Source organism: Enterococcus sp. DIV0755b (genome assembly GCF_051713765.1).
GTDB classification, from domain to species: Bacteria; Bacillota; Bacilli; order Lactobacillales; family Enterococcaceae; genus Enterococcus_C; species Enterococcus_C canintestini.
Genome location: NZ_JBIOQN010000001.1, coordinates 53,780 through 111,450, shown reverse-complemented (window position 1 = coordinate 111,450; position 57,671 = coordinate 53,780). Strand labels below are relative to the sequence as shown.

General features: G+C 36.3%; 53 protein-coding genes (2 of these 53 running past the window's edge). 33 read left to right on the top strand and 20 right to left on the bottom strand.

The genetic code is table 11. From position 1 onward, the window contains the following. Together IGI65_RS00635 and IGI65_RS00630 are read right to left on the bottom strand one after the other, a co-directional pair. A protein-coding gene (locus IGI65_RS00635) for an MATE family efflux transporter (RefSeq protein WP_438774395.1) crosses the window boundary here: on the bottom strand, positions 1–272 show its start. It extends 769 nt beyond the left edge of the window; 272 of the gene's 1,041 nt are visible here — the first part of the coding sequence; it begins with the start codon at positions 270–272; the stop codon falls past the left edge of the window. Between the two features lie 41 nt (positions 273–313). Continuing rightward, a complete protein-coding gene (locus IGI65_RS00630; RefSeq protein WP_438772925.1) occupies positions 314–517 on the bottom strand; it encodes a hypothetical protein in 204 nt (67 codons plus the stop codon). A 256-nt stretch (positions 518–773) separates the two neighbouring features. Here IGI65_RS00630 and IGI65_RS00625 point away from each other — a divergent pair, with 256 nt between their 5' ends. The 5 genes from IGI65_RS00625 (at position 774) to IGI65_RS00605 (ending at position 4,444) form a co-directional block, all read left to right on the top strand. After that, positions 774–1,745, top strand: a complete 972-nt coding sequence (locus IGI65_RS00625) for a helix-turn-helix domain-containing protein (RefSeq protein ID WP_438772924.1) — start codon at positions 774–776, stop codon at positions 1,743–1,745. Positions 1,746–1,851: 106 nt separating this feature from the next. Further along, complete coding sequence (locus tag IGI65_RS00620) at positions 1,852–2,115, top strand: GlsB/YeaQ/YmgE family stress response membrane protein (protein WP_438772923.1); 264 nt, start codon at positions 1,852–1,854, stop codon at positions 2,113–2,115. Between the two features lie 155 nt (positions 2,116–2,270). Next, a complete protein-coding gene (locus tag IGI65_RS00615) occupies positions 2,271–2,609 on the top strand; it encodes a hypothetical protein (RefSeq protein ID WP_438772922.1) in 339 nt (112 codons plus the stop codon). Positions 2,610–2,621: 12 nt separating this feature from the next. Beyond that, positions 2,622–3,032 (top strand): acetyl-CoA carboxylase biotin carboxyl carrier protein subunit, encoded by a 411-nt coding sequence (locus IGI65_RS00610; protein WP_438772921.1) that lies wholly within the window; start codon positions 2,622–2,624, stop codon positions 3,030–3,032. A gap of 23 nt (positions 3,033–3,055) precedes the next feature. Continuing rightward, positions 3,056–4,444: an oxaloacetate decarboxylase subunit alpha gene (locus IGI65_RS00605; RefSeq protein ID WP_438772920.1), complete on the top strand. Its 1,389-nt coding sequence runs from the start codon at positions 3,056–3,058 to the stop codon at positions 4,442–4,444. A 220-nt stretch (positions 4,445–4,664) separates the two neighbouring features. Here the strand turns inward: IGI65_RS00605 and udk are convergent, their stop codons facing one another. The 3 genes from udk to IGI65_RS00590 are packed head-to-tail and all read right to left on the bottom strand — an operon-like array spanning position 4,665 to position 6,788. After that, on the bottom strand, positions 4,665–5,288 hold the full coding sequence (gene udk / locus IGI65_RS00600) for a uridine kinase (protein ID WP_071864330.1): 624 nt from the start codon (positions 5,286–5,288) through the stop codon (positions 4,665–4,667). Between the two features lie 58 nt (positions 5,289–5,346). Then, a complete protein-coding gene (locus tag IGI65_RS00595) occupies positions 5,347–6,051 on the bottom strand; it encodes a YjjG family noncanonical pyrimidine nucleotidase (RefSeq protein WP_438772919.1) in 705 nt (234 codons plus the stop codon). A gap of 14 nt (positions 6,052–6,065) precedes the next feature. Then, positions 6,066–6,788: a 16S rRNA pseudouridine(516) synthase gene (locus IGI65_RS00590; RefSeq protein WP_438772918.1), complete on the bottom strand. Its 723-nt coding sequence runs from the start codon at positions 6,786–6,788 to the stop codon at positions 6,066–6,068. Positions 6,789–7,096: 308 nt separating this feature from the next. On the opposite strand from IGI65_RS00590, the gene IGI65_RS00585 reads away from it, so the two are divergent. Both IGI65_RS00585 and IGI65_RS00580 read left to right on the top strand, forming a co-directional pair. After that, entirely contained in the window at positions 7,097–7,702 is a 606-nt protein-coding gene (locus tag IGI65_RS00585; RefSeq protein WP_438772917.1) for a 50S ribosomal protein L25/general stress protein Ctc, read from the top strand. A 279-nt stretch (positions 7,703–7,981) separates the two neighbouring features. Beyond that, on the top strand, positions 7,982–8,308 hold the full coding sequence (locus IGI65_RS00580) for a DUF960 domain-containing protein (RefSeq protein WP_071864334.1): 327 nt from the start codon (positions 7,982–7,984) through the stop codon (positions 8,306–8,308). 518 nt (positions 8,309–8,826) lie between these two features. Here the strand turns inward: IGI65_RS00580 and IGI65_RS00575 are convergent. From IGI65_RS00575 to IGI65_RS00560, 4 genes are all read right to left on the bottom strand, one after another. After that, positions 8,827–10,233 (bottom strand): PTS galactitol transporter subunit IIC, encoded by a 1,407-nt coding sequence (locus tag IGI65_RS00575; protein WP_438772916.1) that lies wholly within the window; start codon positions 10,231–10,233, stop codon positions 8,827–8,829. A gap of 70 nt (positions 10,234–10,303) precedes the next feature. Beyond that, a complete protein-coding gene (locus IGI65_RS00570; RefSeq protein WP_438772915.1) occupies positions 10,304–10,606 on the bottom strand; it encodes a PTS sugar transporter subunit IIB in 303 nt (100 codons plus the stop codon). A 32-nt stretch (positions 10,607–10,638) separates the two neighbouring features. Further along, positions 10,639–10,941, bottom strand: a complete 303-nt coding sequence (locus IGI65_RS00565) for a PTS sugar transporter subunit IIB (protein WP_438772914.1) — start codon at positions 10,939–10,941, stop codon at positions 10,639–10,641. 5 nt (positions 10,942–10,946) lie between these two features. Continuing rightward, positions 10,947–11,438 (bottom strand): PTS sugar transporter subunit IIA, encoded by a 492-nt coding sequence (locus IGI65_RS00560; RefSeq protein WP_438772913.1) that lies wholly within the window; start codon positions 11,436–11,438, stop codon positions 10,947–10,949. A gap of 183 nt (positions 11,439–11,621) precedes the next feature. On the opposite strand from IGI65_RS00560, the gene IGI65_RS00555 reads away from it, so the two are divergent. From IGI65_RS00555 to IGI65_RS00540, 4 genes are all read left to right on the top strand, one after another. Then, positions 11,622–12,416 carry a DeoR/GlpR family DNA-binding transcription regulator gene (locus IGI65_RS00555; protein ID WP_438772912.1) on the top strand — a complete coding sequence of 265 codons (795 nt, stop codon included), beginning with the start codon at positions 11,622–11,624 and terminating at the stop codon, positions 12,414–12,416. A gap of 30 nt (positions 12,417–12,446) precedes the next feature. Then, positions 12,447–12,872, top strand: a complete 426-nt coding sequence (gene lacA / locus IGI65_RS00550; RefSeq protein WP_438774394.1) for a galactose-6-phosphate isomerase subunit LacA — start codon at positions 12,447–12,449, stop codon at positions 12,870–12,872. A gap of 18 nt (positions 12,873–12,890) precedes the next feature. After that, positions 12,891–13,406, top strand: a complete 516-nt coding sequence (gene lacB / locus IGI65_RS00545) for a galactose-6-phosphate isomerase subunit LacB (RefSeq protein ID WP_438774393.1) — start codon at positions 12,891–12,893, stop codon at positions 13,404–13,406. 242 nt (positions 13,407–13,648) lie between these two features. Next, positions 13,649–14,608: a Gfo/Idh/MocA family protein gene (locus IGI65_RS00540; RefSeq protein WP_438774392.1), complete on the top strand. Its 960-nt coding sequence runs from the start codon at positions 13,649–13,651 to the stop codon at positions 14,606–14,608. A gap of 262 nt (positions 14,609–14,870) precedes the next feature. Here the strand turns inward: IGI65_RS00540 and IGI65_RS00535 are convergent, their stop codons facing one another. Beyond that, complete coding sequence (locus IGI65_RS00535) at positions 14,871–16,181, bottom strand: sensor histidine kinase (protein WP_438772911.1); 1,311 nt, start codon at positions 16,179–16,181, stop codon at positions 14,871–14,873. A gap of 3 nt (positions 16,182–16,184) precedes the next feature. Further along, positions 16,185–16,862, bottom strand: coding sequence for a response regulator transcription factor (locus IGI65_RS00530; protein ID WP_438772910.1), 678 nt, complete (start codon positions 16,860–16,862; stop codon positions 16,185–16,187). A 148-nt stretch (positions 16,863–17,010) separates the two neighbouring features. Between IGI65_RS00530 and IGI65_RS00525 the strand changes: the two genes are divergently transcribed. The 3 genes from IGI65_RS00525 to IGI65_RS00515 all read left to right on the top strand — a co-directional run bounded on the left by IGI65_RS00525 (position 17,011) and on the right by IGI65_RS00515 (position 19,786). Next, complete coding sequence (locus IGI65_RS00525; protein ID WP_438772909.1) at positions 17,011–18,528, top strand: ABC transporter permease; 1,518 nt, start codon at positions 17,011–17,013, stop codon at positions 18,526–18,528. A 33-nt stretch (positions 18,529–18,561) separates the two neighbouring features. Continuing rightward, a complete protein-coding gene (locus IGI65_RS00520; RefSeq protein WP_438772908.1) occupies positions 18,562–19,224 on the top strand; it encodes an ABC transporter ATP-binding protein in 663 nt (220 codons plus the stop codon). Positions 19,225–19,336: 112 nt separating this feature from the next. After that, positions 19,337–19,786: a YaiI/YqxD family protein gene (locus tag IGI65_RS00515; RefSeq protein WP_438772907.1), complete on the top strand. Its 450-nt coding sequence runs from the start codon at positions 19,337–19,339 to the stop codon at positions 19,784–19,786. Positions 19,787–19,895: 109 nt separating this feature from the next. On the opposite strand, the gene IGI65_RS00510 is transcribed toward IGI65_RS00515, so the two are convergent. After that, complete coding sequence (locus IGI65_RS00510; RefSeq protein WP_438772906.1) at positions 19,896–21,614, bottom strand: ABC1 kinase family protein; 1,719 nt, start codon at positions 21,612–21,614, stop codon at positions 19,896–19,898. Positions 21,615–21,866: 252 nt separating this feature from the next. On the opposite strand from IGI65_RS00510, the gene IGI65_RS00505 reads away from it, so the two are divergent. Next, complete coding sequence (locus IGI65_RS00505) at positions 21,867–22,928, top strand: D-alanine--D-alanine ligase (protein ID WP_438772905.1); 1,062 nt, start codon at positions 21,867–21,869, stop codon at positions 22,926–22,928. Positions 22,929–23,051: 123 nt separating this feature from the next. Beyond that, the gene (locus IGI65_RS00500) at positions 23,052–24,398 is read left to right on the top strand and encodes a UDP-N-acetylmuramoyl-tripeptide--D-alanyl-D-alanine ligase (RefSeq protein WP_438772904.1); all 1,347 of its coding nucleotides are present in this window, start codon (positions 23,052–23,054) and stop codon (positions 24,396–24,398) included. 58 nt (positions 24,399–24,456) lie between these two features. On the opposite strand, the gene IGI65_RS00495 is transcribed toward IGI65_RS00500, so the two are convergent. Beyond that, entirely contained in the window at positions 24,457–25,266 is an 810-nt protein-coding gene (locus tag IGI65_RS00495; RefSeq protein ID WP_438772903.1) for a MurR/RpiR family transcriptional regulator, read from the bottom strand. A 107-nt stretch (positions 25,267–25,373) separates the two neighbouring features. On the opposite strand from IGI65_RS00495, the gene IGI65_RS00490 reads away from it, so the two are divergent. The 7 genes from IGI65_RS00490 (at position 25,374) to IGI65_RS00460 (ending at position 34,219) form a co-directional block, all read left to right on the top strand. Further along, the gene (locus tag IGI65_RS00490; protein ID WP_438772902.1) at positions 25,374–27,215 is read left to right on the top strand and encodes a beta-glucoside-specific PTS transporter subunit IIABC; all 1,842 of its coding nucleotides are present in this window, start codon (positions 25,374–25,376) and stop codon (positions 27,213–27,215) included. Further along, complete coding sequence (locus tag IGI65_RS00485; RefSeq protein ID WP_438772901.1) at positions 27,216–28,655, top strand: glycoside hydrolase family 1 protein; 1,440 nt, start codon at positions 27,216–27,218, stop codon at positions 28,653–28,655. It abuts the gene before it with no gap. Beyond that, entirely contained in the window at positions 28,655–30,160 is a 1,506-nt protein-coding gene (locus tag IGI65_RS00480; protein ID WP_438772900.1) for a glycoside hydrolase family 1 protein, read from the top strand. The genes IGI65_RS00485 and IGI65_RS00480 overlap by 1 nt, the downstream gene beginning before the upstream one ends. A gap of 343 nt (positions 30,161–30,503) precedes the next feature. Beyond that, positions 30,504–32,036: a degradosome RNA helicase CshA gene (cshA, locus tag IGI65_RS00475; protein WP_071865225.1), complete on the top strand. Its 1,533-nt coding sequence runs from the start codon at positions 30,504–30,506 to the stop codon at positions 32,034–32,036. A 299-nt stretch (positions 32,037–32,335) separates the two neighbouring features. After that, positions 32,336–32,686, top strand: a complete 351-nt coding sequence (gene acpS, locus IGI65_RS00470) for a holo-ACP synthase (RefSeq protein WP_438772899.1) — start codon at positions 32,336–32,338, stop codon at positions 32,684–32,686. A 31-nt stretch (positions 32,687–32,717) separates the two neighbouring features. Then, a complete protein-coding gene (alr, locus tag IGI65_RS00465; protein ID WP_438772898.1) occupies positions 32,718–33,836 on the top strand; it encodes an alanine racemase in 1,119 nt (372 codons plus the stop codon). 11 nt (positions 33,837–33,847) lie between these two features. Next, positions 33,848–34,219, top strand: coding sequence for a type II toxin-antitoxin system PemK/MazF family toxin (locus IGI65_RS00460; protein ID WP_071865228.1), 372 nt, complete (start codon positions 33,848–33,850; stop codon positions 34,217–34,219). 80 nt (positions 34,220–34,299) lie between these two features. On the opposite strand, the gene IGI65_RS00455 is transcribed toward IGI65_RS00460, so the two are convergent. Next, on the bottom strand, positions 34,300–35,400 hold the full coding sequence (locus IGI65_RS00455; protein ID WP_438772897.1) for a sortase domain-containing protein: 1,101 nt from the start codon (positions 35,398–35,400) through the stop codon (positions 34,300–34,302). Between the two features lie 317 nt (positions 35,401–35,717). Here IGI65_RS00455 and IGI65_RS00450 point away from each other — a divergent pair, with 317 nt between their 5' ends. The 5 genes from IGI65_RS00450 to IGI65_RS00430 all read left to right on the top strand — a co-directional run bounded on the left by IGI65_RS00450 (position 35,718) and on the right by IGI65_RS00430 (position 43,450). Next, a complete protein-coding gene (locus IGI65_RS00450; RefSeq protein ID WP_438774391.1) occupies positions 35,718–37,310 on the top strand; it encodes a helix-turn-helix domain-containing protein in 1,593 nt (530 codons plus the stop codon). Positions 37,311–37,399: 89 nt separating this feature from the next. Continuing rightward, positions 37,400–37,714, top strand: coding sequence for a hypothetical protein (locus tag IGI65_RS00445; protein WP_438772896.1), 315 nt, complete (start codon positions 37,400–37,402; stop codon positions 37,712–37,714). Between the two features lie 4 nt (positions 37,715–37,718). Beyond that, complete coding sequence (locus IGI65_RS00440) at positions 37,719–38,384, top strand: HAD family hydrolase (RefSeq protein ID WP_438772895.1); 666 nt, start codon at positions 37,719–37,721, stop codon at positions 38,382–38,384. 266 nt (positions 38,385–38,650) lie between these two features. Beyond that, entirely contained in the window at positions 38,651–41,356 is a 2,706-nt protein-coding gene (locus tag IGI65_RS00435; RefSeq protein WP_438772894.1) for a YhgE/Pip family protein, read from the top strand. Positions 41,357–41,623: 267 nt separating this feature from the next. Further along, positions 41,624–43,450, top strand: coding sequence for an APC family permease (locus IGI65_RS00430; protein ID WP_438772893.1), 1,827 nt, complete (start codon positions 41,624–41,626; stop codon positions 43,448–43,450). A 108-nt stretch (positions 43,451–43,558) separates the two neighbouring features. Here IGI65_RS00430 and IGI65_RS00425 read toward each other — a convergent pair whose 3' ends face one another. The 5 genes from IGI65_RS00425 to IGI65_RS00405 form a co-directional block, all read right to left on the bottom strand. After that, positions 43,559–44,227, bottom strand: a complete 669-nt coding sequence (locus IGI65_RS00425) for an ABC transporter permease (protein WP_071865235.1) — start codon at positions 44,225–44,227, stop codon at positions 43,559–43,561. 4 nt (positions 44,228–44,231) lie between these two features. Beyond that, positions 44,232–45,149 (bottom strand): osmoprotectant ABC transporter substrate-binding protein, encoded by a 918-nt coding sequence (locus IGI65_RS00420; protein ID WP_071865236.1) that lies wholly within the window; start codon positions 45,147–45,149, stop codon positions 44,232–44,234. Continuing rightward, complete coding sequence (locus tag IGI65_RS00415) at positions 45,149–45,784, bottom strand: ABC transporter permease (RefSeq protein ID WP_071865237.1); 636 nt, start codon at positions 45,782–45,784, stop codon at positions 45,149–45,151. Before IGI65_RS00415 ends, IGI65_RS00420 begins: the two co-directional genes overlap by 1 nt. 3 nt (positions 45,785–45,787) lie before the next feature. Beyond that, the gene (locus IGI65_RS00410) at positions 45,788–46,951 is read right to left on the bottom strand and encodes a betaine/proline/choline family ABC transporter ATP-binding protein (RefSeq protein ID WP_438772892.1); all 1,164 of its coding nucleotides are present in this window, start codon (positions 46,949–46,951) and stop codon (positions 45,788–45,790) included. Positions 46,952–47,147: 196 nt separating this feature from the next. Next, positions 47,148–48,035, bottom strand: coding sequence for a VOC family protein (locus tag IGI65_RS00405; RefSeq protein ID WP_438772891.1), 888 nt, complete (start codon positions 48,033–48,035; stop codon positions 47,148–47,150). Between the two features lie 178 nt (positions 48,036–48,213). Between IGI65_RS00405 and queA the strand changes: the two genes are divergently transcribed. Continuing rightward, complete coding sequence (queA, locus tag IGI65_RS00400; RefSeq protein ID WP_071865240.1) at positions 48,214–49,245, top strand: tRNA preQ1(34) S-adenosylmethionine ribosyltransferase-isomerase QueA; 1,032 nt, start codon at positions 48,214–48,216, stop codon at positions 49,243–49,245. A gap of 697 nt (positions 49,246–49,942) precedes the next feature. After that, on the top strand, positions 49,943–52,579 hold the full coding sequence (locus tag IGI65_RS00395; RefSeq protein ID WP_438774390.1) for a cation-translocating P-type ATPase: 2,637 nt from the start codon (positions 49,943–49,945) through the stop codon (positions 52,577–52,579). A gap of 128 nt (positions 52,580–52,707) precedes the next feature. On the opposite strand, the gene IGI65_RS00390 is transcribed toward IGI65_RS00395, so the two are convergent. Beyond that, complete coding sequence (locus IGI65_RS00390; protein WP_438772890.1) at positions 52,708–53,445, bottom strand: DUF975 family protein; 738 nt, start codon at positions 53,443–53,445, stop codon at positions 52,708–52,710. Positions 53,446–53,658: 213 nt separating this feature from the next. Between IGI65_RS00390 and tgt the strand changes: the two genes are divergently transcribed. From tgt to adhE, 3 genes are all read left to right on the top strand, one after another. Further along, entirely contained in the window at positions 53,659–54,807 is a 1,149-nt protein-coding gene (tgt, locus tag IGI65_RS00385; protein WP_095006588.1) for a tRNA guanosine(34) transglycosylase Tgt, read from the top strand. Between the two features lie 80 nt (positions 54,808–54,887). After that, entirely contained in the window at positions 54,888–55,241 is a 354-nt protein-coding gene (gene yajC, locus IGI65_RS00380; protein WP_071865244.1) for a preprotein translocase subunit YajC, read from the top strand. Between the two features lie 410 nt (positions 55,242–55,651). Beyond that, positions 55,652–57,671, top strand: partial view of a bifunctional acetaldehyde-CoA/alcohol dehydrogenase gene (gene adhE / locus IGI65_RS00375; RefSeq protein ID WP_071865245.1) — the 5' portion only. Its footprint extends 587 nt past the window's final position; the window shows 2,020 of its 2,607 coding nt (coding positions 1–2,020); the start codon lies at positions 55,652–55,654; its stop codon lies off the right edge, out of view.

Here is a 57,671-nt window from a genome sequence, read left to right as displayed (position 1 = left end):
ATACCCATTTTTAGTGGGAAAACAAAAATGTAATCAAAAATAATATTAAAGAGACTTGAAAAAAGCATCGCCTTCATCGCTAGTTGAGGATTGTTGTCATTGCGAATAAAGGCTAAGACTAGATTGTTACAGATAAAAAAGGGCGCCATCACTAAGATAAAACGTAAATAAGTACTTGTTAAATGTAGTGTAGCCGTACTTGCGCCTAATAAAGTCGCTAAAGGTCTTACAGCTGTTAAGCCTAAAAAAGTAAAGGCTACTCCTAGTAAAATTCCTGTCAGTAATAACTCAGAAAAATAAGTTTTTCCTTTTTTTAAAACAAATAAGGTGGCCCCCCCATACCTAAAAGTAAACCCAGACCATTTAAAAGATTAAAAAGAGGCAATGCAATATTTAACGCAGTAAGGCCTAAGGTGCCGACACCATTGGCAATAAAAAATGTATCGGCCAAAATATATAAAGAGAGACCAAAAGTACTTAAAACACTGCGGGTAACATAGCCTTTAATTTCTTTCATTAAAACTCCTCCAAAAAAAGAGCAGCACTTTATCCTCCAAAGGCCTATGGGATAAAGTGTTACTCTCAACATTTTTTTGTTGGCAAAACCCGGCGATTTTGCAAATATAAGATTAGTTTCATTTTAGCAATTTGTTCATTTTAGCGCAATCAGAATTAGCAATGATTCATTTTTTCAAATCACGCAAACAAACAAGAAAATTATGGAAAAATCGCTTCTTTGATTTTTGTAACTTAGAAATCAGGAGAGTGAGAAAATGGTTTATCAGTGTCTGTTAGAAAAAGATGAAAGAACGCTTTGGCGAATCTATTTGTTAGGGAGAAAAAGTACGTTTATTTCATACGAAGAGTTGCAAGATGAATGCCAGTTTACCGCTAAAAAGATTCAGCGTTTATGTGAATGGTGGTCAGAAATTGAAAATGAGAAAAAAAGCGGGATTGCTTTTGTTCCAAGTGAAACAGGCGTGCAAGTACAATTAACCGAACATTTTTGTGAAAGAATACTTTGGCACCAGCTTTTAACACAAAGTTTGACGTTTCAATTATTATGGCAAAAGTTAATGGATCCACTAGTGACCATTACCCAGCTATCTCAGCAACATTATGTCGCTCGAAAAACAATTTGGCGTCGTTTAGAAGGGTTAAAACCACTGTGGCAAAATTTTAATTTGCGTCTAGATGATAATTTTCAAAATTGTATCATGGGGCTTGAAAGTCAAAAACGATATTTGATTTTACAATTAAAAAAAATGCAGTTACCAGATCAAAAAGAAGATGTTTTATTACCGTTTATGAAAGAAATCAGCGCTACTAGAGCCAACTTTGGTTTTACTATCAGTCAAATGGAATCGAAAATTTTACATAGTCGTGCCCCGCAACTTGCTTATCACTTAGATGAACGCGGGTTTCAATTTTTGCTCCAGCAATTACTCGGTCAAGAAATTTGGCTACCGAAATGCTATGAAACATTCAGGGTAACATTTACAGATGAACCGCAATTAAAGAGTTACTCTGAAGCGACAATCCAAGATATCTATCGTTATCATTTATGTTTACAACTTTTTTGCGGCGATAGTATAGAAGAGTTTTTCAGCCCGCCTAAACAGTTAAGCGAGGCTATTTTATTAGAATCAATCAGCCAAAAATGTGTGGATAAGTATACAAGATTTACCCGTAAGCACAAACATGTTGTGAATGGCTATGATTATGTATTAAAAAAAGTAAACTAAATCATTTTATTTCGTTTAAACCGCCTTATTTTTGTTGCATAAAATTATAATTGTTTTAAAAATAATGATAAAATATAAGCGATAAATGACGAAAGTAGGTGGCGAAATGCTGGAATTATTTTGGTCTTTAATTGTCGGTAGCCTCTTAGGTTTGCTTGCCGGAATGATTTATGGCAAAGATGTGCGCAACGGTTTTTTAGGCTATATGATGATTGGTTTTTTAGGCAGCTGGGTAGGCAGAATTTTTTTAGGTCCCACGGGTCCAAAAATTGGAGGCTTTTATATTATTCCAGCTTTGGTAGGTTCGGTTATCTGTCTGGGGATTTGTTCGTACCTTTTACAAAAAATTCGTCAGTTTGATTTTTATTAATATTTTGTATTAGTCACGTCTGGCACGTGACTTTTTTTATGAGTAAATCGACCAAATGTAAACGTTTTATAAACTGGTGTGTTAAAATTAAAAAGAGCAATTATTCTAAATTTTAAGTTTTTTTATCTTTTTTATTTTGGTAAAGGAGGGGTTAGATGGGTTTTTGGAATCGTTTCTTTTTAAAAGACAAAAATAAAACAAAGTCGTATCAAGAGAAAGATTCAAAAAAAGCAGTACCCAAAACTGTTGAAGCACAAAAAGAACAATGGGAAGAAATTACTTTTTATCTGCCGACTGATGAAAATAAGGAACTTATCAGTGTTGTTGCGGCTAGTATCGCAGCGAATGATCAGCCTGAAAGTTCTTTTGTCGTGAAGAAAATTAGTAAAAAAAATCAAGAGGCAGAGTTAGTCGCGGTGATTGCAACAAGTATTGCCGCAGGGATGAAGCCAGAATCGCAGTTTGTGGTAAAAAAAATATATCAAAGAAAATAGTGGAGGGGTACTATGTTACGGAAGTTTAAAATTTCAATTGATGGTAAAGAATATTTAGTCGAAATGGAGGAAATTGGTGGAGAGCAAAGACCAGTAGCGCCGCCAGTAGCACCTGTAAGTGAGCCTGTACAATCTGATGTGACTAAAAAAGCGCCGGTGTCAGAAAATACACCGCCAGCACCAGTAAATCAGCCAATCGCAACAGCAAATAGTGAAACACTCACTGCGCCAATGCCTGGTACTGTTTTAAAACTATTAGTCAACCAAGGAGATGCGGTGACAGCAAATCAACCAGTAATGATTTTAGAAGCGATGAAGATGGAAAATGAAATTGTAGCGCCAAAAGATGGTACTGTCGCTGAAATTTTTGTGCAAGTTGGGGCAATTGTAAATGCTAGTGATCCCCTTATTGCTTTTAATTAGCCAATTAGTCAGGAGGATATTTGATGCCAAAGATCAAATTTATGGAAACGGTGTTGCGAGATGGACAGCAAAGTTTAATCGCTACGCGCATGCCGACTAGTGATATGGTGCCAATCTTAAAAACGATGGATGAGGCGGGTTATTACGCTTTAGAAATGTGGGGTGGGGCGACTTTTGATGCCTGTTTGCGCTTTTTAAATGAAGATCCTTGGGAAAGATTACGCACTATTCGTAAAGAAATTAAAAATACCAAGTTACAAATGTTATTGCGGGGGCAAAATTTACTAGGCTATAAAAACTATGCAGATGATGTTGTCGCAGAATTTGTTAAAAAATCTGTCGAAAACGGAATTGATATTGTCCGCATTTTTGATGCCTTAAACGATACCCGTAATTTAAAAACCTCAATAGAAGCTTGTAAAAAAGCAGGCGGACACTGTCAAACAGCCATTTCATATACGACGAGTGATTTTCATACGGTGGATTATTTTGTTAATTTAGCCAAAGAAATGGAAAATCTTGGCGCGGACTCCATTTGTATTAAAGATATGGCGGGGGTGCTTGTGCCGCAAACTGGCTTTGAGTTGGTGAGTCGGATTAAAGATGTCATTAGTTTACCTGTGGATGTTCACGTTCACGCTACAAGTGGGATTGCAGAAATGACTTACTTAAAAGTTGCTGAGGCTGGTGCAGATATTATTGATACGGCGATTTCTTCTTTTGCAGGTGGCACTAGTCAACCCGCAACAGAATCAGTTGCAATCGCACTAGCAGGCCTAGGTTATGAAACGGGATTAGATCAATTAAAATTAGAAAAAATTGCAGATCACTTTAATCCGGTTCGCGACCGTTTTAGAAATGAAGGCAAATTAAATCCTAAAGTAAAAGACGTCGAGCCAAAAACGTTGCTGTATAAAGTGCCAGGCGGAATGTTATCCAATCTTTTAAGTCAATTAAGTGAACAAGGGCTAGCTGATAAATACGATGATGTTTTAGCCGAAGTACCAAAAGTGCGTGCTGATTTAGGTTATCCACCATTAGTTACACCGCTATCGCAAATGGTAGGAACACAAGCGCTAATGAATGTAATCAGTGGTCAACGGTATAAACTTGTCCCGACTGAGATTAAAGACTATGTGAAAGGCTTATACGGTAAACCACCCGTTGCCATTGATGAGAAGATTAAGCAAAAAATTATTGGGACAGAAAAAGTAATTACTATCCGGCCGGCTGATCTTTTAGCGCCACAACTACCCGGCTTTGAAGCAGAAATTAAAGCATATGCGCATTCGATGGAAGATGTATTGAGTTATGCTGTATTTCCGCAACAAGCTAAAGACTTCTTAGGAAGACGAGAAGATCCATTTTACGATGTTCCCCTTCAAAAAGTTTCTGTTCAGTTGGAAATATAATACTAAAATAAAGTGTAGTTAGACAGTCTGAAAGCGGTCTGTCTATTTTTTGAAGAAAAATAGCCCAATAGAAAATAAAAGTGTAAACAGACTGATTTTTAGTTATAGGAAGAATTTTTTATAATAAAGCCAAATTCCAATTAATAAGTATCTTTTTAGTGCAATGTAACAAAAAAAGATGCCTAAAAAGACATCTAAATAATCAGCTAATAATTGATTTTTAAGACAAATAACTTGCTACTTTTGTTGTAATCAGATCGACAGCAACGTGATTTTCGCCGCCTTCTGGCACAATAATATCTGCATAGCGTTTGGTAGGTTCAATAAATTGATGGTACATTGGTTTAACGACAGATAGGTATTGTTCAATGACTGAATCGAGTGTACGACCACGTTCTTCCATATCTCGTTTAATGCGGCGGATAATTCGGATATCATCATCGGTATCGACATAAATTTTGATGTCCATTAAATCGCGCAGGCGTTCATCTTCTAAAATTAAAATTCCTTCTAAGATGATAACTTCTTTTGGCTCTTGGACAATTGTAGCTTTGCTCCGCGTATGAGCGACGTAATCATAAACGGGTTTTTCAATTGCTTCATAGCACATTAATTTTTTAATATGTTCAATTAAAAGATCCGTATCAAAAGCAAAAGGATGATCGTAATTGGTATTTAAGCGTTCATCAAAGCTTAAATTGCTTTGATCTTTGTAATAAGAATCTTGTTCTAGCATCATAATCGAATGATCGGGAAAGTTATTGAAGATTGCCCGACTAACACTCGTTTTACCACTACCAGAGCCACCAGTCACACCAATAATGATGGGCTTGTTCTTTGTCATGAGAAAACCTCTTTCGTTTTTTATACTAGGTCTATTATATAGATTTTTTCAGAAAATGCTATGCTTTTTCGTTAAATGTAGTCCCTAAAATCGGATAGAGTTGTTCTAAAACTTTTACTTCATAAGTAGGTTTAACATCTGGTAGCAATTGTTTGGCATCAGGATTCAGCCAGACACTGTCTAAGCCTGCATTATTTGCCCCTTTAATATCAGAAGTTAACGAATCGCCAATGACTAAGGCTTTTTTAGCGACAAAATGGGGGATGCGGTTTGTAACATAGTCAAAATATTCTGGCATAGGTTTTTGATAACCGGTATCTTCTGAAACGAAAATATCTTTAAAATAATCAAGTAACTGCGCCTCTTTAAGCCGTTTGTATTGCGTTTGTGAAACACCATTGGTCACGACATACAAATCAGCTTTAGCCGCTAAATCGGCAATAATTGCGCGACTATTGCCTAATAATTGATGTCCTTGGGTGAGATACTCACGATACTTCTGGTCAAGTTGTGGACCATCAACTGTTTTACCTAAAGCAGCAAATAACTTTTCAAAGCGACCATTCGTCACTTCTTGGCGCGTTAATTTGCCTTGTTCATAATTACGCCACAATTGATGGTTCATCGTTAAGTAGTATTCTTTTATTTCCGGTGTTAGTGGCACGTTTAAGTAGTGGAAAAGTTTTCTTAGTGCTTGATCTTCTGAGGCTTTAAAATCCAGTAACGTATCGTCTAAATCAAATAATAATGTAGAATAATTCATTTTTTAACTTCTTTCTATCGAAAATATGGTTTTAATAATGTGAGTTGCTTCTTGGTTAGAAGATGATAATCACCAGGTTGCGAATTTTCAGCTAAAGAAAGTGGCCTCATAGCAACTCTTCTTAGAGTGATAACTTTTTTCCCACAAGCCAAAAACATTTTTTTAACTTGATGAAACTTACCTTCTTGAATTGCTAGGCGGACAAAGCTATGACCTTTTTCTTTATTTGTAGCTAAAATTTCTAAATGGGCACCTTGACAGCGAGTGCCATCTAAAAAGACAATTCCGGCTTGAAATGCAGCAACATCTTTAGCGGTGACAATTTCATTAATCCACGCTTCGTATACTTTTGTTACTTTTTTTTCTGGATGCAGCAAGTCGTAACCGAGTTGTCCATTGTTTGTTAAAAGTAATAATCCAGAAGTATCACGGTCCAATCGCCCGACAGCATATAAATCAACACGCTGATCTTTTAAAGTTAAACAATCAAAAACGGTCTGATGTTTCTGATCGCTATTGGCCGTTACTACACCTGCTGGTTTATCTAGTAAATAATAAACCTCATTAGTGAAAAGTTCTTTACCGGCCACTATAATTTTATGAATCCGACTATCAACGTTTTTGTTTTGTTGTGTTTCTTTGCGCCCATCGACTGTGACTTGTCCGCTTAAAAAAAGGCGCTTCATTTCTTTGCGACTTGTATGCAAATTATCTTCAATTAATTTATCTAAACGCATATTTACTCCTTTATTCAGTAGCAAAGTCTTATCTATTATAGCGGAAAATAGATAATTTCACAGCAAAACAGCACTTTCCTTGACTTAAATTTAAATAAGGCCTAAGGTTAAATAGTAAAGTAAATAAAGTTTCTCATACACACAGCGTTACGACCTGGTGGAGAAAGTTTTAACCGACTTTGACAGGACAGTTGTGCATACGACTGTCCTTTTGCGTATTTTTATACGCACCACACTGATGTGCTGAGTAACAAATTTGCTTTTAAAGATTACCGCATATGCGGCCAAAATTTAGGAGGAATTTAGTTATGGCAGTAAAATTGAATGTAGAAAAAAGAGCAATCCGTCCCCGTTCCCTACGCAACAAATTGCGTCACGAAGGAAAAGTACCGGCAATTGTCAATGGTTATCAAATTGAAAGCACACCTGTTGCAGTTGATGCGGCGGCTCTTGAAAAAATTTATCGTGAACACGGCGCGAATGCTGTTATCGTTTTAAGTATTGACGGCAAAAACGTGAACACACTTGTCCGCGGCACACAATCAGATACTTTTACAAAAAAATTAACTCACGTTGAATTCTTGTCAGTAAATATGACAGAAGAAACAGAAGTGGAAGCTGAAATATTACTTGTCGGCGAAGCTGCAGGTGTCAAAGCTGGCGGTGTGTTGACACAAACACTATACAACGTGCTTGTTTCTGCAACACCAGATAAATTACCAGAACGAATTGAAGTAGATGTTACAGGTCTTGAAATCGGAGATGCTTTAACTGTTGCTGACTTACCAAAAGAAGCAGACTTTACAATCGTTACAGACCCTGAAGAACAAATTGTAGCTGTTAGTGAAGCGCAAGCAGCAGAAGAACCAGAAGAAGAAACGGAAGCACCAGCTGAACCAGCTGATGCTGAATAATTTTTATTACGTAAAGTAAGTAAAGCGCCGCTGATTGCGGTGCTTTTTTTATAGCCATAAGAAAAACTAGTGGATCTTCGTCTATCAAGAAAAATTTTTAGGGAATTTAAAAAAAGCTTTGATAAATTCTTTTTATAAGTGCAATTTTTTTGCATTCTTACTTATTTAAAGTATGATAGATGTAGAATCATTACTGATGTTTTCTCTACGCGTGAAGATGGCAAAAGCTATTTGAAAAAGATACTAACGTAGTGAACACAGCCTTAGGAGGTTTTGAATTTGTTTGAAGTATTTGATAAAAAACGCAGTCGCTTTGCTTCTGTTGGCGTTGTTTCCAGTATGCCTGGAGAATTAATTGACAGCATTTGGTTCATTATCGACCTTGATTTAAAAGGGGTAGTACCTTTGAATAATTTAATCGCTTTTGAATTGCTTAACCACGATGGTAAAGTGACCATGCATTTTTCTCAAGAAAACAGTGAAGTTGAAATGGATATTGACTTACCATTTTTATTTTCTTATGAATTGCCGCAAGAAGTTTATGCTTATGATGACGGCAAACAACAAACGATTTTGTTACCAAGTGAAACAAAATACCAAAAGTAAATACCTATCGTAAACTCTCGCCTGATTAGGTGAGAGTTTTTTTGTCGGATAAGAATGTTGATTAAGTGAGTATTTACTGAAATTAACTGTGTTCATAATCGTTTGAAAAAAGAAAAGATTGACAAGGGGACGTTTTAAAGGTAGAGTAGTGGACATGCGATGAGTCGATAAGACCAACTTGTTTGGTCGAATCCAACAGCGACACCAGAAGGAAACTTCACTGCCGGATTTGCAGGGTGTTGGAAGCAAAGTAGTGGACGACGGAGCTTCTGCCAATTTTGGTACTGGTTAAAAACAGTTCTAAGGTTCTTCCTTAGAACTGTTTTTATTTTAGTGAATTTTACGCGAAAGCGACAATTTAATTTAAGCTAAGTGATTCTAAAATTTAATTGAAAGTAGAGCGGTTGAGACAGAAGCTACTTCTATCTCAACGTTTATTAAAAAGAGGCTGTATGACGAGTTTTTGTCACACAGCCTCTTTTTATTTATGATGCCAGTAGTAAATAACTAAATTTGAATTATTGTGCTTTTTCAGCCGCATACGCAGCATTACGTTTTTTCATTTCACGTGCATACCAGACAAAGATTAATAGGTAAGCGACTAAAGCTAAAGCTGCATATAAGACAAAAGTAATTTCGCCTTGAGAAGCGTTACCGACTAGATAAGCTAAGAATTTTTCAACAGGACCTTCCATTGTTGTGTGTGAGATTAAAGCATCTGCACTTAATCCTTTAGGAAAGGCGCCGACTTTTTTAGCTGTTTCGGTAATAAATGGCGCCATTAAGGTACCAGACCATAAGAAGACAGGTAATTCGATTGCACCGATAACGATCATTCGAATTAGTTTACCACGAGTTACAACTAATAATGCTGGGGTAACACCCATTGCGATAATACCACCTAATGGTAGTAATTTGTTACCAGGTAAAATCATAGCTTCTAATAACATAATTGGAGCTAAAACGTTAGCTGCAGCCCAAATTTCAGCGCGACCAGCGATAAATGGCCAATCTAAACCAATGTTTAAAGTACGACCTTTTAATTTGTTGCTTGCAAAATCAGTAATACCTTGTGAAAGTGGTTCAACCGCAGCAATAAACCAAGCGCCAATCGTTGAGAATAACTCCAAACAGGTTGCAGCTGTGAAAGCTAGTGCAAAAATTTGAGTTGGTGTTTGACCAGCTAACATCCCAACGAAAATCCCTAAGTAAATCCCAATGGCAAATTTAGACCCCCAAAAACCGATTTTGCTGTTTAATTTAGCTGCGTCAAAATCGTATTTATCTAACCATGGGAATAATTTGTCAAAAATTTTATCAAAAACCATAATGATTGGATTCATCATATAATTCATATGTGTCGTGGTCATAGGGTTTGTATCTGGTGCATTTAATAAGTCGTTAAATGTTGGTTTCATCAAATCAGAGTTGATAATTTTTAATACGCCGATGAAGATAACCAATGCTGTTGCGACGAATAAGTTGGCACCACAAAAGATTGCAAATAAACCGACGATTGATAAGTGCCAAATATCAAAAATATCCACGTCCAATGTGTTGGTGCGATTTAAAACTAACATTACGATGTTTACAATCACCATAATTAATAAGAAATAAAGTGTATAAGGTGATCCCCAAGTAATAGTAGCAAGAGGAGCCCAACCAACGTCTGTAATGTTTAATGAAAGGCCAGTTCGTTCAACAAAAGATTGCATGGCATCAGCAAATGATGTCGATAAAATATTAATAATGGCTCCGATACCAGTTAATGCAATCCCCAGTTTTAAACCGCCTTCTAGCGCTTTGGTGAATTTTACTTTGAATAGTAGTGCAATTAGCGTCAAAACAATTGTCATTAAAGGGGCAGCTCCCAAGTTAATTAAAGGCTGGAAGACTGTATTGGCTAAATCAATAATTGTACTCATCTTTTCTTCTCCTCTGTCTTTGTGTAAATGGAGCAGCAGCTAAGTCAGTGTGCTCCGTTTACACAAAAAATTATTTTTGCACTTGTTTAATAGCGGCTTCCATTTGAGCATAAACAGGCTCAGCCATAGCTGGAATGCGGTAAAGAATTGCACCAACATCAACGACAGGAATATTAATCGGGAAACCTAAATCAGTGTTGGCGATTTGTGCGAAGATATCATAGTGAGACAACATTTCTTCATTAATGTCTTTAATCATAACGGCATCACAACTTACTTGATAACCGCGTTTTTTCAATTCGCTTTCTAAAGCACTTTTAATTTGGTGGCTGGAATTAACCCCTGCGCCACATGCTGCTAAAATTTTGACCATCTTTTTTTCTTCCTTTCTTAATTAAAGTAAACTTAATTTTGGACTTGTTTAATAGCTGTTTCCATTTGGGCATAAACAGGTTCGGCCATGGCTGGAATGCGGTAAAGAATTGCACCAGCATCAACGACAGGAATATTAATCGGGAAGCCTAAATCAGTGTTGGCAATTTGTGCGAAAATGTCATAGTGAGATAACATTTCTTCATTAATGTCTTTAATCATAACGGCATCACAACTTACTTGATACCCACGTTTGTTCAATTCGTTTTCTAAAGCGCTTTTAATTTGGTGGCTGGAATTAACCCCTGCGCCACATGCTGCTAAAATTTTGACCATTCTAATTACTCTCCTTTAAAATTTTCTACTAAAAATTGATAAATTTGATTTGGATCTTCATAAGTGAAGAATTCCAGCATTTTTTTACGATCTGTTGCATTAATAAAATCCATAATATCGGCTAATAATCCTGCTTGTGCTTCGCCATCTTCGTTTAAAATCATAAATAAAAATGAAACCGATAGTTCCTCATCGGGACTAATCATATTATGAAACTTAATTTTATGGTTTAGTTTAACCGGAATGATTCGAGTTGTTTTGACGAATTCGCTTTCAGTATGGGGGATAGCAATATTCGGTAATGTTGCATCAACTGGGGTCATATCTAATCCAGTTGGATAGTTTAATTCACGTTCAATTAAATTCACGATAAAATCAGCGGTTACTAAATCTTTTTTTAACAGATCTTGATAAACTTCATTAAAAACTTCTTCTTGGTTTGTTTTATCAGAAATATAAACAGTATCTGATGCGAAGATTTCTTTTTTGTTCCCCACTATAACTCCTCCTGTTCGCTTTTGTTTGATAGTGTGTTTAAATCTTGCTTACACTCATATTATAATCTAATCGCTTTCAAACGCTTGTCAACTAAATTTCGAAATAAAATAAACATAAAATCGTCGATTGTTGTTGAAAAATATTTTGTTATGTTTTAATATGAGGATGAAAGGAGGATGCATATGCTTAAAAGTGAACGACAACGTTCCATATTAGAGCTTTGTGAACAACATGGTGTAATTACTGTTCAATTTGTTCGAAAAAATTTGCATGTCTCTGATATGACGATTCGCCGTGATTTTGAAGAATTGGCGCAGCAAGATAAAATTATCCGTGTTCACGGTGGCGCGCAGAGTAAATCTTTTGCAGCAGGAGCAAGTACTGCCAGTGAAATGAAGAATGCAGCTTTAGATGATTTGGAACTTTCACATCTGGAAAAAAAACGCATTAGTATAGAAGAAAAAGATTATATTGCAAAACAAGCGGTGCAATTTATTGAATCAGGAGATACGATTTTTTTAGGTTCAGGGACGACGATTGAATTGATGACAAAATATTTAATCAATCGAGATCTGCGTGTTGTTACCAATAGTTTGCCGGTTTTTAATTTACTACAAGAAAATGAACAATTAGATTTGTATCTAGTTGGAGGTTCTTACCGTAAGAAGACAGGCGCTTTTGTGGGTTCAATTGCTAACGAGACCATACAAAAATTGAGTATTGAGAAAGCTTTTGTGGGCGTGAACGGACTAATGGCAGAATATGTATCAACTTTCAATATTGAAGAAGGTAAGTTTCAACAATTAGTTTTGAATCAGGCTAAAAAACGTTACTTAGTGGCTGATGCACATAAATTTAATCGAAGTGATTTTTATAACTTTTTCAATTTACGAGATATAGATGCCTTATTTACGGATAAAAGTATTGAAGAAGCTGTCAAAAATAAATACCAACAATATACGACTATCTATAGTTAGCCAATTAGATAGTAAAAAGGAGGAAATATGATGCGTGTTGTAATTGGTGCTGACGCACAAGGAGAAAAATTAAAAAATGTCATAAAGGATTACTTAGTGAGTGAAGGTTATGAAGTCGTAGATAAGACAGTAGCCGGAGCGGACTTTGTTGATTCTACTTTAGCGATTGCCGCAGATATTAAAGCAAATGATGGGTCAATGGGTATTGCTTTTGATGGTTATGGCGCTGGCAGTTTTATGGTTGCAACTAAAGTGAAAGGTATGGTCGCAGCTGAAGTTTCCGATGAACGTTCCGCTTATATGACAAGAGAACATAACAATGCCCGCATGATTACTATTGGTTCAGAAATTGTCGGCGAAGAACTAGCTAAAAATATCGTTAAAGAATTTCTAGCAGCACATTATGATGGTGGACGTCATCAAATTCGTGTAGATATGTTAAATAAAATGGCGTAATAAAATGGAGGAATAATGATGAAAATTGCAATTGGTTGTGACCACATTGTCACAGATACGAAAATCGCTGTTTCCGATTTTTTAAAAAGTAAAGGTTATGAAGTAATCGATTGTGGGACGTATGATTTTACCCGGACGCATTATCCAATTTATGGGAAACGGGTCGGCGAAGCAGTCACAAGTGGCGCAGCGGATTTAGGCGTAACGATTTGCGGCACTGGCGTAGGGATTACCAATTCAGTCAATAAAGTTCCAGGTATCCGGGCAGCTTTAGTACGAGATATGACGACTGCCATTTATGCCAAAGAACAATTAAATGCCAATGTCATTGGTTTTGGTGGTAAGATTACAGGTGAATTTTTAATTAATGATATTATTGAAGCGTTCATTAAAGCCGATTATCAAAAAACGCCAGAAAATGAAGCATTAATTGCAAAAATCAATGCTGTCGAAGGGGAAAAACCAGACCAAGCAGATCCCCATTATTTTGATGAATTTTTAGAAAAATGGGATCGTGGCGAGTACCACGACTAACTTGTCTATAAAAAGATGAGATTTTTGTAAAATTAACTTTCTTCTGTTAAATTTTAATTATAGTTGTAAAGAGTCAACGGTTGAATGCAACTGTTGACTCTTTTATTCGTTTCATACTAAATAGTTCCAAATTTAGTCACAATGCTTTATGTGTGAAGTTTTTAGTAATAAAAAAATTTAGTAACTTTTATTGGTAACGTTAAGTCTGAGAAAATAAAAGCTTGTTTTTTTAGAAAGGAGTCATTATGTCAATTTCGTATGGTATTGTCAGTACAGCGTCAATTGTTCCCCGTTTTGTAGCCGGAATTCGTGCTAGTCAAGAAGGAAAGGTTTCAGCCATTGCTTCAAGAGAACTTGCTAAAGCACAAAAAGTTGCCACAGAACTTAATATTCCTAAAGCTTATGGTAGTTATGCCGAAATGTTTGCCGATCAAGAAATTGATATCATCTATATTGCCACTTACAATAAAGGCCATTTTGAAACTGCTAAACAAGCTTTAATGGCAGGAAAACCGGTTTTATTGGAAAAACCTTTCACTTTATCTGCAGCTGAAGCAAAAGAATTATTTGCCTTAGCCAAAGAAAAAAAACTTTTTTTAATGGAGGCCCAAAAAGCAGTTTTTCTGCCGATTACTTTAGCGGTGAAAAAAGCAATTCAGGCTGGGAAAATCGGGGAGATAAAATTGATGCGTTCGCTTACTTCTTACCCTCATATTGACCATGTTAAATGGTTCCCAAGTCTTGAATCTGGTGGGGGGACTTTGCATGGCTCTGGAAGCTATCCCCTTCATTATATGCATTTTATTACGGATGAAAATTATCAAAACGTAAAAGGAAATGCAGTAATGCCAAAGGGAAGGTCTGATAAACAAAGTGATTTGAGTTTGAAATTTGGTGAGACTATTTTGGCCAATATTTTTATCACGACGGAATTTGGCACAGATAATGGGATGACAATTTATGGTACCAAAGGCCGAATTGAGATTCCTAATTTTTGGAAGACACAAGTCGCCACTATTTATACTAATGAAGGAAGAGAAGATTTGCATATTCCTTTTAGCAGTGAATTTGCTTTTGAAGTAGATCATGTCAATGAATGTTTAAAACAAGGCTTATTAACTAGTCCTGTGATGACCCCCTCTTTAACCATTGAAACGGTGGAATTAGTGGAAAACCAATATCAAAAATGGCTCAAGGAATAGTCAAAAAGCTCATATCGGTTAAGCAAATGAATTTTTGTTAACCGATATGAGCTTTTTTTGGTAGAAAGAAAGAGCTGTTTTCAAAAATAAGACGTTGTGTTTTCTTATTGCCAGCATTTTGAACGAGTTCATGAAGCTTTTTCTAATTCAGCTTCATGAACTAACCCTCTACGGCAATAAGCCGAAATTTGAAGAAATTTGAAAAGCAATTTATTAAAATTCCATCTTATTGCTTGAGAGCTAAACGAGTTCATGAAGCTTTCTATGTTCTATTTTTTAATGGAATTTTAGCGCGGAAAATGACACCTTTAGGATTTAAGTCATGGACAGTCAGTTTGCCGTGATGTTCCTTAACAATTTGTTGTGCGATAGCTAGTCCTAGACCAAAACCACCACTATTTTTATTGCGGGAACGTTCTTCCCGATAAAAACGTTCAAAGATTTGTTGTTTATCTTCATCACTAATGTTCGCCCCAGTATTACGCACCTCCAGTAGCCAATCATCATGGGTAATCTGGGAAAGTAGGATGATTTTATCTTTTTCTTGCGTGTATTTTAGTGCATTGTCTAAAAGAATCACCAAGAGTTGATGAATCTTTTTTTCGTCGACTAGCACGTTTTCGTTGGCGTAATTTTCTAAAATAAAAAATTTATTTTCTAAATTAGCAATTTCTTGAAACGGTTTAGCTAGTTGGGTAATAAAAGGTTGTGTTTGCAAATTGTTTAAAGCTAGCGTTGTTTCGTTGGCGTCACTTCTGGCAATTGTTAGCAAGTCGTTTGTTAAAGAAGTCAGTCGTCTGGTTTCATTTAAGGCTTGGGCAATGGGTTCAGACTGCTCTAAAATCGTTTCGTTTGGTGTAGTAAACAACTTTTGTAAACTATTTTGAATAATTGTAAGAGGGGTTCGTAATTCATGGGAAGCATTTTCGACAAATTCTTGTTGCTTTTGCCATGCTTTAATAATCGGCGCCATATTTTTTTTAGAGATAAAATAACTGACCGCCAACGAAATTAGCCAAAAAAGAACCATACACACAATTAAAATGGTTTTGAAAGTTCGCAAAGACTCATCAATTTGATCAGTGTTTTCCAACAGTTGAATATAAGCAACATCTTCTTGTGGCGTGTCTAGTTTGCGCGTGATCGAACGAAAATGAAGGGTTTGATCATCATTTTTTACGTTAACACTTTGAATCGTCGCTAAATTGTTGACTGATAGTTTCAAATTCTGTAGTTCGGTAAATCGACCTCCCAAGACGGCTTTATTTAAAATTTTACCATCAGCACTCCACAAAATTATTTGTGAGTTAAAGCGGTTGTTACGGTTTCCTAAAGGCGGTAGATCTGATTTTTGCATTAAGAAAGGATTATCTTCTTTTAGTCGGGTAATCTCAGTTGTAATCGTACGCTCATCTTGGCTAATATTTTTTAAAGATTCATCAGTTTGACGATAAGCTGAGCTTTGTAGCAGCTGTAACACAATAAATCCTAACAAAAGAAAAATAAGCGCAAATGCGCCAGCATTTAATAAAAAGAATTGGCGACGTTGTTTTTTTGAAATTTCTGTATTCATCTTTTACCCCTGTTCTTGCAACAAATAACCGACATTTCGCAACGTTTTGAAGTCATTGGCAATACCAGTTGGCTTTAAATGTTTACGTAAATTACTCATATAAACTTCTACCACCGTAATGGTTGTATCTGAATCAAATCCCCAAATACGGTCAAAGATTTGTTCTTTCGTTAAAATGACGCCCTTATTTTGAATAAAGTAAACGAGCAGTTCAAATTCTTTTCCTTGAATAGGTAAAACAGTCTCCTGGAAAGTCACTTGGTTACTTTGTAAGTTACAACTAATCGGACCATAAGTTAAACTACTCTCTTCATATAAGCCTAAGGAGCGCTTTAACAATGCTTTTACCCGTAACAATAATTCTTCACGGTAAAAAGGTTTTGTCAGATAATCGTCGGCTCCTTTTTGAAAACCAGTTACTTTATCATCAATGCCATCTTTAGCAGTTAAAATCAAAACAGGCGTCTGAATATTTTGTGCCCGTAGCTGAGCTAAGACTTCATAGCCGTTTATTTCTGGCAGCATTAAATCTAATAAAATGACATCATAAATATTACTTTGTGCTTCAAATAAGCCTGTTTCCCCATCAAAAACTTGGGTGATTTCGCCTAAAGGCTGGATAATTTCTTTTATATTATCAGATAGTGTCTGTTCGTCTTCCACAATCAGTAGTTTCAGCATATTCTTCACCTCGTGTTTATTTTATCATGTTTACCCTAAATGAAACTTAATTTACTTTTTTAAAATCTCTGATTGGCTTTAAGCTAGATTTAAGCTCGTGTAAATAAGCTAGGGTTACAACACATCAAAAATAACTGGAGGACATAAAATGAACTTTTTAAAACGGGCTTATCAAAGTCTTTGGGCCAAAAAAGGCCGCAGTATTTTATTAATTGCTGTTTTTGCAGCGATTTTAATTTTTGTTTTAGCTGGCTTAACAATTAAAAGTGCAACAGAAGTAGCGAGTGAAAATGCTAAAAAAAGCGTAGGCGCAACTGTTACGCTTGCGACAAATCGCCAGGGGATGTTTAAAACAGATAATGACAGTAATACTAGTGAAAGTGAAAAACCAGATCCTAGTAGTTTTGAAATGACACCAGTGAAATTAAGTGACGCTAAAAAAATTGCAGCTTTATCTGGGGTGAAGTCTTACTCCTTTGAAGTGAGCACCTCGGCTGATAAAAGTAGTGGTATTGAGCCGATTTCTAGTGATAGTGAGCAAAGTAGTGAAGATTCTGATAGTGAAGATTCTGCTAATGGACCAGCCGGTCAGATGCCAGGTGGAAAAGCTCAAATGTCACAAGGAGACTTTCAGATTACTGGTGTTTTAGAAAGTAGTGCTTATTCTAGTTTTGCTGCTGGGACGGCCAAAATTACAACAGGAGAGGCGTTAACACAAGCAGATGAGAATAGTAATAATGTTTTAATTGAGTCTTCTCTTGCACAAGCCAATGATTTAACAGTCGGTGATACGTTCAAAGTAAAAGATAGTGATGATAAAGACGTTACTGTTAAAGTCAAAGGCATTTATGAAACAAGTGATAGCGGAACAAGCATGGGGATGCGTTTTAACTTTATGAATCCAGCTAATACGATTTTCACTTCTTATACCTTAGCCAATGAGTTAAAAGGTAGTGATGCAACCGATACGATTGACTCGGCTGTTTATGATTTATCTGATCCAAAAGAAATGGATAGTTTTGTGAAAGAAGCTAGCAAATTAATTGATACGGACACGTATAGCTTACAAACCAATGATCAAATGTATCAACAAATGTTACAGCCATTAAATAATGTCGCGAGTTTTGCTAAAAATATTATTTTGCTAGTAGCAGTTGCCGGTGTCATTATTTTGACTTTAATCGTAATGTTAACAATTCGTGAACGTCGTTATGAAATCGGGGTGTTGTTGTCATTGGGAGAATCACGTTTTAAAGTTATTTTACAATTCTTTAGTGAAATTTTCGTGTGTATGCTTTTTGCCTTAGTGATTGCAACATTTAGTGGCAATGTCGTTGGGAATGCGGTTGGCAATCAGCTACTAGCCCAACAAAGTGAAACAACAGAAGTGGCTAATACTAACATGGGGCCTGGTGGGAATGCACAAGGTGAAAAACCAGATGGACAAACAATGCAAGCTCCAAATGGCAATAAAGGACCAGGGATGCAACGTGGCTTTAATAATGCGTTACAAACAAGTGAAGCTGTAAAAGAACTGAAAATTAGTGTCTCCCCAACTGAAATTGCTAGTTTAGCCGCAATGGGCTTATTTATCAGTATGTTTGCTATTTTATTAGCAAGTGTCGGAATTTTACGTTTAAATCCGAAAAAGATTTTAGTTTCGTAAAACCAAATTAATAATTAATGGAGGAAACCACAAATGATGCTAACAACAGAAGATTTAGGCTATTGGTATGAACCAGATGGCCCTTTATTTGAAGGCGTAAACTTGAATTTTGAAGCAGGTAAACTTTACGCAATTTTAGGGAGTAGCGGTTCAGGTAAGACGACCTTTTTATCCTTAATTACAGGATTAGACACGCCAAAAGCAGGAAAAATTTTATATAATAATCAATCTTTAAAAGAAATTGGGTTACAGGAATATCGCCGTAAAGATGTTTCCATTGTTTTTCAAGCTTATAATTTACTACCTTATATGTCTGCGGTAGATAATGTTTTAACGGCAATGGCAATTGCTAAAACCCAACAAAGCGATCCTAAGGCTTATGCGTTAGATAATTTGGCGCAAGTGGGTATTACCAATGATTTAGCCCATAAAAAAGTAACGCAACTTTCTGGGGGGCAACAACAACGAGTAGCAATTGTGCGGGCGTTATGTTGTGATCATGGTTTAATTGTCGCAGATGAACCAACAGGAAACTTAGATGAGAATACTTCAAAAGATATTGTCGCCTTATTTCAAAAAATTGCCCACGAACAAAATAAATGTATTATTTTAGTTACTCATGAACAAGAAGTAGCAGCAGCTTGCGATGCGGTTTACGAATTAAAGAATAAAGAATTTCACGAGCTTATTCGTTAGACCATTTCGTATCTAATGAGTAAATGTAGCCCCACTCCTTATTTGCTAAAAAAATAATTATCCCTCATACTAAATGAGAAGATTATAATTGCAAGCATAAAGGAGAAAAAAGATGCGCTTTATAGTGGATGGTGATGGTTCACCGGTAAAAAAAGAAGTGATTGCTTTAGCCAAAAAGTATCATAAAAAAGTGTTAATTGTAACCAGTGTCGATCATTATACAACAGAAACCTATCCAGATTTTGTTCAGTTTATTTATGTAGATAAAGGGGCCGATAGTGCGGATTATCGCATTGTAAAAGAAATTAAATCAGATGATTGGGTAATCACCCAAGATTATGGTCTGGCTTCATTAGTTTTGCCAAAAGGCGCACGGGTTTTTCATCATAATGGTAAAGAATATTTACCTGAAACAATCGATCAACTATTAGAGCAACGTTATTTAGGCGCACAGTTAAGAAAAGCTGGGCAGCGCACAAAAGGACCCAAAGCTTTTACTCCAGTAGATCGACAGGCTTTTACAAATATGATGGAACAACAGCTCATAAAAGAGGTAAATTAAAAAAGCTCCTATTAGTAGAGTTTGTGACAAAAGTCTTGTCACAAACTCTTTTTTTCGAATAAACAGTGGGACAGAAGCAGCTTCTTTCACAACCTTGAAGATTACTCACTTATTTTTTGAAACGACGATAGAGATAGCCAATTGCTAATAACAAAATCGTTATAAAGGCTGCTGTATAGCCAAATATGCCTAAGTTATCAACAAATCTGGGTTGTGCATCTGGGCTTGAAACAACCAATAAAGAAGAACTTAAAATTACCGCGGCTAAGACTACGGCGATGACAATCCGATTGACCATTGCCTCTAGGCGATCTAAAATTTGTTTTTGATCGTTAATTTCTAAGTTGACGCGACTTTTACCGTTACTGACAGTATCAAGGGCGTTACTGATTTTTTCTGGCAATTTCGGTAAATTGCGTAAGTTTTTAAATAACGTTAGACCTTGTCGTTTGGCTTCTTCCTTTAAATCGAATTGTTTGAAAAAATATTTTTGAGCAAAATTTTGTAACACTTCCATCATTGAAAGTTCAGGGTCTAATTCTTCCACAACACCTTCTAAAGTACCAAAGGCTTTAATTAACATAGTGACAGACTGATCCATTTGGAGGTTATTCGCATGACAAATGCCGATAACTTGGCTTAGGACTTGTTGTAAATCAATTTCCTTTAGTGAAAGATGATAGTATTCGCTTAAAAATTCCTCCAGCTCATCATGAAAACGGTATTCATCAAATGGTCCCTCCTGCCGACATAAACGCAAAACAGCTTGGGCTACGGCAGCTGTATCTTGAGTATAAAGAGCAATTACGGCATCGGTTAACTTCCCTCTTAACGTATTGTTTAAATTTCCCATCATACCAAAATCTAAGTAGATGACGCGATACGGCGGTAAGTTTTTTGGTGTTTGCCAAGTAGCTTCGTAGCCAAAAGGACCAAAGCGGCCAACTCGTTCTTTAGGAACATTTTCAGAACTAGAAACCATTTGTAAAAAAAGATTACCAGGGTGTGGATCAGCATGAAAAAAACCATCTTCAAAAACTTGTTTCATAAAAGATTTGACTAACAATAAGCCAATTTTTTTCTTTAATTCCTTATTAGTGACGCTACCGTAGGCGATGTCCTCTTTGGGGGCGTCAATTAAATAGCGTAAGCTTTTACCGGGCATAAATTCTAAAACGATAACTTTTTTGGTACAGTATTTATGAAAAACTTGAGGAACTTTTACTTCTCGCCAATTATTATTGTTTTTATAAAAACGATCGGCATTTTGGCTTTCCTTTAAAAAATCAGTTTCATTATCTAAAGAAGTGCGTACTTCTCTTAAAACGCTCCGCAAATCAATAACGCTCGTTTCAGGGATTTTTGAAATTAAGGGAATCGCTTTTTCAAATAAGGCTAAATCAACATTAATTGCCTCAATAATACCAGGATGTTGTACTTTAACAATGACTTTTTGTCCATTTTTTAAGGTAGCTTTATGAGCTTGACCAATGGATGCAGAAGCAAAAGCTGTTTTTGTAAATTCACTAAAAATCTCTGTCAGAGCAAAGCCCCATTCATTTTCTAAAAGTGTTTTTACTTTACTAAAATCATCACTTTTCACGTTATCTTGTAAACTTTTAAATGCTTTAATATAGTCTTTTGAGAGTAAGTCAGTGCGCACAGATAGCATCTGGCCAATTTTAATAAAGGTCGGTCCCAATTCTTCAAAAGCAGTGCGAACTGCTGCGGGATTTTTTTGTTGGCTAAAATTTTGAATGACTTTATACTTAGTAAAGACTGTGATAATGGTTTGTAGCCGTTTCTTTTTAGAAATTTCTTGGCTCACTTTTACACCTCCTTATGTATATGGCGCTTTTAAATCAAACAAGGTTTCTTTTCTTCTATGGTACTGTTTAAACGTTTTTGTGACAAATAATTCAGCCAGATAAGCAGGAGAAACTAGCATTTCCCGCTTGTTTTAGAAAGAATAGTTTTCTGCCTTCAGTTACTAGTTTGGAAATAATATGTCGTAAAGGGCATTTTTGTGCTAAAATGTGAGAGACAAAAAGATGTGAGTTGATCACGGGAGGAAATACTTTTGAAAATCGTATTATTATATGGCGGTCGCAGTGCCGAGCATGATGTTTCAATTCTTTCAGCTTTTTCAGTGCTGAATGCTATTTACTACGACTACTATCAAGTCCAACTAGTTTTCATCACAAAAGATGGCAAGTGGGTCAAAGGACCGTTGCTGACGGAAAAACCAAAAAATGATTCTGTACTAAAATTAACATGGGACACAGAAGATGCTACTGGTGAAATTATTTCACCAAGTATGATTAAAGAAGACAATGCGGTTGTCTTTCCGTTATTACATGGACCAAATGGTGAAGACGGAACGATTCAAGGTTTCTTAGAAACTATTGATATGCCTTATATTGGTGCAGGTGTTTTAACGAGTGCTTGTGGCATGGACAAAATCATGACCAAATATATTTTACAGGCTGCTGGTATTCCGCAAGTACCTTATGTACCAGTTTTGAAAAATTTGTGGAAAGAAAATCCAAAACAAATTTTTGAACAATGTGAAGGTACATTATTATATCCAATGTTTGTGAAGCCAGCTAACATGGGTTCTTCAGTGGGAATTTCAAAAGCTGAAAACAGAGAAGAATTACAAAATGCCTTACAAGAAGCCTATAAATACGATACAAGAGCGATTGTAGAACAAGGCATTGAAGCGCGTGAGATTGAAGTTGCTATTTTAGGAAATGAAGATGTCCGTACAACTTTAGCAGGTGAAATTGTCAAAGATGTCGCTTTTTATGACTATAATTCAAAATATATCGACAACCAAATTGTCATGCAAATTCCAGCGGAAGTGACAGAAGATGTACAGCAAAAAGCACAGGAATTTGCCAAAAAAGCTTACGTTATGTTAGGTGGCAGTGGTTTGTCTCGTTGCGATTTCTTTTTAACCAATAAAAATGAATTGTTTTTAAATGAATTAAACACAATGCCCGGGTTCACCCAGTACAGTATGTATCCTTCACTATGGGAAAAAATGGGGCTAAAATATGGTGACTTAATTGAAGAGTTGATTCAATTAGCACTAAAACGTTATGAACAACGGCAAAGCTTTTTAACCGACGTGAAATAAAGAAAAGGTGAGATGATTCTTTGCAGAACATCTCACCTTTTTTATGATACAAAAAGGCTAGTTTAGTTTTTAGTTAAAAGTTTAGCTTAATTTTTTAGGAATATGTTTAGAATGGAGCAGAAAATGAATTTAACAATTAAAGAGATTGCAGCTTTATTTGAGCAAGCAGAAATTCGCGATGAATCACTTATTTCAAGTGTTGAATTTGACAGTCGTAAGATTACAAGTGGTGGTTTATTTGTTCCTTTAGCTGGTGAACGAGACGGCCATGACTTTGTCGTTGCCGCAAAAGAAAACGGGGCAGTCGCAACATTTTGGAGTCGAGATTTAAAAGATGCGCCAACGGATATGGTTGTCATTTTAGTTGCTGATGTTTTAGCGGCATTGCAAACTTTAGCACAGTACTATTTGCAAAAGGTCAATCCAAAAGTTGCGGCAATTACAGGCAGTAACGGAAAAACAACAACGAAAGATATGACCGCTGCGGTAATGGCGACGCAATTTAATACTTATAAAACACAAGGCAACTATAATAACAATATCGGCATGCCTTATACGATTTTGCATATGCCAGCAGATTGCGAAGTTTTGGTGTTGGAGATGGGGATGGACCATGCAGGAGAATTAACAGAACTTTCTTTATTAGCTCAACCAGATGCTGCGGCAATTACAATTATTGGTGAAGCTCATATTGAAAATTTAGGTTCTCGTGCCGGGATTGCCAAAGCAAAAATGGAAATTACTGCGGGATTAAAACGGGATGGCTTGTTGGTGATTCCCGCTGATGAACCTTTATTAACGCCACTTATTGCTGATTTACCACAAGAAATCACTAATTTTGGCTTAGATAGAGGCGATTTAACAGCAACTATTACAAAAGAGGATAAAGCTAAAACAACATTTATGATTCACAAGACAGAATACACGATTCCCGTTATTGGAGGGTATAATGTCAAAAATGCATTGATTGCGTATGCTTTAGGAAAATATTTTGGTGTGTCTTTAGCAAATATTAAACAAGGGTTAGCTGAATTTCAATTAACTAAAAATAGAACAGAGTGGCTGACAGCTAAAAACGGTGCTCAAATTTTAAGTGATGTGTATAATGCCAATCCAACTGCTATGGGATTAGTCTTAGATACAGTCGCTAATTTAAAAACAAACGGACGTAAATTAGCAGTCCTAGCGGATATGTTGGAGTTGGGTCCTGATTCAAAAAAAATGCATGCGAAGATGGCACATCATATTGATGACCGCTTCAGTGTCATTTTCTTATACGGCAGTGAAATGAAATCTTTATTTAATGCTTTAACGCAAATGGATAGTCACTTAATGGTCTATCATTTTGATAAAGAAAATAAGACGGAGTTGCTTAAAATGGTGCAAGCGGAGTTAAGACCTACTGATACCATTGTTTTAAAAGGAAGTAATGGTATGGGACTAACAGAAGTGGTTGCCGCATTGATTTAAAAAAGTAAATAAAGAAGCCCTCTTTTTTTTAAGGGGGCTTTTTTATTGTGGTTTTAGTTTAAATACTACCTTGTTGGAGGTAGTAACGGTAACGCGACACGATAATATCCATAATGACTTGATATAAAAATGCATGAGTTTGAATGGAAGTGCTGTGAGGAAAGATAAGAGCCTGATCTACATAATCTAGTTGGTTAATCGCTTTATCTGAGGTGATTGCAATCAGTTTTGCTTTAGTGTGGCGAAACAAATTTTTTTGTGGGTTTCCTTGTTCCAATTGTTGTTGACGTAAAAAGTTTCCTGAGTTAGAAAAAATAATTATTAAAGTATCATCTTTGGCATTACGGATAAATTCTTCTTGTTTTTTATCATCTTGAAATGTATAAATGAATTTTCCGTTGTAAGCCAGTTTGTACTGTAAATCCAAGGCGGCAGATTCAGAAAAAAGTAAACCAAATGAAGCGACTTTTCTATATTTGATTAAGTCTAAAGCAATTTCATTAATAATATCCATATCCAAAGCTTTTTTTATAGCTTGAATGTCTTTTTCGACTGCTTCGAAGTAGGTATCAATTCCTTCAGTTTCAATGGTAGAAATAATATTCGTTAGATAGTTTAGTTTGTTTTGATAACGATCTTCAATAAAAGGAGCATGGTCTTTTAAATCATAGTAATCATCAAAACCAATTTTTCGGGCGAACTTAGACATAGTAGATTTAGATACGTTACATATAGCTGCCATTTCACTGATACTTTTATGTGCGATAACAGCATAATTTTCAATCAGCGTGCTGGCAATATGAAAGAAAGTAGAATCAATTTTTTCATTGTTAATCAGAGTGAGTAGACGAATAATAAGTAATCCCATAATCAATTACCTCATTTTTTGAATAGGTTTCCAAATTGCGAACTTTCTAATTTGGAACCGCTTTATAGTTTAAAGTAAAGTCAATAAAGACAAAGGGGAGAAAATAAATGAGTAGAAACTACAATGATTTAGCTGATTCAATTGTAACACTTGTGGGTGGAGAACAAAACATCAATAGTTTGTATCATTGTATCACGCGATTACGCTTTAAATTGAAAGATATAAGCATAGCGCAACAAAATACCAGTAAAATAAAAGAACTTGCTGGTGTTTTATCTGTTGTCGAAGCCAATAATCAATATCAAGTTGTTATTGGTAATGAAGTAGAAAATGTATTCAACACAATAATGGCACGCTATAACATCAAAAGTGCATTGGGGTCAGATAATAATGATGAGATTACTACCAATAGCGAGGAAGAAAAAGAAGGAAATATTTTTCTAAGATTTTTTAATACACTTTCTTCAATCTTCAATCCAATTATTATGCCATTAGCAGGGGCAGGAATGATTAAAGCATTACTAGTAGTGTTAACAACTTATAATTTTATGAGTGCTGAGTCTTCCACTTATAAAATTCTATCTGCAACAGGAAATAGTGTTTTCTATTTTTTGCCCTTGTTTTTAGCTTTAAGTGCAGCACGTGTTTTTAAAGCTAATCAATTTGTAGCTTTGGCGATTGTAGCGGCCTTATTAGAGCCAAACTTCACTGCTTTAGTCACAGCAAATGGTGTAACTGTCGACTTCTTAGGATTGCCCGCAATTTTAATGGGTTACTCCGGGACGGTTATCCCTGCTATTATTTCAATCTTTGTATATTCGAAATTAGAAAAAATTTTAAAACGTTTTATTCCGAAAAGTCTAGAAATATTTTTATTGCCAATGGTTGCCTTGCTAATTATGGTTCCTCTAACAGTAATGGTCATTGGACCAGTTGGCGTTTACCTTGGTGATGGATTAGGCAGTCTAATTAACATTATTAGTGAACGTAGTGGCTTGTTAGCAGGTTTAGTTATTGGTGGTGGCTGGACACTATTAGTAATGATTGGAATTCATTGGGGTGTTGTGCCAATTATGGTTAATAATTTAGCGACATATGGGTATGATATTATTCGTCCGATGGTTGCGGCTGCTACATTTGCAAGTGCGGGTGCAGCATTAGGTGTGTTTTTCCGTACTAAAAATAAAGAAACCAAATCGTTAGCATTATCTTCACTTGTTCCAGCACTCTTAGGTGGAATTACGGAACCAATTGTTTACGGTTTATCAGTAAAATATAAAAAACCTTTAATTGCACAAATCATCGCCGGCGCTATTGCAGGTGCATTTATGGGGGCAATGAAGACAAAAGCTATAGTCTACGTGTTTCCCGCATTAACCACATTGCCAGCATTTTTTGGCGAAACTTTTCCAATTTATTGTATTGGTATTGCGATGGCCTTCTTTTTAAGTGCAATCTTGACTTATATTTTAGGCTTAGATGAAAAAATTGAAGAAGTGAAAAAAGAAGACGAAAAATTATCATCTCCTGTTGATGGTGAAGTTATCCAAATTGAGTCGGTAAAGGATCCTGTTTTTTCTACAAAAGCAATGGGTGAAGGCTTTGCTGTCATTCCCAAAAGTAATCAAATTTATGCTCCTATTTCTGGTGTGGTTGAAACAGTATTTCCAACACAACACGCTATTGGTATCAAAGGTGATAACGGTTTAGAGGTGTTAGTTCATATTGGAATTAATACTGTGGAACTAAATGGTAAATACTTTGATATTTCATGTGTTGCTGGCTCTAGAGTTACAAAAGGAATGATTATTGGTGAAGTTGATTTTAAAGCATTGCAAGCTGCCGGTTACGATGCAACGACAATGGTTGTTGTGACAAACGGAAACGAGTTATCAGAACCAGTTAAATTTGATATTAAAGAAATTCACTTAGCTGGAGGTGCAGTATAAATGTTTCCTAAAAATTTCTTGTGGGGTGGCGCAATTGCTGCAAACCAGGCTGAAGGCGCCTATCAAGAGGACGGCAAAGGCTTAAGTGTTGCGGATATTTTACCAGTTGGATCAGATCGCTTTGAAAATATTTCGTATGATATAGACGTAGATGAATTTTATCCTAATCATAAAGCAATAGATTTCTATCATCGTTATCCAGAAGATATCGCCTTATTTGCAGAATTGGGATTGAAATGTTTACGTACTTCTATTGCTTGGTCACGAATTTTTCCAAAAGGAGATGAGGATGAACCAAATGAAGCTGGATTGCGTTTTTATGACAACTTATTTGATGAGTTACTAAAAAATGGAATTGAACCTGTGATAACAATTTCTCATTTTGAAACACCATTATATCTTGTTGAAAAATATGGCGGTTGGAAAAATCGCCAACTGATTAATTTCTATGAGAATTATGCGCAAACATTGTTTGAAAGATATAAGGGAAAAGTGAAATATTGGATGACCTTTAATGAAATCAATCACACGCATACATTACCATTGATTGCAGCTGGAATTAATGTGGAAAAAGAAGATGAATGGCAAAAACTAAATGATATGTATCAAGCCAGCCATAATATGTTTGTTGCTAGTGCGAAAGCAGTGTTAGCAGCAAAGCAAATTGATCCTGACAATCAAATGGGATGCATGTTATCTCTTAGTCCGATTTATCCTGCCACGTGTTCCCCAAAAGACGTGTTGGAGTCTTACCAACTAAGAAGACGTTCATTGTTTTATAGTGATGTTCAATTACGAGGAAAATATCCAAGTTATTTTGAGCGAATTAGAGAAGAGAATAATTTACATTTAGAAACTCAGTCGGATGATTTCACTATTATTGAAAAAGGAACTTGTGATTATTTAGGTTTTAGTTTTTATCGAAGTTCTTTACACGAAGCGGGAATGAAGATATTGGGGAATACAGGAGGGCTTTTAGGTAAAAAGAATCCATATCTAGAAGAAACTCCTTGGGGATGGCCCATTGATCCAACAGCTTTACGCTATGTATGTAACGAACTAACTGATCGTTATGAAAAACCTCTTTTTATTGTTGAAAATGGAATTGGCTTACGGGATGAAAAGATTGAAAATAAAAAAATTATTGACGAAGATCGTATGATTTATTTAAAAGCTCATGCTGAACAAATGGAAGAAGCAATTAAAGATGGTTGTGAAATTATTGGTTATACATGGTGGGGTCCAATCGATATAGTGTCTGCTGGAACTGGGGAAATGGAAAAACGGTATGGTTTTATATATGTAGATCGTAAAAATGATGGTACAGGTACACTTGCGCGAGAAAAGAAAGCAAGTTTTGATTATTATCAACAAATAATTAAAACAAATGGAAACAATTTAGACTATTCAAAATTTGTAAGAGAAGGTGTGGTCATTTAATGATGAAAAGTTATTTTCCTAAAGATTTTCTATGGGGAGGAGCCATTGCTGCAAACCAAGCTGAAGGAGCATGGAATGTTGGCGGTAAAGGATTATCTGTAGCAGATGTTGCCAAATATAAACCCGAAACTGATGTGAAAGATTATGTTAGTCAGTGGCATGTATCACCCGCACAAATAAAAGAAGCGATGGCGACAAATGATGAGACCTTTTTTCCGAAGCGTCATGGAATTGATTTCTACCATCGTTACGAAGATGATTTGGCGTTGTTTAATGAAATGGGAATGAAAAGTTTAAGAGTTTCAATTGCTTGGACAAGATTGTTTCCTAATGGTAATGAAGAATGTCCCAATAAAGAAGGTATAGCTTTTTATCATCGTTTATTTAAATCTATGCGGGAAAATAAAATTGAGCCAATCGTAACATTATCACATTATGAGATGCCACTATATTTAGTCAATGAGTATGATGGCTGGGTATCAAGAGAAGTTGTGGAAATGTTTACTCATTATGCAGAAATTTGCTTGAAAGAATATAGCCAGTACGTTAATTATTGGTTAACATTTAATGAAATTGACAGCGTCTTTCGTCATCCGTTTACCACGGTAGGCGTTGTGGAAGAAAAGTACTCTGGTAAACAAGAAGCAGAGGAAGCTATTTATCAAGCGCTACATCACCAGTTTGTAGCTAGCTCAATTACTACTAAATTAGCAAAAAAAATTGATAAAACCAATCAGATTGGGTGTATGATGACGAGAACTCTTGCTTATCCTCTAACTTCTAATCCAGCAGACGTTTTACTAGCACAACAGCATAATCGAGAAAATTATTTTTACGCAGATGTGCAAGTATTTGGGGAATATCCTCAATTCGTTAAAAATTATTGGAAAGAAAAAGGAATTCATGTTGAAATACTTCCTGGAGATGAAGAAATCTTAAAACTTTATACTGTAGATTTTGTTTCTTTTAGTTACTATATGTCAATGATTAAAAGCGTTGATGAAGAACATATGGAAAAAGTTGGTGGAAATTTAGTAACAAGTGTTAAAAATCCTTATTTAGATATTAGTGAATGGGGTTGGCAAATTGATCCAATTGGCCTACGTATTTCTCTAATTGATATGTACGATCGATACCGGCTACCACTTTTTATTGTAGAAAGTGGTATTGGATCAATAGATAAGCTCAGCAATGGAAAAATTCATGATGATTATCGTATTGAATATTTTAAAAATCATTTTAAAGAAGTAAATGAAGCCATTAAATCTGGCGTAGAAGTAATGGGTTATACAACATGGGGATGTATTGATATTGTTAGTGCCTCGACTTCCCAAATGTCAAAACGTTATGGGTTTATCTATGTAGACTTGGATGATTTAGGACGAGGGTCTTATAATCGAATAAAAAAAGATTCTTTTTATTGGTATCAAAAAGTAATTGAAACAAATGGAGCGGTACTATATGAAGAAGTAGGAAATCCAGAAAAAATGAATATGCATCAATAATTAAAAAAGCGGCCGATGCAAAAAGGCCGCTTTTTATTTAGTTACGTGAAAAAAGTATTATATAGAATTGAAAACTTGCTGAAAATTTCATTCTATGTTAAAATGACACGATACCGAAAATCAAGGGTAAAGTGAATCTCACTTTTTGAAGTTAAGAGGACGGTACAAAAGTAGACAATGAATGAGCAAAAGCAGTGTTACTGCTTTGTGAGTGAACTCAGCTTTTTGATTGTGCCTCTTTTGGCCTTCCTCTTTTGCTATTTGGCAGCAGGCTGCCGAGAGTTATTTTCGGTAGAGGGCATCAAATACATTAGATAAGAACCACATCTCAAGGAGGAAACTTTTGAAATTTAACGAACTTAATTTATCACCTGAATTATTGCAATCTGTCGAACGGGCCGGCTTTGAAGAAGCAACCCCTATTCAAGAAGCAACAATTCCTCTAGCACTAGCAGGACGCGATGTAATCGGCCAAGCACAAACAGGTACTGGTAAAACAGCCGCCTTTGGTCTTCCAATGTTGGAAAAAATCGATACCAACAATCACACATTGCAAGGTCTTGTTATTGCCCCTACCCGCGAACTTGCGATTCAAACACAAGAAGAATTGTACCGTTTAGGACGGGATAAAAAAATTCGCGTTCAAGCCGTTTATGGTGGCGCTGATATTGGTCGCCAAATCCGTGGCTTAAAAGATCGTCCCCATATTGTTGTTGGGACACCTGGTCGGATGCTTGACCACATTAACCGTCACACATTGAAATTAGGAACAGTTCGGACATTAGTCTTAGACGAAGCAGACGAAATGTTGAATATGGGCTTTTTAGAAGATATCGAAAAAATCATCTCCCAAGTTCCTGCAGAACGCCAAACTTTACTATTTTCTGCAACGATGCCCCCAGCTATTAAAAATATTGGCGTGAAATTTATGAAAGATCCTGAACATGTGCAAATCAAAGCTAAAGAAATGACTGCAGACTTGATTGATCAATATTATGTTCGGGCCAAAGATTTTGAAAAATTCGATGTTATGACACGTTTATTAGACGTTCAAACGCCAGAGCTTGCAATTGTATTTGGTCGGACAAAACGTCGGGTAGATGAATTAGCCCGTGGTTTAGAAACTCGTGGCTATCGTGCAGAAGGCATTCATGGTGATTTATCACAACAAAAACGTATGAGCGTTTTGCGTGCGTTTAAATCTGGTCAATTAGATATTTTAGTTGCTACAGACGTTGCTGCCCGTGGTTTAGATATTTCCGGGGTTACACACGTTTATAACTACGATATTCCTCAAGATCCTGAAAGTTACGTTCACCGTATTGGTCGTACCGGTCGTGCCGGTAAAGGTGGCATGTCAGTTACTTTTGTCACACCAAATGAAATGAGTTACTTACATGTTATTGAAAACCTAACGAAAAAACGGATGTCTCCATTACGTCCACCAACCGAAAAAGAAGCCTTTAAAGGTCAATTAGGAGCTGCCGTACAACAGATTGAAGACGGCTTAAAAGAAAACGGTTTGGAACGTTACATGACTACCGCTGAAAAACTAATTGAAGGCTATGATCCAGAAGTTTTAGTTGCTTTATTGCTAAAAACGATTGCCAAAGATCCAGCAGATGCTGTGCCGGTGAAAATTACACCAGAGCGTCCTTTACCAAGTGGTAAAAAAGGGTTTAATAAAAACAATCGTCGTGGTGGCGGTGGGGGTAACAACCGCAACCGCAAAGAAGGTGGCAATTACCGCAATAAAAATAAAAATAGCCACTACAATAAAGAAGGTCAAAAACGCAACGATCGCCGTCGCGATGACCGTCGCCAAAATGATGGTGGCAGTAAGCGTAATTTCGTTATTCGGAATAACCAAGATTAAGCCAATCAATCTAAAAGCAACGAGTCAAACTAAATTGATTCGTTGCTTTTTATTTATTAACAAAAATATAAATTTTTATTTAGCAAATCTTTCCCATTTTTTATTAAAAAAGGGTTTACATAATGCTGTTGTTTGCGTTACGCTTGAGTTTGAACAAAATTCACATTATAATAATCTGTTACAGTTTTTTGAAAGATGTGAAGTCTTTTGATGGTTTTTCTCGCAACTTTTGGTAGAATAATACTAGTAAAAAATTAACGCTTAGGATTTTAGGATAATTGCGATACGGGAGTCTATAAATGATAAGAGGAATCGGCATTGACGCTGTTGAATTAAGTCGAATTAAAAAGATTATCACCGAAAAGCCACAGTTTGCCAGTCGCGTTTTAACGCCCAAAGAATTAGCGATTTTTGAAGGGTTGTCCCTTAAAAGACAAATAGAATTTTTAGGTGGCCGCTATGCCTGTAAAGAAGCATTTTCTAAAGCTTGGGGCACAGGGATTGGGAAAGTGACTTTCAAAGAGCTGGAAATCCTTCCCGATGCACTAGGAGCCCCCACAATGACTGCTTCACCTCATAAAGGACAAGTTTTTGTTAGTATTACGCATACTGATGAAATGGCATTTGCGCAAATTTTATTAGCAGAGTAATGTTTTTTAGGATAGAAAGAAGGAAAAAAGCTTGGTTACATCGATTCATCGCCCAACTAAAGCAATCATCAATTTAACGGCTATTACCCAAAATACTGAGAATATTATCCAAAAATTACCGCCTCAAATGAACCTTTTTGCAGTCGTCAAAGCTAATGGTTATGGACATGGTGCCGTAGCTGTAGCCAAAGCTGCTTTAAAAGGTGGCGCCAATGGTTTTTGCGTCGCTACGATTGATGAGGGCATTGAATTGCGGGAAGCTGGTATCACCCAGCCTATTTTAATCTTAGGGGTAGTGCAAGCAAGCTATATCCAATTATTGAGTGAATATGATTTAGCTTTTCCAGTAACAACGTTGGAATGGTTAAATGAGGTAGCAACACTACTAAAAGTAGAGCAGTTGCCACGGCCGTTAAAAGTTCACTTAAAAGTTGATACTGGAATGGGCCGAATTGGTTTTTTGGCATCAGAAAGTGTCAATGAAGCAGTTCGATTAATGGAGTCTATCCCGCAAATAGAATGGGAAGGGATTTTTACTCATTTTGCCACTGCTGATCAAGCTGATAAAACCTATTATGAGACTCAAAAACATCGCTTTTTAACTATTTTGGAACAATTACCCTACCGTCCTCTTTATATTCACGATAGTAATAGTGCTACAGCCCTATGGCATGAGCCAGTGGGTAATCTGGTAAGGTATGGTGTGGCATTATATGGATTAAATCCTGCTGGTGAATCTTTAAAAACACCTTATGAATTAAAAGCAGCGTTAGAGTTAGTTTCTCAAGTAGTACAAGTAAAACAACTACCAAAAGATTCAGGCATTGGCTATGGTGAAACGTATATTACACCAAAAGAAGAATGGATTGGCACTGTACCAATTGGCTATGCTGACGGTTGGCTACGAAAATTACAGGGATTTCAAGTTTTAGTAGATGGTAACTTTTGCGAAATTGTCGGCCGTGTGTGCATGGATCAAATTATGATCCGCTTGCCTGAAAAAGTGCCTGTGGGAACAAAGGTAACTTTGATTGGAAAAAATGGCAATCAGGAAGTTACGTTACAACAAGTTGCAGATAAATTAGAAACAATTCACTACGAAGTTGCTTGTGGCTTTTCGTCACGAGTACCACGGGAATATATTGAATGAGGATGAGTTAAATGGTGAAACGCGGAGATATTTTCTTTGCTGATTTGTCACCGGTCGTAGGATCTGAGCAGGGAGGGATTCGCCCTGTTTTAATTATTCAAAATGATCGGGGCAATCATTTTAGTCCAACTGTAATTGTAGCAGCGATTACAGCTAAAATGGCAAAACCAAAACTACCAACTCATGTCGGCATTAAGGCGACTGAAAGTGGTATTAATAAAGATTCGGTAATTTTACTCGAACAGATTCGTACGATTGACAAAAGCCGCTTGAAGGAAAAAGTCTGTGTTTTAGATTCTGTGACGATGAAAGCTGTGGATCATGCGCTGCGCATCAGTGTAGGATTAGCAGAATTAACGCCTGCTCCCCAGCAGGCTACATAAAGAAAACGCGCTTCAACAAGTGTCAAAACTTGTTGAAGCGCGTTTTTTATAAATAAATACTAGGGGGGAGGGTAAGCATTTTATTTATAAGCAAATACGACGAGATTGTGAACGTCATTGATACAAGCTTGTAAGGTGACTCTTTCACCGCCGCCTGTGCCAATCATTTTGTCCCAATAATCTGCACCATCGCTAAGGCGATAAGCTTCATCATCTACTTGGGCAACTTCATTTACTGTATAGGTGGTAACTTTACCAGCGGCATCTGAAATTTTGAATTGAGAGCCTATCCCGAGATTAAAAATGACGCTAAAAGCACCAGGGTTATGGGCGATAATATGCGTGTTTAGACCATCATCTCCAGATTGGACTGGCGCACCACCCCAAGTAGCAGCACGGGTGTGATCGGCATCGATTACAGCTTGACCACTGGCTTGTCCAGCATTTTGATAATTAATAAATTGTCCATTAATTTCTAATTGCATCGGTTGAATTGTTGGTGCTGCAACAGCCGCAGTAGCTGTATTTTCAGTACTACTGTCAGCTTGTGTGGCATTATCTTGTGAATTGTTTCTAGTGTTTTCTTGTTTAGTATTATGATTTGCATTTGAATTTGCAGAGGAATTCTTTGTTTCAGTATTATCTTTTTTATTTTGTGCAGCTACTTCAGCTTGAGCTTTTGCCTCAGCCTCTTTTTTTTCAGCTTCAGCAGCTTTTTCTTTTTCGATTCTTTCTTTTTCAAGTTTTTCTTTTTCGATTCTTTCTTTTTCGGCTTGAGCTTTTTCTTTTGCTTCAGCTTCAGCTTTTGAATCAATGATATTTACTGTAATTTGTTTAGTACTAGTATTACCTGTTTCGTCTTTTGCAATTAAAAGTACTGGCATTACAGCTACTTTATTCGTATCTAATGGTGTTTGAACCTCTAATGTTGGGTTTTCATCTTGATCATCTGTCACTGTGAAATAATCTGTTGCTTTAAATTCAGTTCCTCTTTCGAGTGTAATTGCAGCATCTCCTGAAATGGTTGGCGCCAATATATCGCTTGGCGTTTGAGCCGCTGCAGAGTTACTACCATAAGTAGTGCCAGAAGTATAAAAATCAAAAACTAGAAAGGCGATCAGAGCGCCTAGACAAACAATTATCATTTTTGTTGCCCGTTTATTCCACATTTTTTTTAACATAGTAGATTCCCCCCATTACTATGTTGCCTCTATAACCCAACTTAATTTCGCTACGACTTCTTCTTTACACTCTCAGATTACCGAGAATTACTACATTTGTTAACTGAACTTCACAAAATATAACACTTTATATTTTTGTCGATGCCTCTAATCCTTGAAATGATTGGTTTTTCAAAAATCATTCATAAATTTCTTTTTTGTGAAAAAAACTGGAGTAGGAAAAATTATTAAATAAAAAACTCGGAAGTGTTCGATAGTTGTTTGTGAGTATGTTAAAATAGAATTAAAAAAATGGTAAGTTGGTGAGTTAAATGAGGATGTTATTGAATACCGCTATGAAAAGACGATTATATTTAATCGAATTCTTAGCTAAGCAAGAGCGCTGGTGGCCGTTAGAAGAAGCTGCAGCGCATTTGGATTGTTCCACCAAAACATTAATAACCGACGTTAACTATATAAATGATGAGCTGGAAGAATATCTGCATATTGATATTTCAAAGGTGCGTGGGATAAAAGCACATCCTATGCAGTCAAACAAGATTAATAACATTTATCAAAATGTGATTCAAAGTTCCAACGAATTCCAATTTTTAGAACAAGTCTTTTTAAATCCAGATCAAGACGCTGAATTTTGGATTAATAAATTATTTTTAAGTGAAGCTACTTTTTATCGAATGGTAAGTAGTGTGGGAAAAGCTTTAAAAAGAAGAGGACTGACCTTGGAACGTAAGCCGTTTCGGATTACAGCCCCAGATGAACGCTGGGTGCGTTTTTTCTACCAAGCTTATTTTCTTGAAGCTTATGGTACTGCCAACTGGCCTTTTCCAATCGATAGACAGGAGTTAATTTGTTTTGTGATGAGAACTTCTACTGATTTTGATATCTTATGGGATGACCATGAAATTATTGAACATGCCTATCTCTTAATGGTAACGATTATTCGGGCCTCACAAGGGTTTCTCTTAAGTGAAGCAATTTATGCAGAAGAGGATGATCTTTTAGATCATTTAATTAAAAGTAACCATAGCTATAGTGAAAAAATTGCCAGTACTCAGTATGTTCTAGTTCCTGAGTGGTATAAAGAGACGAGTCGCACGGTTTTTCATGAATATTATACTTGGGATAATCAGCAACAAGAAATACGTATTCAAACGGCTGTGGAGCACTTTTTACAAGCTGTATCTAAAGCTGTTGATTTTCCTTTAAGCACACGGGATGAAAAAAAGATTGTACAACAATTAATGGGGCTATATTCTACTTATAGTCTGTATCCTTATGATCGGGAAATTTTACACAACTATAGTCAAGAGTCAGCCCAAAATATTCAACGAATTTATCCTATTTTTTCCAAAATTGTCAGTGTAAATTTACGCGAAATTGAAAAAGATTGTAATTTTCCTTGGGTACAAAAAACAGAATCTGATGTTTTATGTATTTTATTGAAGGAATGGGAAAATTTACCGCTTCAATTAGAAAGTTTGCGGCGACGGTTATCAATTTTAATTGTTAGTAATATGGGAATTCGCCATGCCAATATGCTGCGTAGTTTGTTAAAAGGACAATATGGTGAACGGTTTAAAATTGATTTATATAAAGAGTCGCCACTTTTTGTTTCTAGCGCAGAATTAAAACTATTTGAAGAATATGACCTAGTAGTTACCAATGACTTATTAGCTGACTATCAACATAGTAATTTGATGATTGTTGATAATTATCTGTCAGAAACAGATTGGGAAGTTTTAAATCGTCGGGTTATTACGATTCAAAAAGAAGCTTCTGATCTCTATTTGGAAAAATTAGATGCTACTGAGTTTCGTTCAGGCCGCTTTGTTTATCCAAACTATAAACACCATGAGCGAATCGCGACTTTTATTATGGATGAATCATTAAGTCAGAAAAAGGAACAATAAATTTTTTAAAGAAAAAAACAAAAGCACCTGCAACCGCCATTGGTTAGAAGGTGCTTTTTGGATTATAATAAAGTTAGGGAGGGGTTACATTGAAAGCAGAACAGTGGCAAAAAATCAAAGAAAATTATGGTGAACAACGAGAATTTTTAGATGGAGTCTTTTACCGGCTACGCCTTTTACCAGAAAATAAAGCTGAAATGGCCATTATTCACTCTGGTCCGTGCGGAGAAACGATTCATGCGCCAAAAGTAACTTTTTCGCAAGAAAATTTACAACCGCTAAGTGCTTTTGATAGTTTAGCTACACCAACTATTAATTTGTCCTATGAGCAAGCACCAGAAAAAGTGAGTGAAATATTTAATTCAACGGTAGAAAAATTTTTAAATGCAAAGAATTTAGGGTGATTTGATGATTGAGATGGTAATTTTTGATATGGATGGTTTGCTAATAGATAGCGAACAAATGTACCAGCGAGGTTGGTTAAAAGTAGCAAAAAATCACGGTATTGCCTTAACAGAAGCGGACATGAGAGGTTGGAGCGGTCAAAGTGCAAGCCAAACGATGGCTAAATTAGTGGCTCATTTTGGTTCTGCGACAATTGTCGAAGAAATGAAAGAGGAACGAGAACTTTTTATCGCCGACGAATTAGCCCATGGCGCTTTGAAATTAAAGCCTTACGCTAAAGAAACATTGGCTAAAGTAAAAGAAAAAGGTCTTTATTGCGGCCTAGCCACTTCGACATTGAAAAAAAGAGGTCAGATGTATTTAGATTATTTTGAATTGGCACCATTTTTTGACGTGGTAACATTTGGCGATGATGTCAAAGAATTAAAGCCTAATCCGGAAATTTATTTGGCAACTGCAGCAAAAGTGAAAGTTTCCCCAAAACATACTATTGCGGCAGAAGATTCTTTAACTGGCGCTAAAGCAGCCATGGAGGCCGGCATGAAAGTCGTATTAGTGCCTGACCAAAGTTTACCTGCTAATCATCGGGATCCGGCAGAAATTGGTTTAACCCCTTTTTTACAAGGGAAAAGTCTAAAAGTTCTTTTGGATTTCTTAAATACATTATAATGGATACAGCTTGTGAAACGTCTTAATGGGCCCTCACAAGCTTTTTCATTTGCCAAAAGAACCGTATTTATTTCTATATAATGATAATTTTGATAAACTTAAAGTAATGTTTAAGATGATTGTTTCTAAAAAGAATTTGCAAGCCTTTTCTTTATGACAGATTGTCATAAGTGTCAAAAAGACAAGTCTATCATAGCTTTTTTAGATGGCAGCCAAAATTAATGCGTGGTAAAGTAATCAAGCATAAAAAAATAAAGGTGATGAATATGCAGCATATTAAAAATGTTTTTGAATTATATAAAACAGACTGGAAACGAATTTTTAAAAATCCGATGGCAACTTTTCTAATCGTTGCATTAATGATTTTACCTTCTTTATACGCTTGGTTTAACATTAAAGCCTTGTGGGATCCTTATGGTAATACTGGTGAATTGCCTATTGCAGTTTATAGTGATGATGCTGGTGCCAGTTTACAGGATAAAAAAGTAGAGATTGGCGATCAGGTGATTGATACTCTTCATAAAAATAAACAGTTAGGTTGGCGCTTTGTCGACTCAAAAGAAGACCTAACTAAAGGTGTACGCTCTGGGAAATATTACGCCGGGATTTATTTACCAAAAGAATTTTCCCAAGATCTATTGAGCTTTACCACTGGAACAATTAAAAAGCCGACGATTGAATATTATATTAATGAAAAAATTAATGCGATTGCGCCCAAAATTACTGACAAAGGAGCTACTAGTTTACAAGATCAGATTTCGAGTCAGTTTATTGATACTGCCAGCAATACCTTAATGAAAGTATTCAATGAAGTGGGCTATGATATTGACACCAATCTAGTTAGCATCAATAAAGTCAAAAATTTAATTTTGACGACAAATGATAACCTCGATCAAATTGAAGGTTACACAAAAGAAGTTGTGGCTTTAAAAGGTAAAATGCCTGAAATTAAAGAAAAACTGAATAAAGCCAATCAATTTATTGATTATCTGCCCCAAGTTGATGAGATGGGGGACAAATTAGTCAGTTTAAATGATAAAATGCCGCAATTGAAAAAAGAAGCAGCCATTATTTTGGACTTGCAGGCTAAGATTCCAGAAATTCAAAATGCCGGTAAACAATTAGCCATGGTGGATAGCGATTTTGAAAATATCAAGAGTACCATGGATGCAGGGATTAAAGATGCCAAACAAGGCTTAACCATTATCGAACAAGTCCAAGGGATTTTGCCGGATATTCAAAAATTAGGCAATCAAGCACAAGAATTTGCGAATACGACAAAAGAAGGCGCCGAAGAACTACAAAAGGCGATTCCTAATATTACCCAAAGTGTTAACATGATTTTAAATAATTTGCAGTTTATTCATACGGAATTAAATAGTGCATTAGAAGATGTCTCCACAGCTCTAAAAGATAATCAGTTATCCGCTGAAGAAAAAAAGGCAATCGACAAAACGCTTCAAGATTTTGTTAGCCATTTGAATACACAGCAGACAATTATTCAAAATCTGATTGATTTTATCAACAAGTTACCCAATGCCAGTGATAGTCAAATTTTACAAGATTTAGTCAGTCGCTTAAATAATGCCAAAACGCTGATTAGTGGTTTAGCGACTCGGATTACCACGTTAAATGGCTATATTCAAGCCGGGGATGTCAATGCAGCGCTTAACTTTATCGACCAAGTCCAAGATATAGGCGATGAAGTGAATAATGTTTTAAGTGGTATTGATGCAACTGAGATTTCCAGTGAAATTTCAAAAGGTTTAACCCAATTAATTAATACTATTAATACTGCTGATGGATTGTTAACAAAAGCCCAACATATTGATTTTCAATCACTATTGTCTTCAACTAAGACGACTATCACAAACGCAGTTACTATTTTAGAAAAATATCAAAAAGAAATGCCAGCGATTGGCAAAGAGTTGCATGACGCAAATGTGATGTTAAATGGACATATGAATGCGATTGTTTCTGGTATTAATAAAGGTGCCGATTTGTATAAAAATGATTTGCCGGAAGTCGAGAAAAAATTGGCTTTAGCAGTCGACTTTTATGAAAAAGATTGGCCTGGAATTAAAAAAGATTTGACCAGTACGATGGGAATGGTGAATGAAAAATTACCAGAAGTTGAAAAAGCATTAGATGTGGCCACAGATCTGATTCAAAATAACTGGCCATCGCTAAGAACTGGAATTGAAAAAGCCGCAGCTGCCATTAAAAAAGGTGAAGAAACTGCGGATCTTGGTGAAATTATTAAATTGTTGAAATTAGATGCCAATAAAGAAAGTGAATTTTTCACCAATCCAGTTGCTTTAAAAACCAATCAAATGTACCCGATGGCAAACAATGGTTCTGCCAGCACGCCTTTTTATACAGCGCTATGTTTATGGGTTGGGGCATTACTTTTATCTAGTGTAGCTGCGACAGATGTTTACATTGAAGATAAAAACAAAGGTCGTTTTTCAAAACGAGAAACTTTTGTTGCGCGGATGCTAACTTTCTTAACCGAAGGAGTAGGGCAAGCGCTAATCGTAACCTTAGGAAATTACTTCTTATTAGGAGTCGATGTGAAACAACCCGTTTATGCCGTCTTATTTGGCTTATTAGTCGGCTTAGCCTTTATGATGATCGTTTACGTTTTAGCAGCGCTATTTGGGAATATTGGTAAAGGGATTGCAATTATAATCTTGGTGCTCTCAATTTCTGGGGGTGGGGGGAACTATCCAATTCAAGTTTCAGGGAAGTTCTTCCAAATGATTAATCCGTTGTTACCATTTACCCATGCGGTTGATTTGTTACGTGAGTCAGCCGGTGGTATTTACTGGCCAAACGCGTGGCCAAATATTTTCATTTTGTTAGGGTTGTTTATCTTCTTTGGGGTAGTCGGGACAATTGTCTATCCATACTTAGAAGGTGCAACTAAAAAACTAGGAAATATGACTAAAGAAAGTCATTTCTTCCATTAATGTGTCACAAGGAAAAAAGAAGGCAAATTATTATAATTTGTCTTCTTTTTCAGTTTTCCGATAAAACGCTTACTCTGTTGTAAAACTTGGACTTCTGTGGGGAGAAAAAAACAGAAAATTTTTAACTGAAATTTTCATTGACTTTTTCAAAAGAGAGGCGTAGCATACACTCTTGATTGCAGCAATTATTTTTATTTTTAGGGTTGTTACAAAACCACCATTAACGAACTTGTGAAAGTAAATTATTTCGTAAAGGAGTAAGGAAAAGTGAATTATTTAAAACGGCTGTTAGTGGGACGGCCTTTAAAATCAGCGGAAAATGATGAGCAAAAATTAACGCGTTTTGCTGCGTTAGCATTATTATCTTCTGATGCGTTATCCTCCATTGCATACGGGACCGAGCAAATTGTAGTTGTATTAGTAGCATTATCTACGGCTGCTATTTGGTATTCATTACCAATTGCTGCTTTTGTGATTATTTTGTTAGTTTCTTTAACCTTATCGTATCGGCAAATTATTCATGCTTATCCCCATGGCGGTGGAGCCTATGTAGTTAGTAGTGAGAATTTAGGGCGAAATGCAGGACTGATTGCTGGAGGTTCATTGTTAATTGACTATATGCTAACCGTTGCTGTATCCGTTTCTGCTGGGGCTGAAGCCATTACTTCTGCTGTTCCAGCCTTGTATGGGCATCAAGTGGCAATTTCAATTTTTATTGTCTTAATAATTATGATGATGAATTTACGGGGCCTAAGAGAATCCGCTAGTTTTTTGATGGTGCCAGTTTATACATTTATTACAGTGATTACGATCTTAATTGCAGTTGGGTTATTTAAAATTGCGATAGGTGCACAACCACTGCATGCTACGGCTTTACCTGGGGCAATCGTTCCTGGTATTTCGCTAGCAGTAATTTTACGTGCTTTTTCTTCAGGTTCTTCCTCATTGACTGGGGTAGAAGCGATTAGTAACGCGGTACCGTTTTTTAAAAAGCCACGGGCAAAAAATGCTGCTGCGACTTTAGCGATTATGGCGAGTATTTTAGGTTTCTTCTTTGTCGGCATTACCTTTATTAACTATTGGTATGGGATTGTGCCAAAAACAGAAGTAACAGTTTTATCTCAAATTGGTGAAGCTGTTTTTGGGCATGGTATTATGTATTATGCTTTACAATTTAGTACTGCTTTAATTTTAGCGGTTGCGGCCAATACGGGTTTTTCTGCTTTTCCAGTTTTAGCTTATAACTTAGCTAAAGACAAATTTATGCCCCACATGTATCAAGATCGAGGCGACCGTTTAGGTTATTCCAATGGGATTATTACTTTAGCGGCAGGTTCAATTGTTTTATTGATTATTTTCCAAGGTTCAACTGAACGCTTAATTCCACTTTATTCGATTGGGGTATTTATTCCTTTTGCATTGTCACAAACCGGCATGGTCCGTCATTGGCAAAAACAAGGTAGTGGTTGGCTAAAAAAATCAATCGCCAATATCGTCGGAGCGTTGATCTCTTATGCGATTATCGCCATCTTATTTGCATATCGACTTGGTGATATTTGGCCATTCTTTATCATTATGCCAGTATTACTCTTTATTTTTTACAAAATACATGATCATTACCGCAAAGTTGCTGAACAACTACGACTAATGGAGGCTGATGCAAAACTTCATACGTATGATGGCAATACTGTGATTGTTTTAGTTGGTAATGTTACCCGGGTAAATGTCGGGGCTTTAAATTATGCGCAATCGATTGGTGATTACGTAGTAGCGATGCATGTTTCCTTAGATGAAGATATCAAAAAAGAAAAAGAAATCGAAGCTGAATTTAAACAAAATTTCCCAGATGTGCGTTTTTCTGTGGTTCATTCTTCTTACCGTTCGATTGAAAATCCGATTATCCGGTATGTCGATTTAGTTAGTAAAAATGCTATGAAACATAACTACACGACTACAGTTATCATTCCCCAATTTGTGCCACGGAGACGTTGGCAAAATATTTTGCATAACCAAACGAGTTTGCGGTTGCGGATGCGTTTATCTTGGCGTCAAAATATTGTTGTTGGAACTTATAGTTATCACTTGAAGAAATAAAAGAGACAAAAAAAGAAGGAGATGTGACAAAAGTCTTGTTACATCTCCTTTACGCGATTAAAGTCTATGACAAAATCAGTTTCTGTCATAGCCTTTTTTCAACTCCATTTATTTAGATGTTTTGCCAGCTGGATCTAAACGATGTTCTACCATACCTAAAATCCAGTCTGTGATAATTGCCATTAAGGCTGTCGGTAAAGCACCGGCTAAAATAATTGAGGCACCATCTGTGGCATTTGTGCCTCGAATAATAATATCACCAAGACCACCAGCACCGACAAAGGCACCGATTGCGGTAATACCGATTGCAACGACTAAAGCGTTACGAATACCTGCCATAATAACAGAAATTGAAAGTGGTAATTCAATGAGATAAAGTCTTTGCCAGCTTGTCATGCCCATACCTTTACCAACATCTAAAGCGTTTTTATCCACTTGTTTCATGCCGGTATACGTATTTTTGACAATTGGTAAAATCGAATAAAGAAAAACAGTCACGATTACCACATTCACCCCTAAGCCTAGACCAATCATTAAAATGGATAACATCGCTAGTTGCGGAACTGTTTGAATGACGTTGGCAATCCGAATGACCCAATCAGCTAATTTATGTCGTTTGGAAATTAAAATCCCTAATGGAATGGCGACAATCGCTGCTAGTAGTACACCATAAATCGAAATTAAGAAGTGGCGTAAAAATTGACTGAAAACGTAGCTGCCGTTTTCTTTAAAGTAATAAACAAATTGTTCGGCTAAATTCATATTTTGCAGATTCATCTACTCACTTCCCTTCGAAATAGTGGTTGTCTTTAAGGAATTTTTCTGCAACGACAGAAGGCTCGACTAAATTATTATCAGCCTCGTAATTTAGCTTTTGCATTTGTGGGGTATCAATGACACCCTCTAAACGTCCTAATGCAGTTTGTAAATCGGGATATTTTTTTAATAAAGCATTATCGGCAATAGCCGCTGCATCATAAGGTGGGAAGAATTTTAAGTCATCTTCTAACATCACCAAATCATAACTGCCAATCCGGCCGTCTGTTGAGTAACCTAAAACAATATCCATTTTCCCTGCAGCTACGGCATCATAAACTAATCCAATTTGCATTGGTAAAATGTTTTTAAACGAAAAACCATACTCTTTTTGGAAACCGTCATAGCCATCACCCTTACGGTTAATCCACGAAGTATCAACGCCTGCGACTAATTCATCACTAACGTTTTTCAAATCGCTAATTTTTTTCAAATGATATTTTTCAGCAGTATCTTTTCGGACTAAAAAAGTATAGGTATTGTCAAAGCCATACGATTTAAACCATGTTTGTTGATAGCGTTTGTTGAATTCTGATTTTACAATTTTGAAAGCTTCAGCAGGGTCTTTTACCGGTTCCATGCCTAACGTTGCCGTTAAATCTGTTCCAGTATAACGAGCAGCCGAAATTTGAGCGTCACCATTAATCATCGCTTGGTTATTAATCGTGGTGGTGGCCAAATTATTAATAATTGTCGTATTTAAATCAGTATAATGTTCAATCATCCCAGCTACGATACTTGCTAAAATTTGAGCTTCAGAGGTAATACCACCAGTAATTGCGACGGTGTTTTCACTGCTAGAAGAAGCAAGGCCCGGAAAAGAACAGCCGGCTAGTAAGACAGTAGTCATAAGAGTGAGGAAGAGTGTCTTTAGTTTTTTCATTAATCCGTCCCCCTTAATGCTTTGGGTGTTAAATAGTTTTCTAATAATCCTAAAAGGAAATCACTTAGTAAAGCTAATAAAGTAACAGGAATTGTTCCGGCGAAGATTAAATCAGGTTGATAGTTGTTTAAACCGCTGAAAATCAAGTCCCCTAAGCCACCAGCGCCAATATAAGAAGCAAGAGTTGCCCAAGCGATAACGTAAACAGAAGCTAAGCGGATACCCGCCATAATGGTTGGCATTGCAATTGGCAGCTCAACACTAAAGATTGATTGTAAATTCGTCATCCCCATACCTCGGGCTACATCCAAGTAATTGCCATCAACATTTTTCATTCCAATATAAGTATTACGTAAAATTGGTAACAGTGAATAGATAAATAATGCGATAATCGCAGGTACTTTACCGACACCAAAAATCGGAATCATTAATGCTAATAGCGCCAGTGAAGGAATAGTCTGTAGTGCGCTGGTGACAGTAATGACAATGTTTGCCACTTTTTTAAACCGTGTTAATAAAACCCCCAGTGGCACCGCAATCACAATTCCCAATATTAATGCAAAAAAGGAAATATAAATATGCTCAAAACTTTTATTTAAAATCTCTGAACCGTGTTTTGCAAAAAAATCAGCCATGCTCTACGCCTCCTCTTTTGCAGATTCAATCGCTTCACTAATCGAAGCTTCATCACCCCATAAAACATCATAGACAATATCCACCAATGAGGCGCGTGTTAAAATACCAACGACCCGTGTTTGTTGATCGACAATGGGAACGTATTTCAAGCCGCGTTTTAAAATACGCTGTAAAACATCTCGCAATAATTTATCTTCTTTTACATAGAAAACATTTTTATTTAAAATATCCCCTACGCTAGAAGCTTTACCACGCATTTTGTCGATAGATTCGACATCAATAAAACCTTTTAAAATTTTACTATTATCTGTTACAAGTAACGTATCGACCCGTTTTTCCCGCATGAGAGAAATGGCTTCACGTAAAGATTTTTCTGGTGTAATCGTAATGGCGCTATTTAACATCACTTCACCGACTGTTGTAGTATCGGGTTTTGCTTGTAATAAGCGATCTTCACCAATTAGCTCTTCGACGAATTCATTCGCTGGGTTTCTCAAAATATTTTCCGGCGTATCAAATTGAATAACTTTACCTTCACTCATAATAACGATGCGATTAGCAAGTTTTAATGCTTCATCCATATCGTGGGTAACAAAAACGATTGTTTTACCTAGTCGCTCTTGTAAATCTTTGACTAAATCTTGTAACGCACCCCGTGTAATCGGGTCCAAAGCTCCAAAAGGTTCATCCATTAAGATAATATCTTGGTTGGCTGCTAAGGCCCGGACAACGCCGATCCGTTGTTGTTGCCCACCAGAAAGTTCCGCTGGATATCTATCTAGCATTTCGCGGGGCAATTCAACTAAATCAATCATTTTTTCAGCGGTTTGTTTGCGTGTTTCTTCATCAACTTTCATCAGTTTTTGAACCAATGTAATATTTTCGCGAATCGTCATGTGCGGCATTAAACCAATATTTTGAATGACATAGCCAATTTGGCGACGCAGTTCGACAGGGTTAACATCTTTAACATCTTTACCGTTAATGAGTACTTTCCCTTTCGTTGGTTCATTCATGCGATTAATCATTCGCATACACGTTGTTTTACCCGAACCACTTGTACCGATAAAACAAATAAATTCGCCCTTATTAAAAGACAAATTGACGTCTTCGACAGCGACTTTACCACCTTTATAAATTTTTGTTACATGTTGAAATTCGATCAATTTACTTCACCTCTTCATCATTTTCCCAGTTATGTATCACTACTAGTATGTAAGTAAATGAAGGATATGACAAATAATACGCATAATTTTGGAAAAATTTCTGTTTGCCAGAAAAATTGATAACGCTTTTTTAATCGAACAAAAAACACGCTACTAATGATAGCTTAGTAGCGTGTCGTGTAAAATGAGGAATTATCTAGTCGACTGGGTACAAGTTGGCTTCAATTTCAGCCCGTTTATCGGCTAAAAAAGGTGGTAAGGCAAAACTTTCTCCTAACGTTTCTAATGGTTCATCAATCGTAAAGCCAGGTGACATGGTAGCAAACTCTAAACGATTACCACCAGGTTCGCGAATATAAAGACTCTTGAAATAGCCCCGTGAGATGATTTCTTCAATTTGCCAATTTTGTGCTTGGGCTTTTTGATATAAATCTTCTAAAGCGGCATCATCTTTAACAGCAAACGCCACATGATCAATAGCACCCCGGCCCATTCGCATTTTTTCGATTGTTTGAGTTTGATAAAGTTCTAAGTGTTCATTTTGACTTAAGTTTATTTTGCCATCTATAACATCCCAATCTAAATAGCGCTTAAAAAAATCAGCCGTTGCTTTAGGATCAGAAACATGTAGCTGAGTAGAAGCAAGCCCTAAAATTTGTTTATCGCCTGGGACATCATTTTGAACTTGTAATTCAGATTTGAGGGGACCTTCTGTAACTTCAGTTAAAATAATAGCAACCTCATCTGGATCGTTAAAAAATAATTGGTTTTCTTGTTTTGTGACGGTAACACCAGCATTGGTTAATCGTTCATACCAATAGTTTAAGCTATTAGCCGGAATATTTAAGCCAATTGTGGCTAAAAAATGATCATTGTCATACCGTTGTCCTAAGTGAGGCACGATGAAAAATGTAACAACGCTACCAGGACTACCAGTATAATCACCGTAGTAGTAATGAAGCATACGGGTGTTTTCTTGGTTAACGGTATTTTTAACAAAGCGCATCCCCAATAGTTGGGTATAAAACGCCACATTTTGCTGACGGTTTTTCGTTAATAATGAAATGTGATGAAACGCTGGCATAAAAGACACCTCTTTTTGAAATTAGAAAAAATAGGTGAGTAGAATCGCACCATTTTTCTTACTTTATGTAAGTTTAACGACTAAAAAAGTTTTCAGCAAGTAATGTGTCTCATTCATCGTCAAGTAGTATAAAAAGTGTTAAAATACAAAAGACAATTTCAGGAAAAGAGTGGTAAAAATGTTAACAACAGAAGATTTTGATTTTGATTTGCCTGAAGAACTGATTGCGCAAACACCATTGGAAAAGCGTTCTAGTTCTCGTTTATTGGTGGTAGATCGACAAACGGGTGAAATGGAAGATCGACATTTTAGCGATATTATTGATGAATTAAATCCTGGCGATGCTTTAGTTATGAATGATACGCGCGTTTTACCAGCGCGTTTGCATGGTGAAAAACCGGATACGGGTGGTCATTTAGAAGTTCTTCTTTTAACCAATACGACAGGTGATACATGGGAAACCTTAATTAAACCAGCCAAAAGAGCAAAAGTGGGGACAGAAATTGTTTTTGGTGATGGCCGGCTAAAAGCGGTTGTAGAAGAAGAATTAGAACACGGCGGACGAATTATTACTTTTAAGTATGATGGGATTTTCTTAGAAATTTTAGAGTCATTAGGGGAAATGCCGCTACCACCTTATATTAAAGAACGTTTGGAAAATCCAGATCGTTATCAGACTGTCTATGCCAAAGAAAATGGTTCAGCTGCAGCGCCAACAGCGGGCTTACATTTTACGCCAGAATTATTAGCTGCAATTGAAGCTAAAGGAGTGAAGTTAGTTTATTTAACTTTACATGTGGGACTGGGGACGTTTAGACCTGTCAGCGTTGATGATATTTCCAAACATCAAATGCATAGTGAATTTTACCGTTTAACAGAAGAAGCTGCACAAGAGTTGAATGCAGTAAGAGCTGCTGGCGGTAAAATTGTGGCAGTCGGTACCACTTCGATTCGCACGCTTGAAACAATTGGCAGCAAATTCGATGGTGAAATTAAAGCCGATAGTGGTTGGACAGATATTTTTATCACTCCAGGTTATGAATTTAAAATTGTGCAAGCCTTTAGTACCAATTTTCATTTGCCAAAATCAACTTTAGTAATGTTAGTCAGTGCTTTTGCTGGACGTGAATTAACATTAGCGGCTTACCAACATGCGATTGAAGCCCGCTACCGCTTCTTTAGTTTTGGCGATGCGATGTTTGTAAAATAAATTGTAACCCCAACTAAGCTGTTTTTAATGATAAGTAAATTACCGCAACAAAAAACTCAAAAATAAATTGTGCTAATAAGCGTATATGATGTTTTTAGAGTTTTGATGAATAAGAAAAGAACAAAAAGAAAGAGGATGGGCTCTCGAGTGCCCATCCTCTTTTATATCATGGAAGGATTTGTTGAAAAGGGTTATTTGCAGTTTATATATGCAAAGTACCAATCTCTTGTGTTAAACATAAAATTTTGTTTTCACTACATTTTCTACACTAAAACATGTGATTCTTGTTGCTATTCACTTGTAATTTTGTATTTTATAATTGTTTAATTGTTACGTATTATTTTTTACTACTTGTTGTGTTAAATTTCAACTTCTAATACGCATTCACTATTTATAATTTTTTTACTTCACACATATAAATCTAGGTGAATCTTGTACATCGAACAACTTTTAGCTTGTTTAATTTTTCTTCTTTTCGAGATCTCCTTTCCAACAAATATCTTCCTTCCTTACACCCATAGTATAGCACGATATAAAAGCGCTTACAAGTGATAAACTCTCCTTTTATAAAATAAAATTTCCTACGTTAATTGTGAATATTTTTTGAACAATTGTGAAAAAACCGCATATAGTTTGTTGTCTTAAAAAATCATATGTTATAGTTAAATTATGAATTAAATTAAAGGGAGAGAAGATGATGGACTATTATAAAAAAACAGCAGATGAAATAGTGGAGGAGTTTTCTTCACAAACTAAAGCTGGTCTTAGCAATCAAGAAGCCCAAAAACGATATGAAAAGTACGGGCCGAATCGTTTTGCTGAAGAGAAGAAAGATTCCATGGTGAAAAAGATTTTACTCAGTTTAACGGACTTTACCACGTTAGTTTTAATAGTGGCGGCGATTATTTCATTTTATACCGCTATTGCCACTGAACATGGTGATTTATTTGAAGGAATATTGATTATTGCGATTATTGTGATTAATTCTGTTTTGACGATTGTCCAAGAAGGAAATGCTGAAAAAGCGCTCAGTGCATTGCAAGATATGAATAAGCAAACGGCTACGGTCATTCGTGATGGACAGCAAAAAGAAATCGATGCCGATGAATTAGTGCCAGGCGATTTATTGGTGATTGAAAACGGAGCTATGATTGCGGCGGATGCTCGTTTAACGCAAGCTTCCCAATTGCGAATTGAGGAGTCTGCGTTGACCGGGGAAAGTGAGCCGGTAGAAAAAGATGCTGAGTTTATTAGTGAGGAAGAATTACCATTAGGTGATCAACAAAATATGGTGTTTAAAGGGTGTACGGTGGTCAATGGTCGTGGACAAGCGATTGTAACCGGTACAGGTATGGACACTGAAATGGGTAAAATTGCTGGTTTATTAAGTGATTCTGGTACATCTTTAACACCGTTGCAAAAACGTTTAAACCAATTAGGGAAACGAATCAGCTTAATTGCTTTAGTCGCTGCCGCTTTAGTCTTTTTAATTGGCTATTTACAAAATGAACCGCTTTTAGAAATGTTTATGACATCTGTTTCTTTAGCTGTTGCCGCCGTTCCAGAAACACTAACGGTTATCGTTACCTTAACATTGGCTTATGGTGTGCAGAAAATGGCAAAGAAAAATGCCATTATTAGACGTTTACCAGCAGTGGAAACACTTGGTACTGCTAGTGTAATTTGTTCAGATAAAACAGGGACTTTAACGCAAAATAAAATGCAAGTTCGCCGTGTTTGGTCTCGCGGTGATGAAGTAACAGATGTTGAAGACGGTATGACTGATGAAGCGATGGAAGTTTTAAAAATCGCCAGTCTTTGTACAGACGTTATTGTAGAAAAAGGCGAAGATGACGAAGTAGTTGTGAAAGGAAATCCAACAGAAGTTGCAATTGTGCGCGCAATTGAAGAAAATTATCACACCAAAAAAGAATTGGATGAAGAGTATCCACGGGTGGCAGAATTACCATTTGATTCAAAACGGAAAATGATGACCACTGTTCATAAGATGGGAAATAAAAAGTTTCTTTCTGTTACCAAAGGTGCCTTTGATGTCTTAATGCCAAGATTTCATTATGGGGATGTGGAGCGTGCCCAAGTTGTCAATGATCGTTTTGGTAAAAAAGCATTGCGAGTGATTGCGGTTGGATACCGTGTCTTTGAATCAGAACCAACTGAAATTACATCTGAAAATTTAGAACAAGATTTACGCTTACTCGGCTTAGTGGGCATGATTGATCCACCAAGACCAGAAAGTAAAGGAGCAATTAAAAAAGCGCGTAAAGCAGGCATCAAAACAGTGATGATCACAGGCGACCACGTGGTTACAGCCAGTGCAATTGCTAAAGAATTAGGCATTTTAAGTCATAAAAATCAAGCAATTTCTGGTTCGCAATTACAAAAACTAACAGATGAAGAATTAGATGGAAAAGTAAAAGATTTGACCGTCTATGCCCGCGTAACACCAGAAGATAAAATTAGAATCGTAAAATCTTGGCAGCGAACGGGTGCTGTAGTAGCCATGACAGGTGATGGTGTCAATGATGCGCCAGCATTAAATGCCAGTGATGTTGGTTGTGCGATGGGAATTACTGGGACAGACGTAGCCAAAGGAGCCGCCGATATTGTTTTAACAGATGATAACTTTGCAACAATTGTTGATGCCGTGGCCCAAGGTCGGACTGTTTATCAAAATATTCGCAAAGCCATCAACTTTTTATTAAGTTGTAATATCTCCGAAATTTTTATCGTCTTAATCGCGATGTTAATTGGTTGGGGGGCACCATTTAGTGCGGTACAACTATTATTTGTTAACGTCGTCGCTGATGGATTACCTGGGTTTGCTTTAGGGCGAGAACCAGCTGAAGCCGGTATCATGAATGAGCCGCCAATTCCAGCACATGAGGGAATTTTTGCACGGGGATTATGGAAGAAAATTGCGGTAAATGCCGGTATTTTTACTATCGTCACTCTTTTTGGTTATTATTTAGGTTCTTTTGTGGATAGTGTCAGTCCTTGGGTTGATGCAAGTCCAGAAGTGGGCCAAACTGTTGCCTTTTTAGTCTTGGCTTATTCATCGATTATCCACGTCTTTAATGTTCGCAGTAGTCGTTCCATTTTCCAAGTGAAATTATCATCGAATAAATCACTTTTTGAAATGTCGGTCTTGGCAATTTTGATTACGACGGCAATTGCGTTATTACCATTTACTCAAGGCTTATTTAACTTAGTTCATATTAGTTTAAATCACTGGTTCTTAGTGGCCATCTTGTCGATTGTACCAGTCTTTGTAAATGAGATGATTAAGTTCCATTTTTCAGCAGAAGAAGACTAAACTTTTTTTGAAGCATATAATGAAATACTAAAGGAGCTGTGACAGTCTTGTCACAGCTCCTTTTTCTAAGTAAAGACGCACAATAAGTAGCATTTATTAGGCCTTTTTATTTCAATCCTTTTTAGTGATTAAAATGTTTCAGCTTCATTTGGTAAATTATTGTAAAAGGCAGCTTTCGTAGCGTAAATGTAAGGATTTAACCATAGGTAGCCAATACCACAAGTTAAGATTGCTAAAATGTGCCAACCAATAAAGCTTAAATCTAACCAGAATAATTGACCTTTATAGCCATTCATTAAACGGCGGCTTGCAGTAATACATTCGAGATAGCCTGGTTTTTGACCAGTACCTTCTAAAATATCGTAGTAAATAAAGTTTGCTTGGGCATAAGAATAACTTTTAATAATACCAGGGATCAAAAACAGCAATGACCACAAGCCAATGAAGATGGTTGAAAGTAGGTAAATACAGACCACACCTACTAAAAAGGGACTCTTAAAAGCGCGGAAAACGTCGTTTAAAGGATGAATGTCTACCCGTTTACCCCGATAAATGTCTAAAAACGTCCAAGACATTCCAGAAACAAAAATAGTCGTTAATAGTCCACTAAGAATACCGCCCCCTTGATTGCCAATTTGGGCTGTCCAAGAAACATCCCCATTACTGTTAATCCCATTTGAAACAGTATCTAATGTATCAGGACTAAAGATTGCAACTCCACCGATAATGGCAATAAGAGGAATTAAGATAATTGCGGCAATGGCAATGCCAATTACAGTTGGAATCAAGTTCATTAAAACCGCATCTTTCCAGCGGCCTTGTAACATTTGTTTGGCTTCTAACTTTAATTCACCAGATGATTTCATTTTTTCAACTCCTTTTTATAAGTAATTTCAGTATAACAAAAACTTTAACTTTTGGAAATTACATGAGTTTATAGAGATTTTGCTATTTTTTTGCTGAATAAAGGGACATTTATTAAAAGAAAATAACAGTCAAAATTATGACCTTGCAAATTTTTCCCCTAGCCTTTATGATGGTTGAAGCTACACAGAACAAAGTAGAAAGTAGGGAGTAAAATGGCGCAAGAACCTGCCATCAAATACCGTTTAATTAAAAAAGAAAAACATACAGGCGCACGCCTGGGTGAATTAATTACCCCGCATGGAACTTTTCCAACACCGATGTTTATGCCGGTGGGAACACTAGCGACAGTTAAAACTATGGCACCAGAAGAGTTAAAAGAAATGGGTGCTGGTGTAATTTTAAGTAATACGTATCATTTATGGTTACGCCCGGGTGAAGATTTAGTCGCAGAAGCAGGCGGCTTACACAAATTTATGAATTGGGATCAACCTATTTTAACAGACTCAGGTGGTTTTCAAGTTTTCTCACTAGCTGATATGCGTAATATTACTGAAGAAGGCGTGCATTTTAAAAACCATTTGAATGGGGCACCACTTTTCTTATCACCGGAAAAAGCAATTGATATTCAGAATAAATTAGGTTCAGATATTATGATGAGCTTTGATGAATGTCCACCTTTTGATGAAAGTTATGATTATGTTAAAAAATCAGTTGAACGTACTTCACGTTGGGCCTATAGAGGACTAGAAGCTCATGCTAATCCTGATCGACAAGGTTTATTTGGAATTATTCAAGGGGCTGGTTTTGAAGATTTAAGACGTCAAAGTGCCAAAGATTTAATCAGTATGGATTTTCCTGGTTATTCAATTGGTGGCTTATCTGTTGGGGAACCAAAAGAAGAAATGAATCGTGTCTTAGATTTCACAACGCCGCTAATTCCTGATCACAAACCTCGCTATTTAATGGGTGTGGGTGCTGCCGATTCATTAATCGACGGCGTAATTCGTGGTATTGATATGTTTGATTGTGTTTTACCAACAAGAATTGCTCGCAATGGCACATGTATGACTTCTAAAGGCCGTCTGGTTGTCAAAAATGCTAAATTTGCCCATGACTTTAGACCGCTAGATGAAAAATGTGATTGTTATACTTGTCGTAATTATAGTCGGGCGTATATCCGTCACTTAATTCATTGTGATGAAACATTTGGGATTCGCCTAACTACGTATCATAATTTGTATTTCTTATTAAACTTAATGAAACAAGTTCGCCAAGCGATTATGGATGATAACTTGTTGGAATTCCGCCAAGCTTTCTTTGAAGAATATGGCTACAATAAAGAAAATGCGAAAAGTTTTTAAAATTCATAGAAAAAACTAGTTTAAGTAAAGAATCTTTGTTAAAGTTATTCTTGTGAATTAAATTAAACGAGGTGAAGAAAATGGGCGGCTTACCAACAATTCTTATGTTCGTAGTGTTGTTAGGAGCGATGTGGTTTATGTCACGTTCAACCAAAAAACAACAACAAGAACGTCAAAATACGTTAAACGCAATGAAACCAGGTGATGAAGTTGTCACAATCGGCGGCTTGCATGGTGTTTTGGCTGAAGTTGACGATACGAACAAAACAGTCACAATTGATTGTGAAGGTGTATTTCTTGTTTTTGATAAACAAGCCATCAAATCAATTACTCCTGGGAAATCAGTAGTAGTGGATGATACAGTAACAGAAGTTAAAACTGAAGATTTAGTTTCTAACCCTACTGATACTGAAGATAATAGTGACAAAGACTAATCCTGCTTTTGCAGGATTTTTTTTGACTAAAAATTTTCCATTAGTTAGATAAAATTTTTGAGGTCTTTTAGGGTGTTACTTTATCTTTGTAAACTAGTGCACGAATAAATGAATGTCTAATTAGGGTTACTAAGAATAAAAAATACTTAAGTTATAATTAATCTATTTTCATTTTACTTAAGATGATAAAAAATATTTTTAAAGCAGTTATAAAGTTATAAAAACTTTGTAACTGCTTTCTTTGTTTTTAAATCAAGGGTTGTAAAAATGCTTTTAGTACAAGGTAAAATTTAATTTAAAAAACTGTGAAAAAAATCACAAAAACTATTTACAAGCTAAAATTTATAGTGTATAGTTCTGTATGTGAAATGGTTAACAAAGAAAATTACCCAACTTTTAGGAGGAACACAATGGCTAAGACATTGGAAAAAGAAGTTAAAGTAATCAATACAGATGTAGTAATCGACGAGTTAGCAGCAAAAGCAAATGAAGCTGCAAAACAAATGGAAAACTTTACCCAAGAACAAGTAGATAAAATCGTACATGAAATGGCAATGGCTGCTTTAGACAAACATATGCCTTTAGCAAAAATGGCAGTTGAAGAAACTGGTCGTGGGATTGTCGAAGATAAAGCAATCAAAAATATGTATGCTTCAGAATATATCTGGAACTCAATTAAACATGATAAAACAGTTGGCATAATCGGCGAAGACAAACAAAAAGGTCTAATCGAAGTTGCAGGTCCTGTTGGGGTCGTTGCAGCAGTTGTTCCAACAACTAACCCAACTTCAACTACTATTTTTAAAGCAATGATCTCATTGAAAACTGCTAACGCAGTAATCTTTTCTTTCCACCCATCTGCGCAAGAATGTTCAAAAGAAGCAGCGCGTATCGTTCGTGATGCAGCGATTGCAGCAGGTGCTCCTGAAAACTGTATTCAATGGATTGAAAAAGAACATTCTTCAATTGAAGCAACGCAAAAATTAATGAACCACCCAGGTGTTGCAATTGTCTTGGCAACTGGTGGTCCTGGCATGGTGAAATCAGCTTACTCAACTGGTAAACCAGCTTTAGGGGTAGGTGCCGGTAACGTACCAGCTTATATCGAAAAAACAGCGAAAATTAAACGTGCAGTAAATGACGTTATCGTTTCAAAAACATTTGATAACGGTATGATTTGTGCCTCTGAACAAGGTGTAATCGTTGATAAAGAAATTTACGCTGCAGTTAAAGCTGAATTTGAAGCACATCAATGTTATGTTGTGAAAAAATCAGAATTGAAAAAATTAGAAGATGCAGTTATGAACGAAGGCAAATATGCGGTTAACCCTGCAATTGTTGGTCATCCTGCAACTGAAATTGCCAAATTAGCAGGTATTAAAGTTCCTGAAGGCACTAAAATGTTAATCGCAGAATTAGACGGTGTTGGGGCTGATTACCCATTATCTCGTGAAAAATTATCACCAGTTTTAGCGATGATGAAAGCTCAAAGTACAGAACATGGTTTTGATTTAGCTCAAGGTATGTTGGAATTAGGTGGACTTGGTCATACTGCGGTTATCCACACTGAAAATGAAGATTTACAATTACAATATGGTTTGAAGATGAAAGCTTGCCGTATCTTAGTAAACTCTCCATCTGCTGAAGGTGGTATCGGGAATATTTACAACGAAATGATTCCATCATTAACATTAGGTTGTGGCTCTTACGGTCGTAACTCTGTCTCTAAGAACGTATCTGCGATCAACTTAATCAACGTTAAAACTATCGCGAAACGGAGAAATAACATGCAATGGTTCAAATTACCTTCAAAAATTTACTTTGAAAAGAACTCATTATTATACTTGGAAAAAATGGAAAACGTTGAACGTGTCATGATCGTTTGTGATCCAGGTATGGTGCAATTTGGTTATGCGGATACAGTACGTGAAGTTTTAGCTCGTCGCAAAAACGATGTGAAAATTGAAGTCTTCTCAGATGTTGAACCAAACCCTTCAACAAACACAGTTTATAAAGGTCTTGAAGTCTTTAATGCTTTCCAACCAGACACAGTAATTGCGCTTGGTGGTGGTTCTGCAATGGATGCGGCAAAAGGCATGTGGATGTTCTTTGAACACCCAGATACTTCATTCTTTGGCGCAAAACAAAAATTCTTAGATATTCGCAAACGGACTTACAAAATTGGCAAACCTGAAAAAACACAATTTGTATGTATCCCAACAACTTCAGGTACTGGTTCAGAAGTAACACCATTTGCCGTTATTACTGATAGCGATACACATGTGAAATATCCATTAGCTGACTATGCATTGACACCAGACGTTGCGATTGTCGATCCTCAATTTGTTATGTCAGTGCCAGCAAGTGTTACTGCTGATACAGGGATGGACGTTTTAACACACGCAATTGAATCTTATGTTTCTGTTATGG

Excerpts from the sequence above, each read along its gene's own strand:
- IGI65_RS00630 (WP_438772925.1), bottom strand. The coding sequence starts at position 517 with ATGAAAGAAATTAAAGGCTATGTTACCCGCAGTGTTTTAAGTACTTTT.
- IGI65_RS00625 (WP_438772924.1), top strand. The coding sequence starts at position 774 with ATGGTTTATCAGTGTCTGTTAGAAAAAGATGAAAGAACGCTTTGGCGA.
- IGI65_RS00620 (WP_438772923.1), top strand. The coding sequence starts at position 1,852 with ATGCTGGAATTATTTTGGTCTTTAATTGTCGGTAGCCTCTTAGGTTTG.
- IGI65_RS00615 (WP_438772922.1), top strand. The coding sequence starts at position 2,271 with ATGGGTTTTTGGAATCGTTTCTTTTTAAAAGACAAAAATAAAACAAAG.
- IGI65_RS00610 (WP_438772921.1), top strand. The coding sequence starts at position 2,622 with ATGTTACGGAAGTTTAAAATTTCAATTGATGGTAAAGAATATTTAGTC.
- IGI65_RS00605 (WP_438772920.1), top strand. The coding sequence starts at position 3,056 with ATGCCAAAGATCAAATTTATGGAAACGGTGTTGCGAGATGGACAGCAA.
- udk (WP_071864330.1), bottom strand. The coding sequence starts at position 5,288 with ATGACAAAGAACAAGCCCATCATTATTGGTGTGACTGGTGGCTCTGGT.
- IGI65_RS00595 (WP_438772919.1), bottom strand. The coding sequence starts at position 6,051 with ATGAATTATTCTACATTATTATTTGATTTAGACGATACGTTACTGGAT.
- IGI65_RS00590 (WP_438772918.1), bottom strand. The coding sequence starts at position 6,788 with ATGCGTTTAGATAAATTAATTGAAGATAATTTGCATACAAGTCGCAAA.
- IGI65_RS00585 (WP_438772917.1), top strand. The coding sequence starts at position 7,097 with ATGGCAGTAAAATTGAATGTAGAAAAAAGAGCAATCCGTCCCCGTTCC.
- IGI65_RS00575 (WP_438772916.1), bottom strand. The coding sequence starts at position 10,233 with ATGAGTACAATTATTGATTTAGCCAATACAGTCTTCCAGCCTTTAATT.
- IGI65_RS00570 (WP_438772915.1), bottom strand. The coding sequence starts at position 10,606 with ATGGTCAAAATTTTAGCAGCATGTGGCGCAGGGGTTAATTCCAGCCAC.
- IGI65_RS00565 (WP_438772914.1), bottom strand. The coding sequence starts at position 10,941 with ATGGTCAAAATTTTAGCAGCATGTGGCGCAGGGGTTAATTCCAGCCAC.
- IGI65_RS00555 (WP_438772912.1), top strand. The coding sequence starts at position 11,622 with ATGCTTAAAAGTGAACGACAACGTTCCATATTAGAGCTTTGTGAACAA.
- lacA (WP_438774394.1), top strand. The coding sequence starts at position 12,447 with ATGCGTGTTGTAATTGGTGCTGACGCACAAGGAGAAAAATTAAAAAAT.
- lacB (WP_438774393.1), top strand. The coding sequence starts at position 12,891 with ATGAAAATTGCAATTGGTTGTGACCACATTGTCACAGATACGAAAATC.
- IGI65_RS00535 (WP_438772911.1), bottom strand. The coding sequence starts at position 16,181 with ATGAATACAGAAATTTCAAAAAAACAACGTCGCCAATTCTTTTTATTA.
- IGI65_RS00530 (WP_438772910.1), bottom strand. The coding sequence starts at position 16,862 with ATGCTGAAACTACTGATTGTGGAAGACGAACAGACACTATCTGATAAT.
- IGI65_RS00525 (WP_438772909.1), top strand. The coding sequence starts at position 17,011 with ATGAACTTTTTAAAACGGGCTTATCAAAGTCTTTGGGCCAAAAAAGGC.
- IGI65_RS00520 (WP_438772908.1), top strand. The coding sequence starts at position 18,562 with ATGATGCTAACAACAGAAGATTTAGGCTATTGGTATGAACCAGATGGC.
- IGI65_RS00515 (WP_438772907.1), top strand. The coding sequence starts at position 19,337 with ATGCGCTTTATAGTGGATGGTGATGGTTCACCGGTAAAAAAAGAAGTG.
- IGI65_RS00500 (WP_438772904.1), top strand. The coding sequence starts at position 23,052 with ATGAATTTAACAATTAAAGAGATTGCAGCTTTATTTGAGCAAGCAGAA.
- IGI65_RS00495 (WP_438772903.1), bottom strand. The coding sequence starts at position 25,266 with ATGGGATTACTTATTATTCGTCTACTCACTCTGATTAACAATGAAAAA.
- IGI65_RS00490 (WP_438772902.1), top strand. The coding sequence starts at position 25,374 with ATGAGTAGAAACTACAATGATTTAGCTGATTCAATTGTAACACTTGTG.
- IGI65_RS00485 (WP_438772901.1), top strand. The coding sequence starts at position 27,216 with ATGTTTCCTAAAAATTTCTTGTGGGGTGGCGCAATTGCTGCAAACCAG.
- IGI65_RS00480 (WP_438772900.1), top strand. The coding sequence starts at position 28,655 with ATGATGAAAAGTTATTTTCCTAAAGATTTTCTATGGGGAGGAGCCATT.
- acpS (WP_438772899.1), top strand. The coding sequence starts at position 32,336 with ATGATAAGAGGAATCGGCATTGACGCTGTTGAATTAAGTCGAATTAAA.
- IGI65_RS00460 (WP_071865228.1), top strand. The coding sequence starts at position 33,848 with ATGGTGAAACGCGGAGATATTTTCTTTGCTGATTTGTCACCGGTCGTA.
- IGI65_RS00455 (WP_438772897.1), bottom strand. The coding sequence starts at position 35,400 with ATGTTAAAAAAAATGTGGAATAAACGGGCAACAAAAATGATAATTGTT.
- IGI65_RS00450 (WP_438774391.1), top strand. The coding sequence starts at position 35,718 with ATGTTATTGAATACCGCTATGAAAAGACGATTATATTTAATCGAATTC.
- IGI65_RS00440 (WP_438772895.1), top strand. The coding sequence starts at position 37,719 with ATGATTGAGATGGTAATTTTTGATATGGATGGTTTGCTAATAGATAGC.
- IGI65_RS00435 (WP_438772894.1), top strand. The coding sequence starts at position 38,651 with ATGCAGCATATTAAAAATGTTTTTGAATTATATAAAACAGACTGGAAA.
- IGI65_RS00425 (WP_071865235.1), bottom strand. The coding sequence starts at position 44,227 with ATGAATCTGCAAAATATGAATTTAGCCGAACAATTTGTTTATTACTTT.
- IGI65_RS00420 (WP_071865236.1), bottom strand. The coding sequence starts at position 45,149 with ATGAAAAAACTAAAGACACTCTTCCTCACTCTTATGACTACTGTCTTA.
- IGI65_RS00415 (WP_071865237.1), bottom strand. The coding sequence starts at position 45,784 with ATGGCTGATTTTTTTGCAAAACACGGTTCAGAGATTTTAAATAAAAGT.
- IGI65_RS00405 (WP_438772891.1), bottom strand. The coding sequence starts at position 48,035 with ATGCCAGCGTTTCATCACATTTCATTATTAACGAAAAACCGTCAGCAA.
- queA (WP_071865240.1), top strand. The coding sequence starts at position 48,214 with ATGTTAACAACAGAAGATTTTGATTTTGATTTGCCTGAAGAACTGATT.
- IGI65_RS00395 (WP_438774390.1), top strand. The coding sequence starts at position 49,943 with ATGGACTATTATAAAAAAACAGCAGATGAAATAGTGGAGGAGTTTTCT.
- IGI65_RS00390 (WP_438772890.1), bottom strand. The coding sequence starts at position 53,445 with ATGAAATCATCTGGTGAATTAAAGTTAGAAGCCAAACAAATGTTACAA.
- tgt (WP_095006588.1), top strand. The coding sequence starts at position 53,659 with ATGGCGCAAGAACCTGCCATCAAATACCGTTTAATTAAAAAAGAAAAA.
- yajC (WP_071865244.1), top strand. The coding sequence starts at position 54,888 with ATGGGCGGCTTACCAACAATTCTTATGTTCGTAGTGTTGTTAGGAGCG.